Source organism: Kitasatospora sp. GP30, from assembly GCF_029892145.1.
In the GTDB taxonomy this organism is placed as follows: domain Bacteria; phylum Actinomycetota; class Actinomycetes; order Streptomycetales; family Streptomycetaceae; genus Kitasatospora; species Kitasatospora acidiphila.
Genome location: NZ_JARZAH010000008.1, coordinates 115,344 through 168,526 on the forward strand (window position 1 = coordinate 115,344; position 53,183 = coordinate 168,526).

Sequence of the window (53,183 nt, forward strand, 5' to 3'; positions counted from 1 at the left end):
TGGTGTCGGTGTACTCGCCGCGGAACGCCGGCTCGGTGCCGCCACGGCGCAGCACCTGGAACTCCGCCGGGTCGAGCTGCTCGCGCCACTCGGCGTCGGTCTTCTCGATCTCGTAGGTCATCGCCCAAGCTCCTCAAGGATCGCCGGGCCGAGGTTGGTGACGTCCCCGGCTCCCATGGTGAGAACCAGATCGCCCGCCTCGGCCATCCCGGCGAGGCGGGCGGCGGCGGCACCGAACTCGTGCTCGGCGGTCACGTCGGCGCCGGCCCGGCGGGCGGCGTCGATGATCAGCTCGCTGGTGACACCCGGGATCGGGTCCTCCCGGGCCGGGTAGATGTCGAGCACCACCGAGGCGTCGGCCAGCGCCAGCGCCTGGCCCATCTCCTCGGCCAGCTGCTGGGTGCGGCTGAACAGGTGCGGCTGGAAGAGCACCAGCACCCGGCCGGCGGCTGCGCCCCGGATCGCCTCCAGATCGGCGGACATCTCGGTGGGGTGGTGGGCGTAGGAGTCGATCACCTGCACCCCGGCGGCCTCGCCCTTGAGCTGCAGCCGGCGGCGCACGCCGGTGTAGGAGCCGAGCGCCTCGGCCAGCTCCTCGGCCGGCACCCCGAGCGCGATGCCGGCGGCCAGCGCGGCCACCGCGTTGTGCGCGTAGTGCCTGCCGGGGACCGAGACGGTGAAGGTCAGCTCGGCGCCCTCCAGCTCCACGGTGACCTGGCTGGTCATGCCGTGCGGCACGATCGACAGCACCCGCACGGTGGCGTCCTCGGCCGCGCCGACGGTCACCACGCTCAGCCCCTCGCGGCCGACCACGCGGGAGGTCAGCTCCCGGGCGCCCGGGTGGTCGGCGGAGACCACCAGGGTGCCGCCGGGCTGGATCCGGCCGACGAAGGTCTCGAAGGACTCGTAGATCTCGTCCATCGAGGCGTAGTTGGCGTGGTGGTCCAGCTCCACGTTGAGGATGATCGCCACCTCGGGCGCGTACTTGTGGAAGCTGCGGTCGCTCTCGTCCGCCTCGGCCACGAAGATCTCGCCGGTGCCGTGGTGGGCGTTGGAGCCGGGCGCGTCCAGGTCGCCGCCGATCGCGTAGGACGGGTCGAGACCGAGGGTGTCGAGGGCGACGGCGAGCATGCTGGTGGTGGTGGTCTTGCCGTGGGTGCCGGCCACCGCCAGGGCCCGGCGGCCGCCCATCAGGGCGGCCAGCGCGTCGGAGCGGTGCACCACCGGGATGCCGCGCTCGCGGGCGGCGGCCAGCTCCGGGTTGTCCTGGCGGATCGCGCTGGAGACCACGATGCTGCTGGCGCCGTCCGGCACGTTCTCGGCGGCGTGGCCCACGGCCACCGCGGCACCGAGGGCGCGCAGCGCGAGCACCGTCTCGGACTCCTTGGCGTCACTGCCGGAGACCTTGGCCCCGCGAACCGTGAGGATCTTCGCCAGACCGGACATGCCGGCGCCGCCGATGCCGATGAAGTGCGGGGCGTGCAGGTCGTAGGCGGCGTCGTTCAAGGGAGTGCTCCGTACTGAAGTGGCGAATCGTCCTCGTGAGGGGGCCCCGGCCGGAAACCGGGGGCCTGCCCGCAAGGACGATTCTGCACCACCGCGAACGCCGCCCGGCTCCGGTCAGGCCTCGCTGGCGAACAGCTTCAGCACCGGTACGCCGACCTTGTGGCGGGCCTGGGAGGCCCAGTCGCGGTGGAAGAACTCCTCCACGAAGTGCGGCGCGGTGAGCACCAGCACCTCGTCGGCCCCGGTCTGCTCGACCACCGCGCGCAGCACGTCCAGCGGGTGGTCCTCGACCACCTGGCCGACCGCCTCGGCGCCGGCCGCGCGCAGGTGGCGCAGGCTGTGCTCCAGCGACTCGCCCACCACATCGGCAGCGCCGGGCTCGCCGTGCTCGTCGTGCTCGTCGTGCTCGTGCACCGCCCTGTCGAGATGCCCGAGGGCCACGTCGTCCAGGGCGCGCAGCAGCTCGTCGGTCTTGCCTCGGGGCTGCATCAGGACGACGAAGGAGACCCTCTCCTCGCCGTGCAGCGTGGTGACCAGCTCCACGTCGGCGTCGGAGAGCGCCTTTTCGATCATCAGTACGGTCTTGAACACAAGAATCCCTTCCGTGTTGCAGGCCCCGGGGTCCGGTGTCCCCTCCCATACTGCCCGGAGGAAGCTTTCATCACGCGGCACACACTGCACTGGCGCCACGTGGGAGTGATCACAGGGCTCGTCAGCTGACGGCAGTCCGGCAGTAACGAGCAAAGAGGAAACCTTTCTGCTCGATCAGCGACACCAACCGCATCCGCTCTGCCTCCGCCATGGCGGCACCATGCGTGATCCGCGGCGAGTCGCCGGCGGCCAGCAGCGGCGCCAGCGAGAGGCACAGCTCGTCCAGCAGACCGGCCGCCGCCAGCTGCGCCAGCAGCCGCGGGCCGCCCTCGGTCAGCTGCCGGGTCCAGCCGCGCGCGGTCAGCGCGGCGAGCGCGGCTGGCAGGTCCACCTCGCCCCGCCCGGCGGTGACCAGCTCGGCCACCTCGGCGACCGCCGCCCGGGCCGCCCCCGGGGCGTCCTCGGTGGTGATCACCACGGTCGGCACCAGCGGGTCGGTGAACAGCGGGGCCGTCAGATCGAGCCGCAGCGAGCGGCTGACGATCGCGATCGCCGGCGCGGGCCCCTGCCCCGCCGCCGTCCGGGCCGCCTGGAACTCGGCCCGGGCCCGGGCCGGCCGGTAGCCCTCGGCCCGCACCGTCTCGGCGCCGACCACCACGACGTCCGACAGTGCGCGCAGCACTCCGAAGATGCGCTTGTCGGCTTCGCTGGAGAGCCCCTCGGAGAGCCCCGCCAGATTGGCCGCGCCGTCCAGCGAGGAGACCATGTTGGCCCGCAGCCAGGGCGTGCCCCGTTTCACCTGCTCGGGGTACGCGTAAACCTCGGCGAGCGCCGCCAGGGCGCCCTCCTCCAGGGCGGCGGCGAGGGCGGGGGACTGTGACGGAGAGATCAGCTGGCGCATGAAAGCGAGTCTTCCACGGCCAGTACCCTTGGGAACCGTGCCCGCAGCCTCCCACCCAGATGCCATAGCCGCCACCACCACCGCCGCCGGCCCGGCCGCGCTCGCCGAGCGCAGGCCCTCGGTGCCGGCCGAGCGGCTGGTCGCCGAGATGGTCCCGCCGCCGCGGTTCGCGGGCGTGAGCTTCGGCTCCTACCTGCCCGACCCGGCGCAGCCCAGCCAGTTCGAGGCGGTCCGGGTGCTGGAGGGGTTCGCCGCCGGGCTGAACGCCGCCACCGCCCCCAAGCGCGGCTGGTTCCGCAAGGCCGCCGCACCCACCGGTCCGGCCGGGGTCTACCTGGACGGCGGCTACGGCGTCGGCAAGACCCACCTGCTGGCCTCGCTCTGGCACGCCGCACCCGGCCCGAAGGCCTTCGGCACCTTCGTGGAGCTGACCAACCTGGTCGGCGCGCTCGGCTTCCAGCAGGCGGTGCGGACCCTCTCGGACCACAAGCTGCTCTGCATCGACGAGTTCGAGCTCGACGACCCGGGCGACACCGTGCTGGTCTCCACGCTGCTCTCCCGGCTGGTCGAGGCCGGCGTCAAGCTGGCCGCCACCTCCAACACGCTGCCTGAGAAGCTCGGCGAGGGCCGCTTCGCGGCCACCGACTTCCTGCGCGAGATCCAGGGGCTCTCGGCGCACTTCACCACTGTGCGGATCGACGGCCAGGACTACCGCCACCGCGGCCTGCCCGCCGCCCCGGCGCCCTACACCGACGCCGACGTCACCGAGCGGGCCGCCACCGTGCCGGGCGCCTCGCTGGACGACTTCCCGACGCTGCTGGCCCACCTCTCCGCCGTCCACCCCAGCCGCTACGGCGCCCTGCTCGACGACGTGCACGCCGTCTTCCTGCGCGGCGTCTGCCCGGTCGACGACCAGTCCACCGCCCTGCGCCTGGTCGTCCTGGCCGACCGCATGTACGACCGCGAGCTCCCGATCACCGCCTCCGGCATCCCCTTCGACCAGGTCTTCTCCGAGGAGATGCTGAAGGGCGGCTACCGCAAGAAGTACCTCCGCGCCGTCTCCCGCCTCGTCGCCCTGGCCCGCGACTCCGCGAAGTAGTTCCCGCCCTGTCACTGGTGGGTCGTACGGTGGGAACGTGCGACCCATCACGAGCATTGAGCGGACCACGGCGCCCTTCGAGGTCGTCAGCCCCTACCAGCCCAACGGCGACCAGCCGGCGGCCATCGCCGAGTTGGAGCGCCGGATCCGCGCGGGTGAGAAGGACGTCGTCCTGCTCGGCGCGACCGGCACCGGCAAGTCGGCCACCACGGCGTGGATGATCGAGAAGCTCCAGCGGCCCACCCTGGTGATGGCGCCGAACAAGACGCTGGCCGCCCAGCTGGCCAACGAGTTCCGCGAGCTGCTCCCCAACAACGCGGTCGAGTACTTCGTCTCGTACTACGACTACTACCAGCCCGAGGCGTACGTCCCGCAGACCGATACCTACATCGAGAAGGACTCCTCGGTCAACGAGGAGGTCGAGCGGCTGCGGCACTCCGCCACCAACTCGCTGCTCACCCGGCGGGACGTGGTGGTGGTCGCCTCGGTCTCGTGCATCTACGGCCTCGGTACCCCGCAGGAGTACGCGGACCGGATGGTCTCGCTCAAGGTCGGCGACGAGATCGACCGGGACGCGCTGCTGCGCCGCTTCGTCGACATCCAGTACACCCGCAACGACCTGGCCTTCACCCGGGGCACCTTCCGGGTGCGCGGCGACACCATCGAGATCTTCCCGGTCTACGAGGAGCTCGCGGTCCGGATCGAGATGTTCGGCGACGAGATCGAGGCGCTCTACACGCTGCACCCGCTGACCGGCGAGATCATCAGCCAGGACGACTCCGTCTACGTCTTCCCCGCCTCGCACTACGTGGCCGGCCCGGAGCGGATGGAGCGGGCGATCAACGGCATCGAGGCCGAGCTGGTCGAGCGGCTCGCCCTGCTGGAGAAACAGGGCAAGCTGCTGGAGGCCCAGCGGCTGCGGATGCGCACCACGTACGACATCGAGATGCTCCGTCAGATCGGCAGCTGCTCCGGCGTGGAGAACTACTCGATGCACTTCGACGGCCGCGAGCCCGGCTCCCCGCCGAACACCCTGCTCGACTACTTCCCGGAGGACTTCCTCCTGGTGATCGACGAGTCCCATGTGACGGTCCCGCAGATCGGCGCGATGTACGAGGGGGACGCCTCCCGCAAGCGCACCCTGGTGGACCACGGCTTCCGGCTGCCCTCCGCGCTGGACAACCGCCCGCTGAAGTGGGAGGAGTTCCTGGAGCGGATCGGCCAGACCGTCTACCTGTCGGCCACCCCCGGCCCGTACGAGCTGTCCCGGGGCGACGGCCAGGTGGAGCAGATCATCCGCCCGACCGGCCTGATCGACCCCGAGGTGATCGTCAAGCCGACCGAGGGCCAGATCGACGACCTGGTGCACGAGATCCGGGCCCGGGTGGAGAAGGACGAGCGGGTGCTGGTCACCACGCTCACCAAGAAGATGTCCGAGGACCTCACCGACTACCTGCTCGGCCTCGACATCCGGGTGCGCTACCTGCACAGCGACATCGACACGCTGCGCCGGGTGGAGCTGCTGCGCGAGCTGCGGGCCGGCAAGTACGACGTGCTGGTCGGCATCAACCTGCTCCGCGAGGGCCTGGACCTGCCCGAGGTGTCCCTGGTGGCGATCCTGGACGCGGACAAGGAGGGCTTCCTGCGCTCCGGCACCTCGCTGATCCAGACCATCGGCCGCGCCGCCCGCAACGTCTCCGGCCAGGTCCACATGTACGCCGACCGGATCACCCCCTCGATGGAGAAGGCCATCGAGGAGACCAACCGCCGCCGCGAGGTCCAGCAGGCCTACAACCTGAAGCACGGCATCGACCCGCAGCCGCTGCGCAAGAAGATCGGCGACATCCTGGACACGCTGGCCCGGGAGGAGATCGACACCGAGGAGCTGATGGCCACCGGCTACCGGGACGCCGGCAAGGCGAAGAAGGCCCCGGTGCCCGCGCTGGGCGCCGACCGCAAGGAGCCGAGCAGCCTGCCCGCCGCCGAACTGGCCCAGCTGATCCAGGACATGACGGAGCGGATGCACGGCGCCGCCGCCTCGCTGCAGTTCGAGGTCGCCGCCCGGCTGCGCGACGAGGTCAAGGAGCTGAAGAAGGAACTGCGGCAGATGCGGGAGGCGGGCATCGCCTGACGGCCTGGTGGGTGCGCGGCGCCCGGGCTTAGGGTGAAAGGAGCATGAGAAAGAAGAGGGGGGCCGCACTGTGTCGGTGAGTCTGACCAAGGGTCAGCAGGTGAGCTTGCGGAAGTCGAGCGGTGAGACGCTCAGCCTGGTCCGGATGGGCCTGGGCTGGCGGGCGGCGCCCAAGCGGGGGCTGTTCGGCAGCCGCACCAGGCAGATCGACCTGGATGCCTCGGCGCTGCTCTACGCCGAGCACACCCCGAAGGACGTGGTCTTCTTCCAGCAGCTGGTGAGCAAGGACGGCTCGGTCCGGCACACCGGTGACAACCTGGTCGGCGGGGTCGGTTCGGGGGGCGACGACGAGTCGATCGTGGTGGATCTGACCCGGATCCCGGCCCAGATCACCCAGGTGGTGTTCACCGTCAGCTCGTACACCGGGCAGACCTTCGCCGAGGTGCAGAACGCGCACTGCCGGCTGGTCGACGAGGCGAACGGCCAGGAGCTGGCCCGCTACGAGCTGACCGGCGGTGGTGTGCACACCGGCCAGATCATGGCGAAGGTGTTCCGGGAGTCGAACGGCGGCTGGGGCATGCAGGCGATCGGTGCCCCGGCCAAGGCCCGCACGTTCCAGGACCTGCTGCCGGCCATCGAGCCGTTCCTGTGAGCCGGCACAGCCTCTGACCGGCCTTCTTTACCTTGTCTTGGTCTTTTCTGATACTCTCCTTGGCAATCGGAGGGGAGTACTCCCTGCGGTGTTCCCGTCAGCACGGCGGCCGTCGACCGGTCCGCCCGGGTGCACCGGTCCGCGTGGCGCGCGCGGGCGGAAGAGACCTCCGGCAGACTCGTCATTGCCGGAGGAGCAGCTCTCGTGGACGTATCCGTCGCCTTGTGGGCCAGTACCGTGGCCGTCCTGGTGGTTCTGATCGCCGCCGACTTCATCATCAACGCCCGCCGACCGCACGTGGTCTCCATGAAGGAGGCCGGGATCTGGACCGGCGTCTGGATCGCGCTGGCGGGGCTCTTCGGCCTGTTCCTGTGGTGGCACAGCGGGGCCAAGCCGGCCGGGGAGTTCTTCGCCGGCTATCTGACCGAGAAGTCGCTGAGCGTCGACAACCTCTTCGTCTTCCTGCTGATCATGAAGAAGTTCGCGGTGCCGGCCCGGGAGCAGTCCCGGGTGCTGAGCGTCGGCGTGATCATCGCCCTGGTGCTGCGGGCGGTCTTCATCGCCCTCGGCGCCGCCCTGATCGCCGCCTTCTCCTGGGTCTTCTACCTGTTCGGCGCGTTCCTGCTGTGGACCGCCTGGAAGCTGTTCGCCGAGGCGCGGGCCGGCCGCCCGGAGGACGAGGAGTTCCACGAGAACCGGATGCTGGTCGCGATCCGCAAGCGCTTCCCGTCGGTCTCCAAGTCGGCCGTGGTGATGCTCGCGATCGGCACCACCGACCTGCTGTTCGCGCTGGACTCGATCCCGGCGATCTTCGGCCTGACCCAGAGCGCCTACATCGTGCTGACCGCCAACGCCTTCGCGCTGATGGGCCTGCGCCAGCTCTACTTCCTGCTCGGCGGCATGCTGGGCCGGCTGGTCCACCTCGGCTACGGCCTGGCGCTGATCCTCGGCTTCGTCGGCGTCAAGCTGGTGCTGCACGCGCTGCACGAGAGCGGGGTGCACGTTCCGGAGATCGGCATCCCGCTCTCGCTGGGCTTCATCGCCGCGGTGCTGGTGGCCACCACGGCGAGCAGCCTCTGGGTCTCCCGGCGCTCCCGGGCGACCGGCTGAGGCGGATCACCAGCCGCGCTCGCGCCACTCGGCCAGGTGCGGGCGCTCGGCGCCCAGGGTGGTGTCCTTGCCGTGCCCCGGGTACACCCAGGACTCGTCCGGCAGCACGTCGAACAGCTTGGTGGTGACGTCCCGGTAGAGGCTGTCGAAGGCCTCCGGGTCGTTCCAGGTGTTGCCGACCCCGCCCGGGAACAGTGAAGCGTCCTAGGGGGTACTCTGTCAACCATGACGATCCTTCAGCTTCCGGCGACTGAAAGCATGGTGCTGGCCCTCGGATACTCGCGCATCTCCGAAGACCAGCTCGACCAGCGACGCGGCGTCAAACGCCAGCAAGTCGACCTTCGCGCCCACAGCGACGGCGAAGGCTGGCACCTGTACGCCGAGTTCTGCGACAACGACCTGAGCGCCCTAGACGGCGGCGAACGCCCCGACTACGACAAGCTCATGGCCACCGCCATCGAACTCGGCCCCATCGCCAAGGCCGCCGGCAAGCGGGTCGTCATCCTCGCCTACCACTCAAGCCGACTCTGGCGAAACCGTGTCGAACGCGCCCAGGCGATCGAAGACCTCCGCCGAGCCGGCGTGTTCGTCGCGTTCGAATCCGGCGGCTTCTATGACCTCTCCAAGGCCTCCCAGCGTTCGGCTCTCGCCCAGGCCGGCGAGAACGACACCACCGAGTCCGAGGTGAAGTCCGAACGCGTCCAGCGCGCAGCCCTCGAACGCGCCCAGGAGGGCCGCGCGAACGGCGCAGTCGCCTACGGCTGGCGCCGCCAGTACGAGTACGACAAGCGCGGGCGAATCATCGGCTTCCACGACGAAGAAGATCCGGAGCAGGCCGCAGTCGTTCGAGAGATCGTGCGCCGACTCCTTGCCGGCGACTCGCTGATCGGCATCACGGCAAGCCTTAACCAGCGGGGCATCCCGTCACCGGGCGCCGGCCAGAACCGAAAGCACCGCACCCTCGGCCAGGACGAGGAGGGCACGCGTTGGAACAAGACCTCGGTGAAGAAGATCGCATTGAGGCCGTCGAACGCCGCCATCCGGGTGCACAAGGGTGACGAATACAGGGCCGCGTGGCCTGAATTGATCACGGCAGAGCAGCACGCGCAGGTCAAGGCCCTGTTCGCCGACCGAGTCGCGAGCGGCGAGCGTCCTGGCGCCAGACTTCACCTTCTGTCCTGGGGAGAACTCGCTACCTGCGGGGTCTGCAACGGACACCTCAAGGTCGCCACGAGAGGCAATGCCCGACGCGGCGCCAAGCGTCCGACATACGTTTGTGCGTCGAACGGGGGATGCGTCGGCCGCAACATGGACGCGCTCGACAAGTGGGTCGGCGACCTGGCCGTGCAGGTGCTCTCCAAGCCTGACGCCATGGACGTCTTCAAGCGAGACGACACGGCCGCGCTCGCCGCCCTTGAACTAGCTGAGGGGCTGAAGGCTCGGCAAGCTGTAGCCGCGGACGATTACGCAGCCGGCCTCTTGACTCGGGAACAGCTGGTCCGCATCACCCAGTCGTTGGGGACGCAGATCGCCGAAGCGCAGGCGGAGGCCCGCCGGCTTCGGCCAGCGATCGACCTGACCGTGTTCGAAGGCCTGGTCGGCCCCCAGGCGGCCGACCGATGGGAGCCGCTCGAAGTGGGTCGGAAGCGACGCGTCCTCGAAGGGCTCGGCCTCCGCATAAAGGTCTTCCCCGTGCAGCGAAAGGGGCCCGGCTTCGACGCCTCGACAATCAAGTACCGCTGGGGGGCGGCAGGTAACTGACGTGGATACGACTCGGGCCGCCAGGGAATCCCTGGCGGCCCATTTGTGTGATCAGCCCTGGCTCGACTGATGGTCGTCCGGCTCGTAGATGCTGAACGGCTTGGACACATCCCGCCTGGAGCCATCGGGGCGGATGATCTCATGCGAGAACACGCCCGGGTGGTCGCGCTTGAACTCCTCGGTCTGCCACGTCATCAGCTTCGGACCAGGCTCGGCGCCGACTCGACCTTGCACGGCTGGCCCGAGCCACCCCTCTGCGCGGGCGCGCGCAATCCACGTCCGAATGGTGCCTTTGGGTCGACCTAGGCGCTCCACGAGTCGATCGAGCACCGCACGATCCTTGCCTGGGCCGGTCTCCTCCAGGTAGGCCCGCGCAACCTGGCGTAGGAGGTCGTCCGTCACGAGAATGCGCCCGGGTGGCAGCGGCTCCTGAGGCCTGTCGGCCGCGATGATCGACTGCTCGATCTGATAGTTGATGTCCGCACGCGCCGCAGCAAGGACGTCACCGAGGGGGATCCGCTGCAGCAACTTGTGCGTCAGCCCCATCGGCATCGGTGCTAGCACCTCGATGCGAGTAATGACCAAGCCGGCCTCGCCACGCGAGATATCGCCCGTTGCCTCGATTTGGTTGCCCCGCCACTTGAACTCGCGCACGACCCCCGCGGCTTCGGCGCTCCGAGGCGGGCGCTTGAGGTGAACCACCATGGCCCGGGGCAGTTCCTTGCCCGCGTTCGCGGTAGCTGATCGTTCATTGTGACTGCTCACAACCTCAGCCTGTCACAAGTCGGCATGTCGATGTCAGGTGACGACCCGCTTTCGATAGAAGTCAGCATGTGGCTACTGTTGCCAAATTCGTCATGGTGCATCACCATGACTACATGACCGCAACATCAGTAGCGGAGCAGATCCGCGCACGTCTGCGCGTCCGGAATGGCCTGCCCAACCCGGACGAGCGTCGAAGGATCCGGGAAGCCGCAGGGCTCTCCCGCCGGGAACTTGCCGACGCCATCGGCGTCACCCGCCAGGCAGTCGGGCACTGGGAGACCGGTGCTCGCCAGACTCCCCGCGGTCAGCTCCTTGACCGCTATGTCGCCGCCCTCCGGGCGCTCCAGGAGGCGGCGTGATCGTCGATGACGAGGGTTGGATGTCGCTCTCGCCCGGTCAGGACCCTGCGGACTTCATTCGCGAAGTTGCCGCAGCACGGCCCCCGCTCACCGATTCCGAGATCGTGACAATCCGCGCGATCTTCAACGGCACTGAGCCGGCCCGCACGCTGCAGGCCGCCTAGCAACGGAAACGACCCCCGCCTGGACGCCGGTGTTCCCGCACCAACGCACAGACGGAGGCCCCACGCCCACCCGGGCATGACGAAGCCCCGGGCATTCCGCTCGCCAGCAGACCCGGGGCCGTCGATCCAACCCAGTGCAATCCAGGAAGGACGTGATGTGCTCATGGTTGCACATCGCAGCACCGCCGGCATAGCGATCCCGGCGGATCTCCTCCCCACCGTCCTTGCCGACGGCGACGCGGCCACCACCGTTGGGCCCGGCCTTCGCGCCGGCACCACGCTGGCCGACACCGAAACCCTCCACGACGCCGTCCAACTCGCCCAGCAGTTCCGGGCCTTCGGCTTCACCTCCGGCGACTTCGACCAGTTCGTGGACGCGTTCAGCGCCCCCGACCCGGCCACCGTCTTCGCCCACTGGGCCGACCACGAGCACCGGACCGGCATCCGCCGCGCCATCCTCGCCGCCCTCGTCACCGTAGAGGAGGCCCGGTGAACGCCATTAAGCCAAAGGTCGGGTTGCTGCCGGTCCTTCGCGACCCGGACGACCACCCGCTCCGCCTGGTCCAGATCGAACCCGACGTGTGGATGGTCGCGTTCGCGCCCGCCTGGGCCACCGCCGAGCAGGCCGCCCACCTCATGCGGCTCATCCTCGGCAGCGACATCGAGGTCTTGGAGCCCGACGACACCAAGGCCGGTGGCCAGTGACCAACCAGCGCCACCCCGCCGAGTCGCCGCAGCCCCCGCTGCGGCGGCCCGGCCGGGCCCGCACCAACACCGGGACCACCCTCGCCCAACCCGGTGCCCAATCCCTTCGACAAGCGGAGACCACCGTGTCCACCCCCCAAAGCCGCCCGTCGGGCACGGCGGCCACCATCCCGGCCGGGCAATGGCCCATCCCGCGCAGCCGCGCGGCCCGCACTGCCCGGCTCGCCGAAACCCACCCCGGCGCTAACGAGACCCGCGCTCGCTTTCACGTCGTCCTCGGCAGCCTCAAGGCGATGTTGGAGGACGAGCCCTCCGAGCGGGCTGCGCGATCCGCCGGCCGCAGGATCTGCGCCGCGGTCGCCCAGCTCACCGACGAGGTCGCCATCAGCAAGCGGGAGGCGGCATGAACCTCGGTCCCCGCCCGCGCGAGCGCCGCCACCGTGCGATCCACGCCTTCATCGACCGTGGCTGCCCCGTCTCCGCGCTCGCCCCCGGCTCCAAGGCGCCGATGAAGTCGTGCCCCCAGTGCGACATCAAGTCACCCGAGTACGTGCGCCACCTCGGCATCGACGACTGCCCCCACCCGGCCGACCTGTGCCACGGCTTCCACGCCGCCACCCTCGACCACGACAAGGCGCAGTCCTGGATCGACCGGCACCCGAACCTCAACTTCGCCATCTCCACTGGACCGGCGTGCCTGCTCGTCATCGACCTCGACCGCAACAAGAAGAACAAGCCGATCCCCGAGCAGTACCAACTACCCGGCGTGGTCGACGGATTCGACGTATTCGCGCTTGCCCTCGAACGCTACGGCGCCCCCTACCCGGCCGACGCCATGCACGTCGCCACTCCTGGCCGCGGGCTACACCTCTGGTTCTCCCTGCCGCCCGGCCTGGTCGTCAACAAGTCCGAGGGCGACTTCGGATGGCTCATCGACGTCCGCTCCACCGGCTCGTACATCATCGGCCCGACCTCGGTCGTCGACGGCGGCGAATACCGGCGGATCGGTCACTCGGCGCAGCCCATGCCAGCCCCGGCCTGGCTGCTCCACCACCTGGAGGGCACCGGGCACATGCCCAAGCCCCCCGCGCCTCCCCGGCCGGTCCGCCGTCTGGTGCCGCGTCAGGACAACGGGCAGCGCGGCAAGACGCTGCAGCAGCTGGCCGACGAGCTGGCCGGCGCGCCGGAGAGCATCCGGCATGCCGAACTGTGCCGGGTCACCACCGCCGCCGCCCACATGGTCCTCGACGGACGGATCAGCGAGCACGAGATGCGCGACGAGATCCACGCCGCCGGCCGGGCCGCCGCCCGGGACGAGTACGAGATCCACAAGGCCATCGAGACCGCACTGGCCAAAGCCGCCCGAGGAGGTGCCGCATGACCGCCGAGAACAAGCCCGTCCTCCAGGCCCTCTTCGACATCAAGGTCAAGCCGCGCATCCCCGAGCCGCAGCCCGACCCGGAACCCGAGACCCGCAACGCCACCGCCAGGTGGGTCACCACCCGCATCCCGAACCGCAAGGGCGGCTGGAACGCGCTGCTGGTCGTGGACTGCCCGTTCTGCCAGAACCTGCACGTCCACCCGGGCGGCACCACCATGCATCCCCAGCTCGGCACGCGCCAGGCACGCTGCATCGGCACCGCCACCAAGGGCCTGGAGTACCGCATCCGCCTCACCCAGCAGCACGCCGGCGGCGACCAGTGACCCAGACCGAAGACCCGTGGCTGGGCACCGTCCCGCCGATGGCCGATGGCGCCGAACGCGAGAAGCTCGACCGCTCGTGGAAGCCCCAGGACCTCACCGACATCCTCGACGGCACCTACGTGCCGCCGCAGCCCACCGTCGGACAGCGAGCAGACGGCGTCGGCATGTTCTACCCCGGCCGCATCCACTCCACCGTCGGCGAATCCGAAGGCGGCAAGACCTGGTTCGCCCTCCTGGCCTCCGCCATCGAGATCGCCCGCGGAAACAACGTGCTGTTCCTCGACTTCGAGGACGACGCCGGCGGTGTCGTCGGCCGGCTCATGGCCCTCCAGGTCAGCCCGGACCTGATCCGGAAGCACTTCGCCTACATCCGCCCCGAATCGCCGCTCACCGACGGCTGGAACAAGCTCGAACTCACCCAGGCCCTCGGCGACCTTCGGCCGACGTACGTCACCGTGGACGGCATCACTGAGGGCATGGCCCTGCACGGGCTCGAACTCAAAGACAACACCGACGTCGCAAAGTTCGGCCGGAGCATCCTCCGACCGATCGCCGACACCGGCGCCGCCGTCAACACCCTCGACCACGTGGTCAAGGACAAGGAAGGCCGCGGCCGGTACGCCATCGGCGGCGTGCACAAGCTCAACGGGCTCAACGGCGCGATGTACATGCTGGAGAACCGCACGCCCTTCGGTGCTGGGGTGATCGGCAAGTCCACGGTCCGCATCGCCAAGGACCGGCCCGGCCAGCTTCGGCGGCACGCGCTTCCGCACTCCAGCGGCATGCACTGGTTCGCCGACTTCGTCCTGCACTCCCACTTCGAGCAGTACGCCGAGGCGTCCCTTGTCGCCCCGATCGAGCAGACCGGCCCGTTCCGGCCGACCGGGCTGATGAAGAAGGTCTCGGACGCCCTTGTCACTGCACGAGAGCCGCTGAGCGTCCGTGGCGTCCAGGACCGCGTCACTGGCAACAAGGACGCCGTGCGGGCGGCCCTCGCCCGGCTTGTCGATGAGGAGTTCGTTGCCGTCGAGACAGGCCCCAGGAACGCACAGCTTCACCGCCTGGTGAAGCCGTTCTCTGAGGAGAAGTCACAGTGACCGTACCCACCGTCCCCAACCGTCCCCTTACCGTCCCCATGGGCGCGGTCACCGCGACCGTACCCACCGTCCCCAGTCCCCCTATAGGGGGGACGGTGGCAGGAGGGGACAGTGGAGCGGTCGCCCCCGTAGTGACTGCACCCATCGCAGCAATCTGGCGCCCCACTCTCATCGCCTCGGCCGGCGCGGTCCGGCGTCACATGCGGCTGGCGATCCGGTGACCTCGGCGAGACGTTCGACCCCGTCCCTCGCGCGCGCGAGGCCGCGCCACGAGAGCGGCCGTATCCCCAGCCCTGTGGACAAGGCCGTGACCGTTGATCCGCCGGCCGAGGGTCATGACCGTCACCCCGACCCGAAGGAGAACAACCCCGTGATTCACGAACCCAACCCGCTCGCCGAGCGGGCCTGGACCGAGCTCGATGCCGCCGCCCAGCTGACCACCGAACAGCTCGAACGACTCATCGGCCTTGCCGGCCGCAACTACGGCCCCGACTTCCTCTACGAGGCATACGGCGAAGGCAAGGTCGGCAACGACACCGTGCGCGCCCTCGTCGGTGCCGTCTGGACTGGCAGCGAGTACCCGGACCGGCTCCTCGACCACGACACCTGGCGGTGGCTGTTTCAGGTCGCCGGCTTCACCGTGGACGGTCAGCCGGCCGAGCGTCCGACCCGGCCGGTGGAGCTGTGGCGTGGCTCAGTGCCGGAGCGACGCACCGACTGGTCCTGGAGCACCGATCGGGCGGTGGCCGAGAAGTTCGCCGCGGGTACGGGCGGCCGTCCGCCGGGCCGGCCGCCCGACAGCCCATCACCATCCCCGCCAGCTCCAGGAGGAGAACCGCGTGAAGACCAAGCCGATCACCGTGCAGCAGTGGCGCCACTGCCCGGCCTGCCGCAAGACGCGCCCGACGAAGACCCTCGGCCGTGTCGTCGTCCGGGCCGAGCACCTCGACGTCGTCGAGTGCGCCGAGCCGGCCTGCGGGCTGCGCTGGTGCGTGTCCGCCCGCCTGGCCGTCGCCCTGGTGGGTGATGCGGCGTGAGCAGCGAAGAGCCGCGCAAGCACTGGCGGAAGCTGACGCCGGAGCAGGCCGAGATAGCGCAGGCCATCCTGGAGCGCGCCGTCGACCTGTACGAGCAGATCGAGGAGCTTGGCCTGCCGGAGGCGCTGGACATTGCCGCGGGCGAGGTTGGCCGGGGCCGCGTGCGTGCCGCCCAGGAGCGTGCGCGGGAGCTGTCGTGAGCCTTCCGGTCCAGCCGCTTGCCGTAAGCCCGCTGTGCAGTGATGTGCGGCGCGGGACAGCCCGCTCGGGCGCGCTCCGCGCTCCGCTGGTCATGCGGGCGAACGAAGACAGGCCCCGGCTACCCCTTGCTGGGGCGGCCGGGGCTGTCGTGTTTCTGCGGTGGCTACTGCGCAAGCTGCCGTACAAGGGCGTCACACCGCGGGCAGACGGCGGCACGGCCAGGATCGACCGCTGTTGGCGGGTACCACGTCTCGCCGCTCTGCAAGGGACGGCGTCCGAGGACATCCATCCGGCTAGTCGGCAGCTGGCAGAGGGTCAGCTCCTCGTAGGTCTCCGCGTCAGGCGGTTCGGGGCGAGCCGCATGGATGGTCCCGAGCTTGCGGATCACCTGGCCGTGCGCATCCTGCGTCTTCCTGGGGTCGTCGAGCGCGATGATGTGCACGGCTTCAGGGTCGGTCCGATGGTCTGGTTCCGCATCTCGGCGCCTTCAACGTCGTCCGGGTCACAGCCCGATGCCGCGCATCGGGTTGTCCTCCCAGCGGTCGACGGCACGCACGTACTCGTGGACCTGCGGCGACAAGGGCGACCAGCGGCCGTGCGCGGCGATGAACGCCACCGGCACCTTCTTCTTCGCCGCCTCGGTCGGGCCACCAGCGCGCAGCCCGTGCGCGGTGTACAGCTCCGCGCCGTCCAGGCCGGCCGCCTTCGCCAGGGCCTTGACCCGCTCGTTGACGGCCCGGCCGGACATGCTGCCGCCTTGGAGCCGGCCGCCACGGTTGATGTGCCGCAGCAGCGGCCCGTCGGTGACACCGAGTTCGGCGAGGGCGTCCAGCCACGCGCGGACCACACGGACGGGGTCGCTGTCGGGGTGGGAACCACGGGGGATGGTGATCTCCGCGCCGGCCGCGTTCTGGTCGGTCTTCGAGGAGCGGACCAGCACGACCAGGCCGTCCTCGGTGAACGTGACGTCCGGGATCTGCAGCGAGGCGAGCTCGGAGCGGCGAGCCATCATCGCGAAGCCGAGGACGAGCAGCACGCGGTCGCGCAGCCCGGCGAGCGTGGCCGGGTCGGTGGCGTCGATCATCGCGCGCAGCGGGGCGAGGGTGACCGGCGGCGCCTTGCGCTTGCGCTTGCCGGCTTGGGCGCGGTCCTGCCGGTGGGCTTTGAGGACGGACAGCGCGGCGGCGGTGTCGGGCTGTCCGGGGTGCCCGTTGTGCCGGTGGACGGTGCGGATCGCGGCGATGGCCTGCTCGATAGTGGACGGCGCCCGGTCGAGGTCGGCGAGATGGTTCACGTACTCGGCGAGGGTCTCGGCGGTCGCGGGGAGCGGGCCGCGGCCGGCAGCCTGGCACCAGCTGGTGAACGCGGCCCACTGGCGCTCGTAAGCGGCCCGGGTGTTCTCGGGGACGGACCGGGTGATGCGGTCGCGGGTGGCGTCGGAGATGCGGTTGTCGGGTGCGGCGGGTCCGAGAACCGCGTCCAGCTTGGATGCGGTTTCCGGAGCGGCCGGGACGAGGTCGCTCGACATGCTCCCAGTCTACCGCCGATAGCCTCCCATAACTTGGCTTATGGAGGGTCATTCTGATGGCCCGACAGATACCAGCCGGTGTGTGGCTCAGCGGCGAGGATGCGTGCGTGCTCGACGGCCTGGTGCGCCGCGCGGTCTACGACGCCGGCCGCCGCGACGGGCACGTGCCGGCCCGGGTGGTGGAGCTGTCCGAGGTGATCCACCGCGCCGCGATCGAGTTCCGCACAACCGTGCTGGCCAGCGCGGATTCCGGAACTGGCGAGGACAGTTCCGGTTCCGCGATCGCACTATCGCAACCGTCAGACCTTGAACGGCTTACAGCACGTCAAGCCGCTCGACTGGCGGGTGTCAGCGAAGAGTTCATCCGCCGCCTGGCCTGCGAGGGCGTCCTGCAAGGGACGAAGTCAGGCCACCGCGGCGCATGGCTGCTGGATCCGTCCTCGGTAGCGACGTGGATGGCCGGCCGGGGTCGGGCCGCGGCGTAGAGGGCCACCAGGAGCGGTCAAGGCGCCGAGACAGCAACCAGTCACGGCACCAGCAGGAGACCGCAATGCCAGCCCACGACCCGACCGAGACAACCGCCAGACCGCAAGCCGACGTCGAGGTGCCCGACTGGGTCGCCTGCTTCGACCAGCACGGCAGGCCCATCGGGATCTGTGCCACGGCCGCGCTGACCCCGGTAAGCAACCCCGGCCAGGCATTCCTAGAGCCCGCGATCGGCGTCGACGCCTTCCGGGACGCCGCCGCGGCGATCCGCTGCCTTGCCGGTGACGATGGCGAAGGCCTCCACGCCGTACTGGCCGGCACCGACGCGCCCCGACATGTCGCGGGCGCCCTGGCTTCGATCGCCTACCTGATCTGCCGCCGCGGCGGCCTGGACGCCGCCGGCATCGACCAGTTGCTCGGCGAGATCAGCGGTTCGGCTGCCGACGCCATCCTCGACCAGCCACGCCCCCGACCCGGTACGGGGGTGGCCTGATGCCCGAAGGGTTCCGTATCGCCTCGGCGTTCGTCGAGGTCAAACCCGACCTCTCCGGATTCCGCGAGGAGCTGCAGGCGCAGCTCGAAGAGGCGACGGCCGGCGCCGAGGCCCGCGCTCGGGTCACGCTCGACACTAGGGAGCTGGACGCCCGAGCGGACGAGGCCCGTGCCCGTGTCGACGCGCTGAACGAGGCCCACGCCGCGCCCAGCGTCCGCCTGGACAGCGGCGATCTCGATGCCCGAGCCGACGAGGCCCGCGCCCGCCTGGACGAGCTGGACGAGCGCCGCGCCACCGCAGAGGTACGCCTCGACTCGGCGCCGCTGGAGGAGGGCACCGAACGAGCCGAAGAACGCCTCGACGACCTCGGCGAGCGCACCGCCCGCCCCCGAGTCACCCTCGACACTGCCCCGTTTGACGCCCGGGTCGAAGCCGTTCAGGCCCGTCTGGACGCACTCAACGCCCGTACGGCCGAGGGCGGCCTGTCCCGGGATGCGCAGGGCCGTCTGCGTGACAGCCGCGGCCGGTTCGCCAGCGGTGGCGGCGGCGGGGACGAGCTTGTCCCTCGCGCGCCCGGCGGTGGGGGCGGCTGGAGCCGGAACTTCCGTGGCGGGGGCAGCGGGTTCAGCATGCCCGGCGAGGGCCTCATATCTGCGATCATGCCGAGCCCGCTCCATGCGGCCATGGTCACCGGGATCTCGGCGCTGCTGCCGGCCGTCGGCGGGGCCGCAGCTGGCCTCGGGCTTCTCGGCGGTGTCGGGGCGCTCGGTTTGGGCGGAATCGGCAAGGCCATCTCGGACGCCCACCAGGCGAGCCTGAACGTCGGGATCACGCCGCAGCAGCAGGCCGCCACCGCATTCTCCAACCAGGTGGCGCAGCAGCAGGCGCAGGACCAGGTGGGTCAGGCGCGTCGGCAGGCGGCTCAGGACGCGATCACCTCGGCGAACAGCATCTCGCAGGCGCAGATGAACCTGGCCTCAGTGGAGCGCAACTCCGCTGAGCAGCAGGTCCAGGCCCTGCAGTCCGTAAAGCAGGCCGAGCAGGGTGTCGAGGAGGCCAACTACGCGCTGTCCGAGGCGCAATACAACCTGTCGCAGGCGTGGGAGGCCGCCAGGGAGAACCTGCGCCAGTTGGACGACCAGCTCGCGGACAACAAGCTCAACGTCCAGCAAGCCCAGCTGGCGATCCAGCAGGCCGAGTATCAGCAGAGGTTGACCGATCAGAACGCCTACTCCACCGCCCTGGACCGGCAGCAGGCGGCCCTCGCTGTCGCGCAGGCGCAGCAGCGGCTGACGGACGCCCAGGATCAGCTGACGAACAGCACCTACGCCGCCAATTTGGCGCACCAGCAGGGCGTGGCCGGCTCCCAGCAGGTGATTCAAGCCCAGCAGGCCGTCACGACCGCCCAGTACGGGCAGGCGGATGCGCACGCGCAGCTGTCGGACGCCCAGGCGCAGCAGACCTTGGTGCAGCTGAACTCGGCTGACCAGATCAAGCAAGCGCAGATGCAGCTGGCTGCGGCCAGCGAGCAGGCCGCGTATCAGCAGCAGCAGGACGCGCACAACATTGCGGTCGCCGAACGGGACCTGACGAACACGATCCGGGAGCAGCAACTCCAGCTGGCCGCAACCGAGTCCACGGCAAACCAGGCGGCAAATCAGTTCGCGCTGGACATGGCTCGCTTGTCGCCGGCGGCGCAGCAGGTCGTCGAGAAGATCCTCAGCATGCGGGGCGCCTTCAAGGAGCTGGAGACGACCGCGCAGACGGCGATCGCTCCGGGGCTGATGACGCTGCTTGATGGCTTGCAGTCGATGGTGCCCGCGCTCGTGCCGGCCGTCGCCCGGATGGGCGGGTTGCTGTCGGATGCGTTCGGCAGCATCGGCAAGGCCTTGGAGTCGAGCCACGCGCAGGACGTCTTCTCGGGCTTGGTCGACAACGGGGCGAAGATCGCCGGGGTGCTCGGGCCGGCACTCGGAGGGATCGCCGGAGCGCTCGCGAAGATCGGTGCTCAGGCGGGTGCCGCAAACGGCCTCGCGTCGCTGATCAGCGGCTTGGGTTCCGGGCTCACCGGGCTCGTCACGAGCTTGTCGCCCTTCGTCGGGTCACTGAGCGGCCTGCTCGCGCCACTGGGGCAGGCCCTCGCGCCTCTGGGTGGCGAGATCGGCACCCTGGTCGGGCACCTGGCGCAGTCGCTGGCGCCTGTGCTGCAGCAGCTCCTCCCGCCGCTCTCCAAGCTGATCTCTGCGCTGGTGGCGGGCCTGTCGCCCGTCCTGGACGCAATCGGTCCGCTGCTGACGCCGGTCGTGTCGGCGCTGTCCGCGATCTTCTCGGCGATCGATCCTCTGCTGCCGGTGCTCGGTAATCTGATCGGCCAGCTGGCGAAGGCGCTGGCCCCGATCCTGCAGGCCCTGACGCCGATCATTCAGGCGGTCGCGGACATGCTGGCGAAGGAGCTGCAAAAGGGCCTGACCGGCATGCTGCAGGCCTTGCTGCCGCTGTTCCCGCCGCTGGCGCAGCTGATCGTGGCACTGACGCCGATCATCGACGTAATCATCCGGTTGGCCGGGTTCATCATGGACCTGGTCTTCAAGATCGAGGTGCCGCTGACGCAGGCGATCGTGTGGATCATCGCGAAGTTCGCGGAGTTGCTGTCGCACTGGCACGACGCGGTCACCGGCATCGAGTCGGCGGCGAGCTGGCTTTTGAACAACGTCTTCGCACCCCTATGGTCGGGCATCACCAAGGGCGCCGACGATTTCACCAGCTCATTCAGCACGGCCTGGAACAAGCTGATGGACATCTTCAAGAAGCCCGTCAACTTCCTGATCCAGACCGTCTACGACAACGGGATCCAGTCGCTGTGGAACGGCGTGGTCGATGCCATCGGCGACAAGTCGCTGGAACTGCCGGCCATCGCCACGCTCGCAACCGGCGGCGTCCTGCCCGGCTATGCACCCGGGCGGGACACGGTGCCGGCGATGCTGTCCCCGGGTGAGGGCGTGCTGGTGCCGGAGGCTGTGCGAGCCCTCGGCCCGCAGACCGTACTCGCCCTGAACGCGGCCTACGGTGGCGGCCGGATCTCGACGCCCGGTCACTTCAGCGGCGGAGGGCTCTCCGGACTCGTCTCCGCTGTCACCGGAGGCGCCACCGACGCCTGGAACGACTTCACCGGACTGCTCGGCAAGGGATTCGACCTGGCAAAGGTCGTCTCGGCAGTGGCCACCGGTGACACCTCCGGTCTCAACTCCGCATTGACCAAGTTCATCGGCACAAATGGCGCCTCCGGGAACTACGCCAAGCTGATGCTCGGCATCCCGACCACGCTGGTCAAGGACGCCATCGGTGCGATCGGCAACCTGTTCGGCGGCGGGTCGTCCGGAGGCGGGGTCTCGGCTCCGGCAACGCCGGCCGCGGTCGCGCAGTGGTTCGCCACTGCCGCGCAGCTGACTGGGGTGCCGTCCAGTTGGATCCCCGGCTTGGAGACCATCGGGCACTATGAGTCCGGCGACGACCCGAACGCGATCAACAACTGGGACTCCAACGCCCTTGCCGGGACACCGTCCGAAGGCATCATGCAGGTCATCGGCCCCACCTTCGCCGCCTACCACCAGCCAGGCACGGCGATGAACCTGCTGGACCCGGTAGCCAACATCGCGGCGTCGATCAACTACATCAAGGCCCGCTACGGGGACATCAACAATGTCCCTGGGCTGCGTGCGCTCGCCGCTGGGCATTCCTACGTCGGCTACGACTCCGGCGGCTGGCTCATGCCCGGCGACATGCCAGTCAACGGGCTGAGCAAGCCCGAGGCGGTGCTGACGCCCGAACAGTGGGACTCCCTGAGCGTGATCGCCCATCAGGCCATCGCCCAGCGCGGCTTGCCCGGCCGCGAGGTCACCGTTGTGCAGAACTTCAACGGCACTCAGTGGCCCAGCGCCGAACAGAAAGCCGCCATGCATCGCGAGCTGGCGCTCGCACTCGCGTGAGGGGCTGACCATGACGATCACGCCGCCACGCAATGCGACCGGAGTCGAGGTGCCGCCCGAGCTGGCCGCGCTCGTCGGCCAGCTGCTCGGCTACGGCATCGAGGTGTTGGCCGCGAGGAACGGGACACTCCCCAGCGTGCCGGCGCTGGATGGTCTGCGCGCCCAGCTCCAGGTCACTGCCGCGTCCGCGTGCGGACGGCCCAGGCGCATTCTGGCCACACCAGTCACGCCGGTACGGCAGCTGACGGTGGATGAGGCGGCGCGGGTCTCCGGACTCTCGCCGCGCCAGGTCCGCCGGCTCGCCCACGACGGCACACTGATCGCCCGCAAGGCCGGACGGGACTGGCAGATCGACGAGGACAGCGCCAACAGATACGGCAGGAGACGGACATGGCAGCAGCGGGCAGCGTGAGCACCGCGCAGGACACGGCGGAGCAGGCGCGGATCGAGGTGCGGAAGGCCGAGACGAAGCTGGCGGCCGGCGGCAGCGTCGGATTTGAGGCGCTGCACCGGCTGCGCGACCGGTGGCGGCACGCCGATCTCGCCGCCCAGGGCGCGCAGGCCCGCGCTGAATCCGAACGCACACAGGCCCGCCTGGACGGCCTGACGGCTGTCGGCGCGGAGGTCGATAAGGTGGCCGCCTCGACCGCGGCCAACACACTGGCGAAGGCCCTGGAGGGCGTCGCCACGGCGTGCGCCCGGGTGCGGGCCCTGGCCGACGAGCACGACGTCCAGGTGGCCGCCCTGGTCGCTGCCGCCGTCGACCTCCAGGTCGAGGCCAAGGCGCCTGGAGGTCCGCGCGCCACGTCGGGGCATGTGGCGGTCGAGGGCCGTTCGGTGCAGCACAAGGCGATGGTGCTGGTGCCGGTCTTGGACCGGGTCGAGCAGGCGCTGCAGTTCGCCGTTGCCGGGGACGTCCAGCGGGCGGCGCACCTGGTGCGGCCGGTCGTCGAGGCACCGGCGCCGCGTCGCCCCGATCACCTGCTGCGCGGCAACAACGGTGTCCTGCACCCGATCGAGGGCGACCTGAACTCGGGGATGCAGGCACACATTCGCTCGGGCACGCTGGAGCCGCTTTCCGAGGTGGACATCGACCGGTGGATGGCGGGTGAGCTGGCGTGAGCGAGACCACGGCCGAGCTGGCTGTGCACCTGGCCGCCGCCGCGCACCAGGCGGACGCGGCGGCTCTGGTCGACTCGGCGCAGTTCATGGCGCGGGTGGCTGCGCTGGGCCCTGATACGCCCGGGTTCGTGGATCGGGTGTCGGCGGCGGTGCGGCAGGCCGTGGAGAGCGGTCGGCCGGCCGAGCCCGAGCCGACGCCGGAGGCGGTGCCGCTGTCGTACAACGAGCAGCTGATGCGCACCGCGGCTCGGCAGGCTCAGCTGACCGCCGACTACGACGGCTCGATCACTGTGGAGGATGTGCAGCTGGCGTCGCCGCGGGTGGTCGGCGAGTGGGCTGCGGCGGGGAAGCTGGCGCATCTGGGTGTGCCAGCGCAGAGGCGACGCGGTCGACGCTGATCGCACCGCCAGGAAGTGCCCCGGCTGGCCAGTGATCGGGCGGCCGGGGCCTTTCTCGTCATTCCGGGGCCGTCAGCCGCCGAGCTTCTGCTGTGCCTTCGTCAGTGCCTTGCTATGGAGGGCGAAGGCCAGCTGCGAGCTGCCGCTGTCGACCTGCATCTGGTCGAACGTCAGGATCGCCGAGGGCAGCAGGTCGAGCATGATGTAGCCGGTCATCTGCACGCCTTTCACGGAGCCGTCCATGCGGTCCGCGACCGTGTTGGCGCCGCCAGCTTGCATGGGCGTCAGCGTGAAGGTGGTCGTCGTGCCGCCGATTGTCAGCGTGACGGTCTGGCAGCTGCTGAATGCCGCCTTCACCGAGTCGTAGCCCGCCTGGAGTGCCGGCGGGGTTCCGGTGGTGAGTTCGAGGCTGACGAACGGGCCGATGGCGCTGCGCTGGTAGTTGGCGGTCACCTGGTTGGTGCTGGCGGGTGGTTCGTTGAGGAGATCGGCGAGGGGCTTGCAGCCGCTGGCCGAGTGGTTGGGGTCGCCGCTGTCTGGTGCGGTGGTGAAGGTGGGGCCGAGTTCGGCGGCGGTGAGGAGGGCGTCCCGCAGGGTGGCGACGCTGGGCAGTGCCACGCCCGAGTTGGGGCTGGGGCTGGGGCTCGCCGAACTGCTGGCGGTTGTTGCGGTCGGGCTGGCGACGGCGGGGACGGTCGTGGTGATGGCCACGCTCGGCGATGGGGCGGCGGCCGGCTTGCTGGTGCTGCTGCAGCTGGTCGCGGCGGCCAGTCCCGTGATTGCGAGGGTGAGTGCCGCGGTTGTGTGTCTCCGGCTGGTGTGCGTTCTCATTCCGCCCCCTGGCGTTGTGGGCCTGGTGCACGGGCCCGGATGGGCGCCCACCTTGTCGCACTGGCGGATGGTGGGCAACTCTGCAGCCTGGCAGGGGCGTTCTGGAACGCGAAAAGGCCCGGACCGTGATGGTCTGGGCCTTCGTCGTCTGCGCTCAGTGCGTCTTCGCCCAGCAGGACCGGCAGTAGTCCGAGAGCGAGTGTCGGGCGTGGCCGTCCGGCCGCTTGTCGTCGGGGTCGAACAGGGTTCCGCAGCCGTAGCAGCTGGGCCAGTTGGGCGGACGCTGGGTGTCGTCGGTGCTGGTCACGCCCGCTCCTACTTCTTGGGCCGGGGCATCGCCCGGCAGGTCGCGGCGTGGGACTGGGCCCACTGCTTGATGTCTCGGCCCTTGGGGGAGGTCAGGTCGGTGGCCTCCCGGCGGGCCTGCTCGGTGTCGTCGGTGCCGTAGTCGCTGTACGCCTGGGCCGCTGCGCCGCAGCCGGTGCACGCGGCCTGGTGGTTGATGTCGATCCAGTCCAGGCCGCTCTCCTCGGCCACGTAGTCGTGGCTGATCCGGACGGTGATGTCGACGGTGGCGCCGCCGGCGGTCAGGTACTGGGCGGTCATGGCTTCGGTCTGGGTGGTCACTGCTGCTCCTTCGGGGTGGTGGTGTCGGGGCCTTTGCCGAACGCGCGCCAGGACTGGGGGCGCTCGGGGATGTCGGCCGAGTCCCAGCTGCCGGTGTCGGCGAGCTGCTCGGCCAGGTCGCGGGCGGTGATGCCGTACGTGTCGGGAGTCACCGGGTCACCTGCGGGTGGTCACAGACCATGCAGGTCTTGCCCGTGCAGGCGTTCCAGGTGCCGCACTCGCGGCACAACCACGTATTCACTGGCCGGCCTCGGGCCGGGCATCGCCCGGCAGGTTCCGGCGTGGTCCTGGGCCCAGCGCCGCACGTTCGCCACCGCCCATTCCGCGATGCTGGGGCCCGTGGTGCAGAGCGGCTCAACCGTGTCCTGGACGATCTGCTTGTTGCCGCAGCCGGAGCAGACGGCAGTCGCAGAGACCTTGGTGGTGGGCCACTCGGCGCCGTCGTAGATCTCGACGCGGCCGGGTACGGCGGTCACCGTGGCGTCGTACACGTCCACGTGGGCGCCGCCGGCGGTCAGGTAGCGGGCGATCACGTTCTCGGGGTAGGTGGTCACAGTCCCTCTCCCAGTCGGGTGGTCATGGTGGCGTTGAGCAGGGCGTTGTACTCGTCCGCGGTGATGGTGCGGGAGTCGAACCGGCTGATCGCGTCGGCGGCGATGGCGTTTGCGGTCTCGGTGTCGCCGGCCTGCTTGGCCTCGGTGTAACGGCGAACCGACTCGTACTGGGTGCTGCTCACTTCTCCTCCTCGGGGTCCGGCATGGCGCCGTAGAAGCCGCTGCGCGGGTCGGTCAGGTGGCCCTGGTGGATCGTGTAGCCCTCGACGCGGACGGGCGGGTTGTCGGGGCTGGTCGGGTGCCCGCACGCCTGGCAGACGCTCACTGGACACCGTCCCGGACCCAGGCGGCGATCTGCTCGCCGGTCGGCTCCCACCAGTAGGTGATGCCGTGCGGGCAGCGCATCCCGTCGGTGGTGTACGGGCCGGCCACCATCGGCGGGGCGGTCGAGATGTGCACCTCGACACCCTGGGCGTCCCACAGTTCGCGCAGCTTGGTCTCGCACGAGTGCGAAAACGTCGCCGCGGTCACCGGTCGGCTGCCTTGCTGATCTCGGTGGCCCAGACGGTGACTACGCGTCCGTCGTCGTGGATGAGCTTCAGCATCTGCCCGTGCGGGGTGTCCTGCGTGTGGATGACCTCGGCGGTGTCGCCGATCTGGTGGCCGGTGGGCTGCTGCGGGTTGGTGATGACGACTCGGTCGCCTCGGTTGTAGGTCACGTCGGTTCCTTGCCTGGTTCGGTTGGCGGGTGGGTCAGTGGGCGCGCGCGGCGGCGGCCCGGAGCAGCTGGTGCACCTCGGCGGCTCGGCGTCCCTTGGTGTCGTTCCAGGTGTCGATCGGGCCACGTTCCCGCCGGTAGCCGATCTCGTTGCCGATCAGCTCGCGGGCCCGCTCGACCACGGCCGGGCTGGAGTAGCCGGCGGCGAGGATCCGCAGCTGCGCACCGAGGATGCAGACCGCGCCGGACGCATCCCAGAGCGCGCCCTGCAGCCAGCCGTGCTGGTGGATGTACCGGGACAGCAGGTCGAGGTGCTGGGCGGGTGTCACCTGGGCGATGGGGCGCCGGCCTCGGATCCGGCCGAGCAGGGTCGGCTCGGGCAGCTCGATGCCGTGGTGCCAGGAGTGGATGACCTGGCCGTACGGGTTGACGGGCAGCACGGGGGCGAGGACCGGCGCGCGGCTGGCGGGTGCTGGCAGGGACCGCAGGTAGGCCTCGATCTCCGCGACCAGGAGCGGGCCGAGGTCCAGGGAAGAAGCCCAGTCGATGGTCTGCGGTGCGGTGAGCGTGGCGACCACGACGGGCCTCCTTCCTGGTCAGCGTGTGTGCGGGGTCTGGTGTCTGGTCAGGTCGGGATCCGGCGGCAGCCGGCGGCGTGCTGCCTAGCCCAGCGGTCCGCGGCGCCCTCCGGGCCGAGGCCGCCCACCACGTTCGGGTTCACCTGGTGGGCGATGCCGTCGCGGCAGCCGGAGCAGGTCGCCTCGTACGTGGTGATGCGAAGCAGTCCACTGCGCCGCAGGACCTCGACGGCGCCGCCACCGGCGGTCGCGTAGCGGGCGATGACATGGATGGCCATGGGTAACTCCCTTCGGGGCTGTGATTCGGTCAAGCGGCGTTGCGGCTGGCCTGCCACAGGTCGCTGTGCAGGTTGGCCATGGCGGTGAACGGGGCGAGGGCCCGCAGAACCAGGGCCTCCCCGGCGATGCCGCCGCGCTCCCCGCGGGTGTGGGCGCCGTGGTTGCGGGCCAGGTCGGTGGCCTCGGCGGTCAGCCGCAGTTCCTCCCGGCGCTGCTCGGCGAGCGCGGCCGGGTCGGTGTGGCCGACGGCGTCCCGCTGGAACCGGACGATCGCGTCGAGCGCCGCCCGGTCAGCCTGGATCTGCATCAGCCACACGGGGCGGTCAGCGTCGCCAGCCGCCAAGAGCTGCTGGCAGGCGTAGTCGACTCGGTCGCGGCCCTGGCCGATGTGGGTGTCGATGATGTCGTTGGCGCTGGTCACGGTGGCGTTCCTCTCGCTTAGCGGAAGATGATGTCGGCCAGGCGGCGCAGCTTCTCGCTGATGCTGGCCTCCATCTCCATCCGTTCGACATCCCGGATCACCATGGCCCGCACCTCGGCCTCGGTCTTGGGGCCGGCGGCCTGCGCCAGGCGCAGCAGCTGCTCCAGAGCCCGCTTGTACTCATCGCCGTACAGCTGGCGCATCGTCGGGGTGGCGTGGTGGCTGGTCGTGAGCCGGTGGCGGGTCTGCTGGTAGTAGGTGGTCGCGTCGTCGAGGGCGCTCATCTCAGTCCTCCTGGTTGTCGTCGTTGAGGTCGAGCGGGCAGCGACACCAGCTGTGCCGGCAGTCGTCGCCGTCGTGGTCGGCCCGGGGGTGCTGGCAGCCGGGGCAGATCGGGTTGGTCATCAGCGCACCGTCCAGCTGCCGGCGTGGCGGGCGATCTCGACGCCGAGGCCGGTGATCTGGCCGGACGTGGATCCCGGCTGCAGGGCGTCCAGCCGGTTCAGCAGGTCGCGGATCTCCTCGGCGTACTGCACCGCTTGCCGCTCAGCGTCCGCGAGTTCCTCCGGGGTGCGGGTCCACATGGTCAGCTCCACTGCCAGACGGCGCCGGCGCGGTGGGCGGCACGGGCGGCGGCGGCCAGCTCGCGGACCGGCGTGGTCCAGGTCGCGCTGACGATCGGGGCGAGTGCGGTGAGCGCGTCGGCGATTCGGCCGGCCTGCGCGGGCGGCACGGTGAACGCGTCGCCGGAGCCGCGGTCGAAGAGGGGCGCGATCGCGGCCCAGTCGGTGCGGCCGGCGGTGCGGCGCAGCTCGTTGCCGAGTTCCGAGTGTGAGGTGTAGGAGCGTCCGCCCCGGCCGTTGTAGCCGGTGCGGTCGTGGTCCCAGTTCCAGCCCATGGTTCTGTCTCCTGTCTGGTTCGTGATGGTTTGTCAGGCTGTCCAGGCGGGCGGCCCGCTGGGCTGCGACCCCGCCTGTGTCCTGGTTTGTAGAGGTTTGTGACCCCGTCCACCGGGGTGGTCACCCCGTCCGGGAGACGGGGTCCGGCTACGGCCGGACGGGGTGACATACCAGGTCAAAAGGGGCGCAGACGGGGTGTGTGAGCCCCGGATCCGTACTCCGGACGGGTGGGTCAGGCCGCGGCCTGGCGCTCCAGCGCGGCGGCCAGCTGCTCGCGCAGGTAGCCGGAGGCCTTGGCCAGGCCGTCGACCGCGCCGATGCGGGTGGTGGTGCCGGCGTCCGCGTCGCGCAGCAGCGAGCTGAGGCTGGTCTCGGTCAGGTCGTGCCAGCGCTCCGGGGACAGCTCGCGCATCCACTCGGCGAGCACCGACAGCCGGGCCCGGTCGACCCCGTTGGCTTCCATCGCGGCGATCGCGTCGCGGATCACCTGCTGCTTGCGGATGCCCACGCGCTCCTTCTCCCAGCGCTCAGCGGCCTGGCCGGTGAGGGTGCCGGCCTTGATGCGCAGGTCCCGGCCGCGCTCGCAGATCACCCGGAAGTCGTCCAGGTTGATGACGTCGGCCCGCAGGGTGTCGTGGCCTTCTTCGGCGCCCTCGTCGACGACGGCGACGCCCTTGTGCCCGTCCAGGAGGAGGTGCGGGGCTGCGCCGTTGTTGACCGCGTCATCGCCCAGGACCATCTTCGAGCTGTTCTGGCCCTTGACCCGGAAGCAGGCCCGCTTGGAGGCGACTTCGCGCAGTTCGGTCGGCACGCTGTTGGAGTCGGGGCGCTGGGTGATGACGATCTCCATGCCGCCGACGTAGCGGGCCACCCGCATGAACCGGGCGAACAGGCTGACCATCACTTCCTTGCCGTTGCGGCCGGCGGGCTTGCGTCCGCTCTCATCGGCCGCGGCGGCCTCGGCATCGTCGGCGGAGACGAGCTTGAGCGCCGCGGCTGCGTCCAGGATCTCCTGGAGCTCGTCCACCAGGAGGAGCGTCATCTCCAGGCCTTCGGTGCGGGCCAGCTCCGGCGTGATCTTCCCCTCGGGGCAGGCCGCCGGGTTGGCCTCGAACGTCTTCTCCAGCCGGATGCCCCGGTCGGCCATGTCCTCGATCGTCTCCTCCATGACTCGGTGCATTTCCCGGATGACGGAGGCGGTGTTCCCCGAGATGTACCGGTGGGCGACGAGCTTGAGCGCGGCCCAGTCCGCCCCGGACTTCCCAGACAGCAGCACGATCTTCAGGTACGGGTCGAGGACGGCGGCGGCGGCGATCAGCCGGGCAAGGTACGACTTGCCGAAGCCCATGAGCCCGCCGATCAGCAGCGAGCTCCAGAGCATGTTCAGCACCTTGCGTACACCCCGGGCGTTGGTGCCCAGCGGGATGCCCTGGCTCCAGAAATCCCAGCTGTCGGCCTTGATCAGCTCGCTCGGCACCGGCGCGCCCGCGTAGGGGTTCGCCTGGTTCGCCACCCAGATGACGAACCGGCCTTCGTGGCCGTCCTCGGAGACGTCCTTGTGCATCTGCAGCTGGGCGGACTTCACCCGCAGTGCCGACGCCAACTCGGAGTCCTTGCCGATCGCGTACTCGGCGGTCTTGCCGGCGGGCAGTTCGATCGTCGCCGTCCAGCCGGGCCCGTCGGGGCGAATCACGCCGACGATCCGCGTCTCATCGGCCTCCGACCGGTCGATGATCCTGGCCTTGACCAGGCGGTCGATCAGGTCGGAGGCGCCGACCACCTGGGCGGCCTGCTCTGCGGCCTTCGCGACCTCCCGCGCGGCGGCCGCGCCCGGGGTGGCTGCCTCCTCGGCGGCCAGGTACGCGGCGGTCACCGCGGCGGCGAACCCCGGGCCCTCCACCGGCTGCTCGGCCAGCGCCGTCACCACCTGCGGTGCTGGCGCTCCGACACCGAGAGGGCCGCTGAACGCCTGCTGCTCCTGGTCCTGCTTCTCCTCGACCACCAGGCCAGCCCGCCACAGCGCCACCGCGGCGGCCGGCAGTGCCGCGAGCAGCCACAGCGGGGACGACTCCACCGGCAGGACGATCCCGCCGCCGATCACCGAGCCGACCAGCGCCGCACCCCGGGTCAGCTGCCGTCCCCACCGGGCCCGGGACAGCTGGCCCTCGGTCGGGGCCAGACCGAGCGTCTCGGCCTGGTGCTGCAGCTCGGACAGCTGCGCCTCGATCAGCTCACGGCGGCCCTTGAGGGCCGCGACCTGGTCGCCGTCGCGGTGGTAGTCGTTGTGCTCGACGTCGGCGGTCTCACTGCGCTTCGCCGCGATGATCCGGCTGGAGATGCTCGCCAGCTCGCGCTTCAGGTGGGTCTCGCGCTGCCTGTGCTGGCGCTGCCGCTCGGCGATGACCTGCAGACTCAGCTGCCCGTCCGTCAGATCCTCGGTCCGAAGCCACCGCCAGGTGTTGGCGCGGGCGCGCTGCAGGTGCTCGCGGACTGCGCCGTCGGCGGCCAGCCGCTCGCGGATCCGAGCCGTCAGGGCGGCCACCCAACCCGGGGTGGCGTCGGGCTCGGCCTGGCCGTCGTCGCCGGCCTGCACCTCGATGGTGGGCCAGGAGTCGGCGGGGACCGGCTTGGTGAGGTCTACCGGCCGGGTGGTCGGCACCTGCTCCGTGTCGTCGAGCCAGTCCAGGTCGTCCAGCCAGTCTGGCTCGTCCGCGCCGGCGCCGGGCTGGTGGGTCGTGATGCTCACGGGTTCTCTCCTTCGGTATCACGCATGCGAGTAGTGCGAGGGATGCGATGAGTGCGAGACGACGGCGGGGCGGTCACTTGTAGGTGATGGTCCACTTGCGGGGGTCGTCCTCCAGGTTCCCGCTGACGTAGAAGTCGACGGGCTTGTCAGGAAGGGGCGGCGCGGTGGTGGTCAGGCCCCGGAAGCCTGCGGTCATGAAGGCCCGGTAGGAGTAGCGGCCGTCGTCGGTGTACAGGCCGCACTTGGTTCGGCGGGTGAACACCCACGTGGGGAGGCATTCCAGCTCCCAGGGGCCCTGGCAGACCGACACCCACTCGTACTTGCTGTCGTGGCTGTAGTAGCGGACTCCGAGCTGAGCGGTCTTCAGCCACTCGTCGTGCCGGCGCAGCAGCTCGCGGGAGGCGGCGTCCTTCGGGATGCCCATCGCGGCGTCCATAAGGTGGTCGGCCAGGCCGTTGACGGCCTTGCGGGCGAGGGATTCGAGCAGGGACATTGGGGTCTCTCCTGTTTCTACCTGCGTGGATTCGGGACGAAAGCCCGGGGCGGCCGGTCGCTTGGCCGTGGACGGCCGCCCCAGGGCTGAGCTACAGGGTGCTCAGGGCGGCGAGAATGTCGTCGCTGGTGGCGCCCAGGGCGAGCGCCTCGTATCGGCTGTTCTCCATGTCCCGGGCTGCGGCGAGGATCGCTTCGTCCTTGGTCATCTCGTACTCCGTGGCGTCGGGCCAGACGGGCTGTCCGGCTCACCGCCCTCCCCGCCCCGCGTCAGGCGGTCGGGGAGGCCCGGTCAGCCGACAGGCCGTCACCGGCTGTACGAGGACTGCTGCGAGATGGTGTTGCCGACGCTGTTCCCGACCGAGTTGCCAGTGCTCTTGACCGTGTTGGTGAGCGTCCCGAAGAGGCCCCAGGAGCCGATCAGCACGGCCGCCGCGGCGCCCATCACGAACGCGGTCTTGTGGTCCTTGCCCCAGCTGTGCCGCCATTTGGCGATCGCCCAGACGAGCAGGATCACGCCGAGCAGGGTGGCGCCGCCGAGGCCGCCGATCACGCCGCCGCTCACGCCGGATTCGGTGGTGGTGTAGGCCGGCGCGACAGCCGGGCCCGGGTCGGCGAGCGTGGCGACGGTGTCGGCGTGGACGTCGGACGCGTAGGCCGCGTGCAGGTGGGTCGGCATGTGGGCGGTGGCGGTGGTGCCGGCCGGGCTGGTCCAGGTGACCGGAACGGTGGTGCGGGCGGCGGCGGTGATGGCGTACGTCATGGCGAATCTCCTGATCAGGTCGGGGTGGCAGGGTGCGGGCGGCGCGCGGTTTTCAGCAGCGGCGGATCTTCTTCGACGCCGCGCAGTTCTCGGGGCAGCGCTTCTCCTGACCGGTGTGGCGGTCGAGGATGGTTCCCCAGTCGCCGCAGATGGGGCACTTGGGTGTCGGGCGGGGCTCTCGGTGGGCGGGCATGGGGGCCTCCGATCGGCCGGTGGTGCAGGGTGTGGGATCCGGGGCCGGTGCCCTTCCCTGGCGGGTGAGCCCGCCGGCCCCCGGGGCGACCGCCGGAGCGGCCGTCGTGTCCGTCAGCGGGTGACGGCCGGTTCGCCGCCGTCGTCGTCCCGGCCGGATCGCTCGGCCTGGACCTGGTTCCGCAGCCGCATCGCGTAGTCGCTGCGACAGTGGATCAGCTCGCGGATCTTCTTCACCGACAGGGCCTGATCGGTGCTCGCGAGAAGATCGGCAAGCGCCCGAACCTGGGCCAGATCCTCGGGCGCCAGGGGCCTCCCGTCGGCCGCCTGAGGGTTGTTCCCGGACGCGTCCCGCAGTTGCTCCGCAGCAGCCTTCTTCGGGGCGCTGGTAACCCCCTGGAGCCCTTTACCGTCAAGGGATTCCGGGCTGTCCGAAGATCGACGGGATGCCGCCTCCAGCGCCTCCGGGAACAGGGGCTCGTACACCGAGTCCGGGTCGTCCAGGAACGGGTCCGGCGGCATGTCCGGACCCCAGTCCGGGGCGGCCGGGCGCGGCTCTGACACTTCCGTGACGCGGGCCTTCGCCGCGAGCTGACCGGCGATCAGGTCGGCCGTCACGCCGGTCACCCCAACGCCCTCGACGTAGCTCCAGGCGACCCGCCAGGCATCGTCCGGGTGCAGCGCACCGTGCGGGGTAGCGGACAGAAGCCGCTGCGCGACCTTCAACACCTCCGGGTGGTCTGCTGCCCGGCGGCTGGCGTGCGCCTTCCGGTCCTTGGCCATCTGCTTCTCGACCTTGGTCGGCCCCTTCCCGCCGTGCGTCTGCAGGTCGGTGAGCCAGACGGCGACCAGGCTGGACAGGGCCAGGACGATTGCGACCCACGAGTGGGCGGCGTACTGCTGGGCACCGTGCGAGTAGTTGATCCACGCGGCGACTGCGCCGGCCGCCCAGGCGCCGATCCGGTAGGTGCGGGTCGAGCGCTCGCCCTCGGCTCGGGATCCCATGGCGACTAGCGCCCAGGCTGCACCTTCGAGCATCGCGGCGAGCAGGCCGGCCAGGAGCGGCTCGACTCCGGCGCCGGTTAGCGCGCCGATCTGGGAAACGACGGCCGGGACGATCGAGCAGGCCTGCACCAACCTGACGAACGCGCGGGCCGGATCGGCGGTCACCCAGCCGGTGATCTTGCCGACCTTCGCAGCGCGGGCGGCGCGGGCCTTGGCCTGGCGCTCCTCGCGCTCGCGCCGGTCGGCGGCCTTCCGGCGCCGCTCGGCCTCGGCGTCCTTGCGAGCCTCGGCCCGCTCGGTCGTCCGGTCCTCCCGATCGGCCTGGCGCTCGGCGGCACGATCCGCGCGGCGCTCGTCGTACCAGCTGGTGCTCGTCATTTCGTCCACTTCCCTTCGTCGTTTCGGGGCCGGTCGGTCGGCTTGCTGGGTTTGGCGGGTGCGGGTTTCGGGTGGCTGCCGGGGGCGCCGCGGCTGAGGCAGTAGAGGCCGGCGCCGAGGATGACCAGCTGGGTGATCCCGGCGACCGGCCCGTAGAGGGCCAGGAGGACCAGGACGAGCGGCCAGCCGTGCGAGAGGCGAAGCTTGGCGTTGGCGAGGGCGGCGGCAGTGTTCACTCGGCACCGCCGACCTGGCCGGACGGACGGACGTAGGCAGCGAGCAGCTGTCGCTCCGCCCGGTGGGCCTGCTGGTACAGCTCGTCCCCGAGGCCCGTGGTGCGGGCGATGAGCCTGGCTGCGGCGTACCGGGTGGTCTGGCAGGCGCGGTGGTAGAGCATCTCGGAGGTGCGCGGCGACAGGCGGGCAACTGCGGCGGTGACCAGCTGGTCGCTGGCGCGGCGGCCGGCGGCCTGGCTGATGGACTCCAGCTGGTTGATCAGCGCGTCCTGGATCTCGGCCGTGCGGTAGGTGATGTCGGCGGCCAGGTAGCGGGCGGCCTGGTCCTGGGCGGTGGCGATCATCTGCTCGAAGGTGTTCATCACGCGACCTCGGCCTTGCTGGCGGCCTTTCGGGACCGGATGATCGAGCGGCGCTGGCTGGCGGTGGTGCACCCGACGACGCCGTACTGCCTGTAGGCCGGGAGCCGCAGCTCCCGCTCCAGGCACTCGCGGCGGTCAGCGATCGGGCAGGTGGCGCAGACCCGCAGGGCGGCGCGCTCCCCGGCGGTGGGCTGGCCGCTGCGGGCCTCAATCGGGAAGAAGAAGTTCAGCGGGTGCTGGGCGCAGGGGGTCAGGGCCGCGCTCGACGTGTTTTCGGGCATGGCGGACATGCTGAATTCCCTTCAGTGGGTGGGTGTTTGGGGTGGCCCTGGGTGTTTCGCCGGGGCTGTTGTGCGTGCGAGCGCAGCAAACGAAGGCCGTTTAGGTGCTAGCACCTAACGCTTAATCAGATACTGACGGGCCGACACTGCACTCGTCAAGAGTTAGGTGCTAGCACCTAAGCTGGGAGCACTCAGAACTACACGGAAGGAGGCAACATGGCCCACAGCGCTGAACAGATCGCCTCGGAACTGCGGCAACGCATCGACAGCGGCGAACTCCAGCCCGGCGACCGGCTTCCCACCATGGACGCCATCACCGAGCAGTACAGCGTCAGCAGGCAGACCGCCCGCAACGCCCTCAACATCCTCAAGAACGAAGGGCTGGTCATCTACCGAGGCGGCGCGTCCGGCACCACCGTCCGCCGGCGCCCCACCGAACGGATGATCCGAAGCCGCGGCATGGAACGCGACAACCTCGGCTACTACTCCGGCGCGAACGTCCAGCACTGGCGACTCGTCGAAGGCACCCGCACCGAGGTTGTCCAGGAGCCGGTGCCGGCCGACATCGCCCGATACCTCGGCATCGAGCCCGGAACCTTCGTCACAGCGCGCAAGCGACTCAACGGCGACCCCGAGGTGCCCGAGCACCGCCAGCTGACCGACAGCTACCTGCACCCCGCGGCGGTCGAAGCCGTCCCCGTCATCGCCGGGAACTCCGGCCTTGGCGGGATCTACGACCGCATCGAGGAGTGGGCTGAGCAGCCGATCGCCTGGGAGGAGGAGGTCACCGCGGCGATCCCCAGCCCGGACGAAGCGACGGCCCTGCTCCTGCCGCCCGGTGTCCCGCTGCTGCGGATCATCCGCACGTCCACTGTGAAGGTCGACGGCCGGCCCCTGGTGGTCGAGGTCAACGACATCCGGATGAGCGCCGAGCTGTTCTCGGTGCGCTACCCGATGACCAGGAAGGGAGCGGCCCGCTGGCCGGTGCAGCCGGCCTCGGCCGACTTCTACACCAGCTGAGCGGCACGTCGGTTCTGTGGGGCCCTGGCCGGGGCAAACGGCCAGGGCCCCTCTGCGCGCCCGCTCAGTCTCTCTCGGGCCCGCAGGCACCGTCCCCCGTCTCAGCACAGACCGGGCACCGATGGAAGGCGTCCTCGCTCTCGTGGCACCGGTCCACGCAGGCCCGGCACCAGTCGGTGTTGTCGTGACGGTTGTGGCCGTCCCACCGAGTGTCGCCCGCATCGAAGGGCTTATGGCAGGCCAGACACTGGCCGTGCGAGGTCTTGATGATGCCGACCTTGTCCGCCCACTCCTCGGCGTCGCCGGTGTCCACCAGCTCGTCCTCGTCGTTCTGGAAGTGGCCGCCCATGTGGTCCAGGCCGCTGGCCGCAGTCGCCAGCACCGAGCGAAGGTGCTGGGCGCGGCCCCGGGCGTCCTGCAGCGCCACCAGCACGCGGCCCGCCTCAACGACCGGATCGGCGCCGTTGTCCATGCGGATCGCCCCGGCCTGGTCGAGCCGGTCCAGCTCGGCGTAGACCTGCTGCAAGGCCTGCGGCAGCCGCTCGGCGAGCCGGAGCAGGGCGCCGGCGACCGCAGAGACGTCGCCCGGGTGATCGGCCCAGCCGGTGCTGAGCGTCACGTGGTTAAGCGTGCGGATCGCCTCGGCCGCCTCGGCGGCGGCGGCGCTGGGATCGGGCTTGTCATCCGTGCGGCTGTAGGGGTCGCACTGGTCGCACATGTGATCTCCAGTCGGGTTCGGGTGGCCCCGGACGGGCCACGGTCTTGCGGGTGGGGTCGGGTAGGGCACCCGCCCCGCGGGGACTACCTACTCGGCGGCCATGTGGAACAGCACCCCGAAGGCCCGGTTCAGCGACCGCTCCAGGTCGTCCGCCGCGTGCAGCGCGTCCTCGAAGGCCGCCGACACCTGCTCGACCGCATCCGCCGGCCGCTCCCCGGTGTCCATCCGGATCCGCCCCTCGGCCTGACGGGCCTTCAACTGTGCGCCGAGCTGCTCCAGGGCCTGCGGCAGCCGGTTCGCCACCGTGTAGAGCTCGTGCGTGATCGTGCTGATCTGCGGCGCGGGCACCGGATCCCGGCGGCTGCTCGTCGCGTGGTTGAGTCGGCGGATCGCCTCGGCGGCGTCACGGGCGGCCTTCACGGGGTCGGGCTTGGACATGGCAGTACTCCTTGCTGATCAAAGGGACGGGTTAGCGACTGCAGCCTTGATCTCGGCGGCCAGGGCAACCGCCTCCGGCGACGGCATCACGCCGCATTGACCACAGCGGCCGTCGAAAGCCAGGTGCCAGGCGCTCTTCTCGACCGGGCTGATCTCGGACCGCCGCCACGCGGCCTTGAGCTCGGGATAGGTCATGGCGGCGAGTTCCTGGGCGGTGCGCATCGTGAGCTCCTCGATGGTGACGCCGGGCCTGTCCCGGCTCCCCACGCCACCCGGCACCAAGGCCAGGCAGCGCGGGCAACCGGTCAGGCCGAGTACGCCCACCAGCGCCACTCCCGGGCGTCATCCAGCACCGCCCAGTCGGCCAGGCAGTCCGGGCACGCCATCTCGCCGTTGTGATCCGGGGCCAGGTCGTCCTCGTCGACCTCGTGGCCGCAGCCGACGGAGGCGGTCATCCGCCGGCCTCCGCCCGCAGCTGCTTGCAGTCCTCGCAGGTGACGGCGGCGAGGTGCTTCGCGAACCGGGTCTCGGCCCAAGTCCGGTCCATGCCGGCCGGAGCGCCGCACAGCGTCTGCGAGCCGTTCTCGCTCGCGCCGTACTGCACCCGGTAGAAGCCGTTGCCGCGTTTCCGGGCGATGCGCTTGCGAATGTGCACCGGGCCCAACATGGCGGCCTCCAGCCGCTCCTGCGCCTGCCGCTCCTGCTCGGCGAGGTGCTGCCGGACCAACTCATGAGCTTCGGCTTCGGTCATCGGCCAGCCTCCGCCCGCAGCCGCTCAAGCACGGTCGCCAGGTCCCGCAGCCGTCCGGCGTGCACCACCAGGCCGGCCGCTAGGTCGCGCAGCCCGGCCGGGTCGAACGACCCGAAGCCGCTGCCCAGATCCACCGTCACGTGCGGCACCCGGGCCGCCGGCGTCGACGCGAACGGATAGGCCGTCACCGACGCACCCAGCAGCTCGAACCGGCCGTTCGGCGCGTCGACCGTGAACGCCGTCTCCGGGCCCTCGTGGAAGATGTCCTCGGCGTGCAGCCCGTCATGGTGCTGGAACACGCACCAGTTCGGCTCGGGCAGCGAGACCAGCTCGCCGTTGTTCAGGCGTACGTTGGCAAGCCGGCTCACGACGTCGCCCCCACCGGGCCGGTCGCCATCGCCCGCACCAGCAAGTTGCGGATCAGCTGGGCGCCGTGCCGGTCGTGGTTGCGCACCGCCGCGGCGAGCATCCGCCACAGCCGGTCCAGCGGCGCCGACGGCTTCGGGCTGGTGGTGGCGCCGACCGCCCTGTTCTCGGTCGGGCGGTGCACCTTCGACTTCTTCGCCATCACTGCACCCCCGCCGAGTCGCGCTCCACCCGCAGCGCCGCCACCCGGGCCGCCGCCGCCTTGAACTCCTCCAGCACCGGGCCGACCGCCGCCGCCAGTTCAGCCACGCGCGCCTTCGACCGCTCCACCGCCTCCGGCGAGACGCTGCGGGCCAGGGCGCCCCGGGCGACCGCCGCGCGGCTCACCGCCGCCCGGTACCGGGCCGCCACCTCCACCAGCGCGGCCTCGGCCTCCTGCAGCTCCGACAGGACCACCGCCACGTGCGGCATGTCCGCGTCGGCCGCCCGGACCGGCCGGGTCGCCGGGTCCGTGAAGTCGATGGGCCGTTCGGTGTTGCGCATCGCCCGCAGGTGGTGGCTGGTCATCTGCCGGGCGATCAGCTTCAGCAGGCCCCACAGCCGGTCGTCGAGCTGGACGCCCCGGGAGACGTGGTAGCGCCACAGGTGGGCGAAGGTGTCCTGCGTGAGGTCTTCGGCGAGCTGCCAGTCGCCGCGGGCCAGGTGCTCGGCGATGTAGACCGTGGTCCGCATCTGGTAGGCGTGGACGATGTCGGTGATGATCTGCTCGGGAGTGCCGGTGAAGACGGCCGGCCGCTCGGCGACGGTGGTCACAGCGCCACCCCCGCGAGGACCTTGAACTCGGCCGGGGTCTCGACGTCGGCGAGCTGGGTGACCTTGAGGGACGGGGCGGACTGCTTCATCGGCACCGGGCCCAGGCCGAGCCGCTTGTACGTCGCCCGGATCGTGTCCAGGTCGGCGACCTGACGGTTGTTGCTGACCCGCTCGACCAGCCAGCGGCCGTAGCTGCCGGCCGGGAGCCGGTCCAGGATCTTGCGGGCGGCGCGCTTGCCGCGGTCCGCGCGGCGGGCCTGCTCGGCGGCCCGCTGGTACTCGGCGGCAGCGGCCTCGATGTCCTCGACCGCCGGCATGTCCGCCGGGGTGAAGAAGTCGGCGGTGGCCTCCGGCTGCTGCTCAACCCGCTGGGCGGGGAGCTGGACCGGGGCGGGGGCCTGGGCGATCCGCACGGCGGTGCGGGCCAGGAAGTTCGAGATGGTGCTGCGCAGGCCCACACGGGGCGCGCCGGACATGAGAAGGTACATGGAGCTGACTCCCTGTTGACGCAGGTGGTCGGTCAGGCTCCGCTTGGTGCTCGCTACACCAGGCGGGGCCGCCTTGTTTTAGGCGGCCCCATCGCGACTTACCAGCCGCGGGCCCACCACTCTGGGAGCTGAGGGCGCTCCCTGCCGAGGGTGGTGTCGTTCCCGTGACCCGGATAGATCCAAGACTCATCCGGCAAGGTGAAGACCTTGGCCTCCAGCCCTTCCATCAGCGACTTAAACTCATCCGGCTGTGTTGTCCGTCCGGGACCGCCTGGGAAGAGGCAGTCGCCGGTGAAGACGTGCGGGTGCCCCTCCGGGTCGTCGTAGATCAGCACGATCGCGCCGGGAGTGTGGCCGACCAGGTGGCGCACGGTCAGCCGGCACCGGCCGACCTCGAGGGTGTCGCCGTCCGCCAGCAGCAGGTCGGTGTGGACCGGGATGCCCTCGGCGTCGAACCGGCCGGCCGCGGTCCGGGCCCGGGTGGCGGCGACCACCTCGGCCAGCGCGTTCCAGTGGTCCTGGTGGCGGTGCGTGGTGACGACCGTGGCCAGTCGGTCGCCGACCGTCTCCAGCAGGGTCGGCGCATCGGCCGCCGCGTCGATCAGCAGCTGCTCGTCGGTGGCCCGGCAGCGCAGCAGATAGGCGTTGTTGTCGTACGGGCCGACCGCGACCTTGGTGATCATCAGGTGGGCGAGTTCCCGGACATCCGGCCGACCGCCGACCGTGACGGCTCCGTGGTAGCTCAAGGGTTGCTCCTCACTGTGAAGGGACAGGCACCATGATGGTGCGTCAGCCCATCGGCGGGAGTGCGGGCAGCGCCGTGTGGTCGACCAGCGGGCCGTCGTTCTCGCGGACCTGCAGCCCGTCGCCGTCGGAGCGGCCGGAGAGCCAGGCGGCGAGGGCGCGGACCGGGCCCTCGGCCGTCAGCGTGGCCGGCCCGTCGCCGATCACCGCGCGGTGCTCGATGTCGTCGCAGATCAGCACGACGCCGGGCAGCCCGGGGACGGAGAACTTCTCGGCCAGCCGGTCGAACTGGTCGACGGCGAACTCGGCCGGCCAGTGCGCCGGGGTGTAGCCGGCCAGCAGGTCGACGTGGTGGTACTCCAGCTCGCCGAGCCGCTTGGCGGGCACCTGGTAGGCCGGGAAGACGTAGCCGAGCCGGTGCTTCAGCTGGACCGCCCAGTGCTCTGGGGAGAGCGCGGCGGCGGCCCGGGCCAGCCGCTCGGCGCCGGCCTCCAGGTCGGCCAGCTGCTCGGCCGGCGGCCGCGGCGCGCCCTGCTGGATGGCCTCCTCGCGGGCGCTCTCGCTGGCGTACTGCGGGATCTCCACGCCGGTGCGGGCGGTCTCCAGCAGGTTGACCAGGGAGTCGGCGTTGCGGGCGATGTGGGCCAGCACATGGCCGCGGGTCCAGCCGGGCAGCCCGGACGGCTCGGCGACCGCCTCCGGGGTCAGCTCGGCGACGGTGCGCAGCAGCCGTTCGGTGCTCTCGGCGACGTCGCGCAGGGTGGCGGCGGCGAGATCGGCCGGGGCGAGTTGCTGGGTCATGGGGTGGAAGCCTCCGCGTTGCCTTGACAGGGGTCCGGTCGTTGTCCTGCACGGCGAGGCTATCGCCGTCCGGGGCGGTGAGCAGCGGCTTTCTTGAGCGGGACTCGATTGTCAGTGCGATCCGCTTCACTCATTCGGGTGGGCCCGGCTGGACAACGCCGGTATTCGAACGCCTGAGCTATATGCTGGTCGGCGACACTGAATAAGACCGATGTTCTGCCCGACCCGGAGAAAGGCGCCAGAACCAGTGGCCGACCGCCTCATCGTCCGCGGTGCTCGCGAGCACAACCTGAAGAACGTCTCGCTCGACCTGCCCCGGGACTCGCTGATCGTTTTCACCGGCCTCTCCGGTTCGGGCAAGTCCTCGCTGGCGTTCGACACGATCTTCGCCGAGGGCCAGCGCCGCTACGTCGAGTCGCTGTCCTCCTACGCCCGGCAGTTCCTGGGCCAGATGGACAAGCCCGACGTCGACTTCATCGAGGGCCTCTCCCCGGCCGTCTCGATCGATCAGAAGTCCACCAACCGCAACCCGCGCTCCACCGTCGGCACCATCACCGAGGTGTACGACTACCTGCGCCTGCTCTTCGCCCGGGTCGGCAAGCCGCACTGCCCGCACTGCGGCCGCCCGATCGCCAAGCAGTCCCCGCAGGCGATCGTGGACCAGGTGCTGAAGCTCGCCGAGGGCACCCGGTTCCAGGTGCTCAGCCCGGTGGTCCGGGAGCGCAAGGGCGAGTTCGTCGACCTCTTCGCCGACCTGCAGTCCAAGGGCTACGCCCGGGCCCGGGTGGACGGCGAGACCGTCCAGCTCGTCGAGCCGCCCAAGCTCAAGAAGCAGGAGAAGCACACCATCGAGGTGGTGATCGACCGCCTCACCGTCAAGGACAGCGCCAAGCGCCGGCTGACCGACTCGGTGGAGACGGCGCTCAAGCTCTCGGGCGGCATGGTGGTGCTCGACTTCGTGGACCTCGACGCCGAGGACCCGGAGCGCGAGAAGATGTACTCCGAGCACCTCTACTGCCCGTACGACGACGTCTCCTTCGAGGAGTTGGAGCCGCGCTCGTTCTCCTTCAACTCGCCGTTCGGCGCCTGCCCGGAGTGCACGGGCCTGGGCAGCCGGATGGAGGTGGACCCGGAGCTGGTGGTGCCGGACGAGGAGAAGTCGCTGGACGAGGGTGCCATCCACCCCTGGTCCGGCGGCCACATGCGGGAGTACTTCGGCCGCCTGATCGGCGCGCTGGCCACCGAGTTGGGCTTCCGCACCGACATCCCCTGGGCCGGGCTGCCGGCCCGCGCCAAGAAGGCGCTGCTCTACGGGCACAAGGCCAAGGTCGAGGTCCGCTACAACAACCGCTACGGGCGCGAGCGTTCCTACGTCACCGGCTTCGAGGGCGTGATCCCGTTCGTCCAGCGCCGGCACAGCGAGGCCGAGACCGACAGCAGCCGGGAGCGCTTCGAGGGCTACATGCGCGAGGTGCCCTGCCCCACCTGCGAGGGCACCCGGCTCAAGCCGGTGGTGCTCGCGGTCACCGTGCAGGGCAAGTCGATCGCCGAGGTCTCGGCGATGTCGATCAGCGACTGCGCCGAGTTCCTCGGCGCGATGAAGCTGACGGCCCGTGACAAGAAGATCGCCGAGCGGGTGCTGAAGGAGGTCAACGAGCGGCTGCGGTTCCTGGTCGACGTCGGCCTGGACTACCTCTCGCTCAACCGCGCGGCCGGCACCCTCTCCGGGGGCGAGGCGCAGCGGATCCGGCTGGCCACCCAGATCGGCTCCGGCCTGGTCGGCGTGCTCTACGTGCTGGACGAGCCGTCGATCGGCCTGCACCAGCGGGACAACCACCGGCTGATCGAGACCCTGGTGCGGCTGCGTGACATCGGCAACACCCTGATCGTGGTCGAGCACGACGAGGACACCATCAAGACCGCCGACTGGGTGGTCGACATCGGCCCGGGCGCCGGCGAGCACGGTGGCAAGGTGGTGCACTCCGGGGCGCTCAAGGAGCTGCTGGACAACCAGGAGTCGCTGACCGGTCAGTACCTCTCCGGCAAGCGCTCGATCCCGCTGCCGCCGGCCCGCCGCCCGCGGGACAAGAAGCGCCAGATCACGGTGCACGGCGCCCGCGAGAACAACCTGAAGGACATCTCGGTCGGCTTCCCGCTCGGCACCTTCACCGCGATCACCGGGGTGTCCGGATCGGGCAAGTCCACCCTGGTCAACGACATCCTCTACACCCACCTGGCCCGCGAGCTCAACGGCGCCCGCACGGTGCCGGGCCGGCACACCCGGGTCACCGGTACCGACCTGGTGGACAAGGTGGTGCACGTCGACCAGTCGCCGATCGGCCGCACCCCGCGGTCCAACCCGGCCACCTACACCGGTGTCTTCGACCACGTCCGCAAGCTCTTCGCGGAGACCACCGAGGCCAAGGTGCGCGGCTACCTGCAGGGCCGCTTCTCGTTCAACGTCAAGGGCGGCCGCTGCGAGAACTGCTCCGGCGACGGCACCATCAAGATCGAGATGAACTTCCTGCCGGACGTCTACGTGCCGTGCGAGGTCTGCCACGGCGCCCGGTACAACCGGGAGACCCTGGAGGTGCACTACAAGGGCAAGTCCATCGCCGAGGTGCTGGACATGCCGATCGAGGAGGCGCTGCACTTCTTCGAGGCGGTCCCGGCGATCGCCCGCCACCTCAGGACGCTGACCGACGTCGGCCTGGGCTACGTCCGGCTCGGCCAGAGCGCGCCGACCCTCTCCGGCGGTGAGGCGCAGCGCGTCAAGCTCGCCTCCGAGCTGCAGAAGCGCTCCACCGGCCGCACCGTCTACGTGCTGGACGAGCCGACCACCGGCCTGCACTTCGAGGACATCAGCAAGCTGATCAAGGTGCTCACCGGTCTGGTCGAGAAGGGCAACACGGTGATCGTCATCGAGCACAACCTCGATGTGATCAAGACCGCCGACTGGATCGTGGACATGGGCCCCGAGGGCGGCAGCGGCGGCGGCACCGTGGTCGCCGAGGGCACTCCGGAGGAGGTCGCCCAGGTGACGGACAGCCACACCGGCAAGTTCCTCCGCGACATCCTGGGCGACCGGGTCACCGACGAGGCGCCGGTCCCGGCACCGCGCTCGGCCCGCAAGCGTGCCGCGGTCAAGAAGTAGCAAGCAGCCCGGGAGGGCTGGGGGAGCGGAGCTAGACTGCGGCCGTTCCCCCTGCCCTCACCTCCAGGAGCACCACGTGTCCGACATGCCCGATTCGCCCGTCACCTCCCGCCGCACCCTGCTCTGCTGCGGGGCCGCGGTCCTGGCCGGGGGCTCCGCGCTCGCGGTGGCCGGCTGCTCCAGCTCGGCGAGCTCGGCCGACAACTCGGCCTCCTCCGGCCAGAAGTCCGCCGCCCCGGTCCAGCTGGGCCCGGCCTCGGCGGTGCCGGTCGGCGGCGGCAAGGTGTTCCGGGAGCAGCGGATCGTGGTGACCCAGCCGACCGCCGGCCAGTACAAGGCGTTCAGCGCCCGCTGCACCCACGCCGGCTGCATCGTCGACCAGGTGGCGAGCGGCACCATCCAGTGCCCGTGCCACGGCAGCCGCTTCGCCATCGCGGACGGCTCGGTGACCGACGGCCCGGCGCCCAAGCCGCTGCCCGGCTACCCGGTAACCGTGGACAACGGGCAGCTCACGGTCACTCCCAGCTAGAGCTAGGGTTTCGACTGTAAGAACGTATGAGGGGGACCGAACCGCATGGCTGACCCGTCCACCTACCGCCCGGCACCCGGCGCGATTCCGACCTCCCCAGGGGTCTACCGGTTCCGGGACGAGCACGGCCGGGTGATCTACGTCGGCAAGGCCAAGAGCCTGCGCCCGCGGCTCTCCTCCTACTTCCAGGACTTGGCCAACCTGCACCCGCGCACCGCCACCATGGTCACCACCGCCGCCTCGGTGGAGTGGACCGTGGTCGGCACCGAGGTCGAGGCGCTGCAGCTGGAGTACTCCTGGATCAAGGAGTTCGACCCCCGGTTCAACGTCAAGTACCGCGATGACAAGAGCTACCCCGAGCTCGCGGTCACCCTCAACGAGGAGTTCCCCCGGGTCCAGGTGATGCGCGGGGCGCACAAGAAGGGCGTGCGCTACTTCGGCCCGTACGGGCACGCCTGGGCGATCCGGGAGACGGTCGACCTGCTGCTGCGGGTCTTCCCGGTCCGCACCTGCTCCAACGGCGTCTTCAAGCGCGCCCAGCAGGTCGGCCGCCCCTGCCTGCTCGGCTACATCGGCAAGTGCGCCGCGCCCTGCGTCGGCAAGGTCTCGGCGGCCGAGCACCGGGAGCTGGCCGAGGAGTTCTGCGACTTCATGGCCGGGCGCACCGGCAACTACCTGCGCCGGCTGGAAGAGCAGATGGGCGAGGCCGCCGCCGAGTTGGAGTACGAGAAGGCGGCCCGGCTGCGCGACGACATCGAGGCGCTCAAGCGCGCGATGGAGAAGAACGCGGTGGTGCTGGCCGACGGCACCGACGCCGACCTGCTCGCCCTCGCCGAGGACGAGTTGGAGGCGGCCGTGCAGATCTTCCACGTCCGCGGCGGCCGGGTGCGCGGCCAGCGCGGCTGGGTCACCGACAAGGTCGAGGACGTGGACACCGCCGCGCTGGTGGAGCACGCGCTCCAGCAGCTCTACGGCAGCGGCAGCGAGTCGGTGCCTCGCGAGGTGCTGGTGCCCGCGCTGCCCGACCCGGTCGGGCCGGCGCAGGAGTGGCTGAGCGGCCTGCGGGGGGCCCAAGTCGACCTCCGGGTGCCGCAACGCGGCGACAAGAAGGACCTGATGGCCACCGTGGAGCGCAATGCCCAGCAGGCGCTGGCACTTCACAAGACCAAGCGGGCCTCCGACCTGACCACCCGCAGCCGGGCCCTGCAGGAGATCGCCGACGCGCTGGAGCTGGACAGCGTCCCGCTGCGGATCGAGTGCTTCGACATCTCCCACCTGCAGGGGGAGGACGTGGTCGCCTCCATGGTGGTCTTCGAGGACGGCCTGGCCCGCAAGGGCGAGTACCGCCGCTTCCAGATCAAGGGCTTCGAGGGCCAGGACGACGTCCGCTCGATGCACGAGGTGATCAGCCGCCGGTTCCGCCGCTACCTCCAGGAGCGCGAGCAGACCGGCGAATGGGCCGTTCCGGAGACCGAGGCCGACGAAGACACGGCCGGCCCCCGCACCGACGACGGCCGCCCCAAGCGCTTCGCCTACCCGCCGCAGCTGCTGGTGGTCGACGGCGGTCAGCCCCAGGTGGCAGCCGCCCGGCGCGCGCTTGACGAACTGGGTATCGACGACGTCGCGTTGTGCGGCCTGGCCAAGCGCCTGGAGGAGGTCTGGCTGCCCGGGGAGGACGACCCGGTGGTGCTGCCGCGCAGCAGCGAGGGCCTCTACCTGCTGCAGCGGGTCCGCGACGAGGCGCACCGGTTCGCCATCTCCTACCAGCGCTCCAAGCGCACCAAGCGGCTGACCGCCGGCGGCCTGGACGCGGTGCCCGGCCTCGGCCAGACCCGCCGTACCGCGCTGCTCAAGCACTTCGGCTCGCTGAAGAAGCTGCGCGCCGCCACGGTCGAGGAGATCTGCGAGGTCCCGGGGATCGGGCGCCGGACCGCCGAAACTGTTGTCACGGCGTTGTCCTCCCGGACACCCGCGGCATTCGCCGTGAACACCGCCACGGGCGAGATCATGGAGGACGCCGTGCCCGGGGGCACGACCGACGAGAGCCTGGCGAGTACCGAGAGCGGGGAACCGAAGTGACAGTGTCCGATGACGGGGGTACCACCCGGCCGCAGGGGGCCGCGGATGAGACCGCACCGGAACTGGTGATCATCTCCGGCATGTCCGGAGCAGGCCGCAGCACCGCGGCCAAGTGCCTGGAGGACCTCGGCTGGTTCGTGGTCGACAACCTGCCGCCGGCGCTCATTCCCACCATGGTCGACCTCGGCGCCCGCTCGCAGGGCGCGGTGGCCCGGATCGGCGTGGTGATCGACGTCCGCGGCCGGCAGTTCTTCGACGATCTGCGGGCCTCCCTGGAGGACTTGGAGAAGCGCGGCATCCGGCTGCGGGTGGTCTTCCTGGAGTCGAGCGACGAGGCGCTGGTGCGCCGCTTCGAGAGCGTGCGCCGGCCGCACCCGCTGCAGGGCGACGGCCGGATCGTCGACGGCATCGCCCAGGAGCGCGAACTGCTGCGCGAACTGCGCGGCGAGGCCGACCTGGTGATCGACACCACCGACCTCAACGTGCACCAGCTGCGGGCCAAGCTGGACGCCCAGTTCGCCGACCACGACGAGCCCGAGCTGCGCTGCACCGTGATGAGCTTCGGCTTCAAGTACGGCCTGCCGGTCGACGCCGACCTGGTGGTCGACTGCCGCTTCCTGCCGAACCCGCACTGGGTGCCCGAGCTGCGGCCCCGCACCGGCACCGACGCCGAGGTGGCCGAGTACGTGTTCCATCAGCCCGGCGCCAAGGAGTTCCTCGACGGCTACACCGAGCTCCTGCGGATTGTCACCGAGGGTTACCGTCGCGAGGGTAAGCGGTACATGACGCTTGCCGTAGGCTGCACCGGTGGCAAGCATCGCAGCGTCGCGATGTCGGAGCGATTGACGAAGCGTCTGATCGCGGACGGCGTGGAGACGGTACTGGTGCACCGCGACATGGGACGGGAGTAGCGGCGGGCCGAGAGCCCGCCGAAGGACAGGATCGTGGGGTAGGTGTGACGGGATACTCGCCAGGGCGGCAGCAGCACCAGCACAAGGCCGCCGAGCGGGGCTCCCCGTCACGAGGCTCCCGAGCTGGCACCGCGCCGCGGATCACGGCCCTCGGCGGCGGACAGGGCCTGTCCGCGTCGCTCTCCGCGCTGCGCCGCCTCACCTCCGACCTGACCGCCGTGGTCACCGTCGCCGACGACGGCGGCTCCAGCGGCCGGCTCCGCACCGAGCTGGGCGTGCTGCCGCCCGGCGACCTGCGCAAGGCGCTGGCCGCGCTCTGCGGCGATGACGACTGGGGCCGCACCTGGTCCGAGGTGATCCAGCAGCGCTTCACCGGCACCGGCGAGCTGGGCGGCCACGCGGTGGGCAACCTGCTGATCGTGGCCCTCTGGGAGAAGCTCGGCGACCCGGTGGCGGCGCTGGAGTGGGTCGGCCGGCTGCTCAACGTGCAGGGCCGGGTGCTGCCGATGTCGGCGGTCCCGCTGGACATCGAGGCCCAGGTGCGCGGCCACGACCCGGCGCACCCGGCCGTGGTCTCCGCCGTGCGCGGCCAGGCCGATGTGGCGATCACCCCGGGCACCGTGCAGTCGGTGCGGCTGCTGCCCGAGGAGCCGCCGGCGGTGCCGGAGGCGGTGGCCGCGGTGCTGGAGGCGGACTGGGTGGTGCTCGGGCCCGGCTCCTGGTTCACCAGCGTGCTGCCGCACCTGCTGGTGCCCGAGCTGGCCAAGGCCCTGGTGGAGACCAAGGCCCGGCGGCTGCTCTGCCTCAACCTGGCCCCGCAGCCCGGCGAGACCGAGGGCTTCACCCCGCAGCGCCACCTGGACGTGATCGCCGACCACGCCCCGGACCTCGACGTGGATGCGATCCTGGTGGACGAGCGCGCGGTCACCGGTGGCGCCTTCGGCGTGGCCGACCTGACCGGCCTGCACCGGGCGGCCGAGCGGATGGGCGCGGCCCTGGTGCTGGACACGGTGGCAGCCAAGGACGGCAGCCCGCGACACGACCCGGAGCTTCTGGCTGCCGCGTACGACCGGATTTTCCGGACACATGGAAGGATCGGCCCATGGCGATGACGGCAGCGGTGAAGGACGAAATCAGCCGGCTCCCCGTCACCCGGGCCTGCTGTCGCAAGGCTGAGGTGTCGGCGATCCTGCGATTCGCGGGCGGACTGCACATTGTGAGCGGTCGGATCGTGATCGAGGCGGAGCTGGACACCGGCATTGCGGCGCGACGGCTGCGCAAGGACCTGCTGGAGATCTTCGGTCACGCCTCCGAACTGGTGGTGATGGCTCCCAGCGGTCTGCGGCGCGGCAGCCGGTACGTGGTCCGGGTGATCAAGGACGGCGAGTTGCTGGCCCGGCAGACCGGGCTGGTGGACGGGCGCGGCCGCCCGATCCGGGGCCTGCCCCCGGCGGTGGTCTCCGGTGCCACCTGCGACGCCGAGGCGGCCTGGCGCGGCGCCTTCCTGGCCCACGGCTCGCTCACCGAGCCGGGCCGGTCCTCCTCGCTGGAGATCACCTGCCCCGGTTCCGAGGCCGCGCTCGCCCTGGTCGGCGCGGCCCGCCGGTTGGGCATTCCGGCCAAAGCCCGCGAGGTGCGCGGCGCCGACCGGGTGGTGATCCGGGACGGCGACGCGATCGGCGCGCTGCTCACCCGGCTCGGCGCCCACGAGTCGGTGCTGGCCTGGGAGGAGCGCCGGCTGCGCCGCGAGGTGCGGGCCACCGCCAACCGGCTGGCCAACTTCGACGACGCCAACCTGCGCCGCTCGGCCCGCGCCGCGGTGGCGGCCGGCGCCCGGGTGTCCAGGGCCCTGGAGATCCTCGGCGAGGAGGTGCCCGAGCACCTGGCCGCGGCCGGCCAGCTGCGGATGCAGCACAAGCAGGCCTCGCTGGAGGAGCTGGGCGCGCTCGCCGACCCGCCGCTGACCAAGGACGCGGTGGCCGGTCGGATCCGCCGACTGCTGGCGATGGCCGACAAGCGGGCGATGGAGCTCGGCCTGCCCGGCACGGAGGCGAGCCTCACCGAGGAGATGGCGCTCAACTGAGCCCGCCCGACCGCGCGGCCACGGGCCCGGCGCGACGCACCGCAAACCCCGGTGCGTCACGCCGGGCCCTTTACGTCACATCGAAGATTGGCCGCAAGTACGCCACGACATGGCGTAGGCCACAGGGGATGTGCCTGTGCGGCGTCAGGGGGGGTAGGGTCATGGGTGGTCGGGGACAACCCATTTCAAACCCCCCGTCGGGTCAATCCGGCGTACCTAAAGGAGATCGGTAAGTGACGATCCGGGTAGGCATCAACGGTTTCGGCCGCATCGGTCGCAACTTCTTCCGCGCGGTCAAGGCTCAGGGCGCGGACATCGAGATCATCGGTGTCAACGATCTGACCGACACCAAGACCCTGGCTCACCTGCTCAAGTACGACTCCATCCTGGGTACCCTCAATGGGGAGGTCACCCACACCGCCGACTCCATCACCGTCGACGGCCACACCTTCAAGGTGCTGGCCGAGCGCGACCCCGCGAACCTCCCCTGGGGCGAGCTGGGCGTGGACATCGTGATCGAGTCGACCGGTATCTTCACCAAGGCCGAGGCGGCGAAGAAGCACCTCGCTGCCGGCGCCAAGAAGGTCATCATCTCTGCCCCGGCGACCGACGAAGACGTCACCATCGTCATGGGTGTCAACGACGACAAGTACGACCCTGCCAAGCACGACGTCATCTCCAACGCCTCCTGCACCACCAACTGCGTGGCGCCGCTGGCCAAGGTGCTGAACGAGAGCTTCGGCATCGTCAAGGGTCTGATGACCACGGTGCACGCCTACACCAACGACCAGGTCACGCTGGACTTCCCGCACAAGGACCTGCGCCGCGCCCGGGCCGCCGCCCTCAACATCATTCCGACCTCCACCGGTGCCGCCAAGGCCACCGCGCTGGTGCTGCCGGAGCTGAAGGGCAAGCTGGACGGCACCTCGCTGCGCGTTCCGGTGCCGACCGGTTCGATCACCGACCTGGTGGTCACCCTGGAGCGGGACGTGACCGTCGAGGAGGTCAACGCGGCCTTCCAGAAGGCCTCCGAGGGCAGCCTCAAGGGCATCCTGCAGTACACCGAGGACCCGATCGTCTCCTCCGACATCGTGAACTCGCCGTTCTCCACCATCTTCGACTCCCTGCTGACCATGGTTCAGGGCAACCAGGTCAAGGTGTTCGGCTGGTACGACAACGAGTGGGGCTACTCGAACCGCCTGGTCAACCTGACCACCCTGGTGGGTGAGCAGCTCTGACCCTGCGGGAGCATGTGATGTGAACGGACCGGGCCCGGACGGCGGCACCTGCCGCCTCCGGGCCCGGTTCCTGCCCACCCTCACCGCTGTTCCGCCCGCTCCGGCGGTGCGGCTCGGTGCTGCGCCGCCTGTGCAGCGCCACCCCTTCCCCAGGAGATCGAAGACCGTGAAGACCATCGACGACCTCGACGTGTCCGGCAAGCGGGTGTTCGTCCGCGCCGACCTCAATGTGCCGCTGAACGGCACCACGATCACCGACGACGGCCGGATCCGCGCCGTCGCGCCGACCATCACCGCGCTGCTGGAGCGCGGTGCCCGGGTGGTCGTCGCCTCCCACCTCGGCCGCCCCAAGGGCGCGCCGGACCCGCAGTTCTCGCTGGCGCCGGTGGCCGTGCGCCTGGGCGAGCTCCTCGGCAAGCCGGTCGCCTTCGCGGCCGACACCGTGGGTGACAGCGCGAAGGCCACCGTCGCCGCCCTCGGCGACGGCGAGGTCACGCTGCTGGAGAACCTGCGCTTCAATGCGGGGGAGACCAGCAAGGACGACGCCGAGCGCGGCGCCTTCGCCGACCAGCTGGCCGAGCTGGCCGAGCTCTACGTGGGCGACGGCTTCGGCGCGGTGCACCGCAAGCACGCCTCGGTCTACGACCTGCCGGCCCGGCTGCCGCACGCGGCCGGCCTGCTGATCGAGAAGGAGCTGGGCGTCCTCAAGCGGCTGACCGAGGACGTGCGGCGTCCGTACGCCGTGGTGCTCGGCGGTTCCAAGGTCTCCGACAAGGTCGGCGTGATCGACAACCTGCTGGGCAAGGCCGACCGGATCCTGATCGGCGGCGGCATGATGTTCACCTTCCTCAAGGCCCTGGGCCACGAGGTGGGTGCCTCGCTGCTGCAGGAGGACCAGATCCCGGTCGCGCTGGAGTACCTGGAGCGGGCGAAGGCCAGCGGGGTGGAGTTCATCATTCCGGTGGACACCGCGGTCGCCGGCGGCTTCCCCGACCTCAAGACCGGCGCCCCGGTCGAGGACTTCGAGGTCGTCGACGTCGACGCGATCCCGGCCGGCAAGCTCGGCCTGGACATCGGCCCGAAGACCGCCGCGCTCTTCGCCGAGAAGCTGGCCGACGCCAAGACGGTCTTCTGGAACGGCCCGATGGGCGTCTTCGAGCACCCGCAGTTCGCCGACGGCACCCGCGCGGTGGCCCAGGCGCTGCTGACCGCGTCGACTCCGCCGGGCGACGCCTTCACCGTGGTCGGCGGTGGCGACTCGGCGGCGGCCGTGCGCACCCTCGGCTTCGACGAGAACAAGTTCGGACACATTTCGACCGGCGGCGGCGCGAGCCTCGAGTACCTGGAGGGCAAGACCCTCCCCGGTATCGCCGCCCTGGAGGCCTGAGAGCACATGACTGAGCGTCTCCCGCTGATGGCGGGCAACTGGAAGATGAACCTCAACCACCTCGAGGCCATCCAGCACACCCAGAAGCTGGCCTTCGCGCTGGCCGACAAGGACTACGCCGCCGTCGAGGTCGCGGTGCTGACCCCGTTCACCGATCTGCGCTCGGTGCAGACCCTGGTGGACGGCGACAAGCTGAAGATCAAGTACGGCTCGCAGGACATCTCGGCGCACGACGGCGGGGCCTACACCGGCGAGGTCTCCGGCCCGATGCTGGCCAAGCTGAAGTGCAGCTACGCGGTGATCGGCCACTCGGAGCGCCGGGAGTACCACGGCGAGACCGACGAGCTGGTCAACGCCAAGGTCAAGGCCGCCTACCGCAACGGGATCACCCCGATCCTCTGCATCGGCGAGCCGCTGGAGATCCGCAAGGCCGGCACCCACGTCGAGCACACCCTGGCGCAGCTGGACGGCGCCCTGGCGGAGGTGCCGGCCGCGCAGGCCGAGA

At 70.6% G+C, this 53,183-nt stretch carries 72 protein-coding genes and 1 pseudogene (2 of these 73 cut by a window edge); 31 read left to right on the plus strand and 42 right to left on the minus strand.

Translation table 11 applies throughout. The annotated features are described in order from the left end of the window. The 4 genes from msrB to P3T35_RS15015 form a co-directional block, all read right to left on the minus strand. Nucleotides 1-121, minus strand: the 5' portion of a protein-coding gene (msrB, locus tag P3T35_RS15000; RefSeq protein WP_101382566.1) for a peptide-methionine (R)-S-oxide reductase MsrB. It extends 284 nt beyond the left edge of the window; 121 of the gene's 405 nt are visible here — the first part of the coding sequence; it begins with the start codon at nt 119-121; its stop codon lies beyond the left edge, outside the window. After that, a complete protein-coding gene (gene murC, locus P3T35_RS15005) occupies nt 118-1,506 on the minus strand; it encodes a UDP-N-acetylmuramate--L-alanine ligase (protein ID WP_280706258.1) in 1,389 nt (462 codons plus the stop codon). Before murC ends, msrB begins: the two co-directional genes overlap by 4 nt. Nucleotides 1,507-1,620: 114 nt before the next feature. After that, nucleotides 1,621-2,097 (minus strand): indole-3-glycerol phosphate synthase, encoded by a 477-nt coding sequence (locus tag P3T35_RS15010; protein ID WP_101382567.1) that lies wholly within the window; start codon nt 2,095-2,097, stop codon nt 1,621-1,623. Nucleotides 2,098-2,218: 121 nt separating this feature from the next. Continuing rightward, nucleotides 2,219-2,998: a pyrimidine reductase family protein gene (locus tag P3T35_RS15015; RefSeq protein WP_101382568.1), complete on the minus strand. Its 780-nt coding sequence runs from the start codon at nt 2,996-2,998 to the stop codon at nt 2,219-2,221. Here P3T35_RS15015 and zapE point away from each other — a divergent pair. The 4 genes from zapE to P3T35_RS15035 all read left to right on the plus strand — a co-directional run bounded on the left by zapE (nt 2,997) and on the right by P3T35_RS15035 (nt 7,990). Next, on the plus strand, nt 2,997-4,097 hold the full coding sequence (gene zapE, locus P3T35_RS15020) for a cell division protein ZapE (protein WP_101382569.1): 1,101 nt from the start codon (nt 2,997-2,999) through the stop codon (nt 4,095-4,097). The two genes, P3T35_RS15015 and zapE, sit on opposite strands and share 2 nt — an antisense overlap. Before the next feature lie 37 nt (nt 4,098-4,134). Continuing rightward, nucleotides 4,135-6,228 (plus strand): excinuclease ABC subunit UvrB, encoded by a 2,094-nt coding sequence (gene uvrB, locus P3T35_RS15025; protein ID WP_101382570.1) that lies wholly within the window; start codon nt 4,135-4,137, stop codon nt 6,226-6,228. 70 nt (nt 6,229-6,298) lie between these two features. After that, nucleotides 6,299-6,880: a TerD family protein gene (locus P3T35_RS15030; protein ID WP_101382571.1), complete on the plus strand. Its 582-nt coding sequence runs from the start codon at nt 6,299-6,301 to the stop codon at nt 6,878-6,880. A gap of 204 nt (nt 6,881-7,084) precedes the next feature. Next, complete coding sequence (locus tag P3T35_RS15035) at nt 7,085-7,990, plus strand: tellurium resistance protein TerC (protein ID WP_101382572.1); 906 nt, start codon at nt 7,085-7,087, stop codon at nt 7,988-7,990. A gap of 6 nt (nt 7,991-7,996) precedes the next feature. Here the strand turns inward: P3T35_RS15035 and P3T35_RS15040 are convergent. Next, nucleotides 7,997-8,185: pseudogene (locus P3T35_RS15040) on the minus strand (MBL fold metallo-hydrolase); the annotation flags it as partial. A gap of 30 nt (nt 8,186-8,215) precedes the next feature. Between P3T35_RS15040 and P3T35_RS15045 the strand changes: the two are divergent. After that, entirely contained in the window at nt 8,216-9,751 is a 1,536-nt protein-coding gene (locus P3T35_RS15045; RefSeq protein WP_101382573.1) for a recombinase family protein, read from the plus strand. A 51-nt stretch (nt 9,752-9,802) separates the two neighbouring features. Here the strand turns inward: P3T35_RS15045 and P3T35_RS15050 are convergent, their stop codons facing one another. Then, the gene (locus P3T35_RS15050; protein ID WP_143676911.1) at nt 9,803-10,516 is read right to left on the minus strand and encodes a hypothetical protein; all 714 of its coding nucleotides are present in this window, start codon (nt 10,514-10,516) and stop codon (nt 9,803-9,805) included. Nucleotides 10,517-10,629: 113 nt separating this feature from the next. Here P3T35_RS15050 and P3T35_RS15055 point away from each other — a divergent pair, with 113 nt between their 5' ends. From P3T35_RS15055 to P3T35_RS15100, 10 genes are all read left to right on the plus strand, one after another. Beyond that, entirely contained in the window at nt 10,630-10,875 is a 246-nt protein-coding gene (locus P3T35_RS15055) for a helix-turn-helix transcriptional regulator (RefSeq protein ID WP_101385325.1), read from the plus strand. Further along, the gene (locus P3T35_RS15060; protein WP_180356609.1) at nt 10,872-11,039 is read left to right on the plus strand and encodes a hypothetical protein; all 168 of its coding nucleotides are present in this window, start codon (nt 10,872-10,874) and stop codon (nt 11,037-11,039) included. Before P3T35_RS15055 ends, P3T35_RS15060 begins: the two co-directional genes overlap by 4 nt. A 163-nt stretch (nt 11,040-11,202) precedes the next feature. Then, on the plus strand, nt 11,203-11,532 hold the full coding sequence (locus tag P3T35_RS15065; RefSeq protein WP_143676912.1) for a hypothetical protein: 330 nt from the start codon (nt 11,203-11,205) through the stop codon (nt 11,530-11,532). Beyond that, nucleotides 11,529-11,744: a hypothetical protein gene (locus P3T35_RS15070; protein WP_143676913.1), complete on the plus strand. Its 216-nt coding sequence runs from the start codon at nt 11,529-11,531 to the stop codon at nt 11,742-11,744. Before P3T35_RS15065 ends, P3T35_RS15070 begins: the two co-directional genes overlap by 4 nt. Further along, entirely contained in the window at nt 11,741-12,151 is a 411-nt protein-coding gene (locus tag P3T35_RS15075) for a hypothetical protein (protein WP_101382577.1), read from the plus strand. The genes P3T35_RS15070 and P3T35_RS15075 overlap by 4 nt, the downstream gene beginning before the upstream one ends. After that, the gene (locus P3T35_RS15080) at nt 12,148-13,125 is read left to right on the plus strand and encodes a bifunctional DNA primase/polymerase (protein ID WP_101382578.1); all 978 of its coding nucleotides are present in this window, start codon (nt 12,148-12,150) and stop codon (nt 13,123-13,125) included. Before P3T35_RS15075 ends, P3T35_RS15080 begins: the two co-directional genes overlap by 4 nt. Continuing rightward, on the plus strand, nt 13,122-13,448 hold the full coding sequence (locus P3T35_RS15085) for a hypothetical protein (protein ID WP_101382579.1): 327 nt from the start codon (nt 13,122-13,124) through the stop codon (nt 13,446-13,448). Before P3T35_RS15080 ends, P3T35_RS15085 begins: the two co-directional genes overlap by 4 nt. Then, entirely contained in the window at nt 13,445-14,545 is a 1,101-nt protein-coding gene (locus tag P3T35_RS15090) for an AAA family ATPase (RefSeq protein ID WP_180356610.1), read from the plus strand. The genes P3T35_RS15085 and P3T35_RS15090 overlap by 4 nt, the downstream gene beginning before the upstream one ends. A gap of 295 nt (nt 14,546-14,840) precedes the next feature. Further along, on the plus strand, nt 14,841-15,572 hold the full coding sequence (locus tag P3T35_RS15095; protein WP_143676914.1) for a hypothetical protein: 732 nt from the start codon (nt 14,841-14,843) through the stop codon (nt 15,570-15,572). Nucleotides 15,573-15,578: 6 nt separating this feature from the next. After that, the gene (locus tag P3T35_RS15100; RefSeq protein WP_101382582.1) at nt 15,579-15,782 is read left to right on the plus strand and encodes a hypothetical protein; all 204 of its coding nucleotides are present in this window, start codon (nt 15,579-15,581) and stop codon (nt 15,780-15,782) included. A gap of 164 nt (nt 15,783-15,946) precedes the next feature. Here P3T35_RS15100 and P3T35_RS15105 read toward each other — a convergent pair whose 3' ends face one another. Together P3T35_RS15105 and P3T35_RS15110 are read right to left on the minus strand one after the other, a co-directional pair. Continuing rightward, on the minus strand, nt 15,947-16,225 hold the full coding sequence (locus P3T35_RS15105; protein ID WP_101382583.1) for a hypothetical protein: 279 nt from the start codon (nt 16,223-16,225) through the stop codon (nt 15,947-15,949). Between the two features lie 60 nt (nt 16,226-16,285). Further along, a complete protein-coding gene (locus P3T35_RS15110) occupies nt 16,286-17,311 on the minus strand; it encodes a site-specific integrase (RefSeq protein ID WP_101382584.1) in 1,026 nt (341 codons plus the stop codon). Between the two features lie 56 nt (nt 17,312-17,367). Here P3T35_RS15110 and P3T35_RS15115 point away from each other — a divergent pair, with 56 nt between their 5' ends. From P3T35_RS15115 to P3T35_RS15140, 6 genes are all read left to right on the plus strand, one after another. Beyond that, on the plus strand, nt 17,368-17,796 hold the full coding sequence (locus tag P3T35_RS15115) for a helix-turn-helix domain-containing protein (protein WP_143676915.1): 429 nt from the start codon (nt 17,368-17,370) through the stop codon (nt 17,794-17,796). A 65-nt stretch (nt 17,797-17,861) separates the two neighbouring features. Continuing rightward, nucleotides 17,862-18,290, plus strand: coding sequence for a hypothetical protein (locus P3T35_RS15120; RefSeq protein ID WP_101382586.1), 429 nt, complete (start codon nt 17,862-17,864; stop codon nt 18,288-18,290). Next, nucleotides 18,290-22,276, plus strand: coding sequence for a hypothetical protein (locus P3T35_RS15125; protein WP_101382587.1), 3,987 nt, complete (start codon nt 18,290-18,292; stop codon nt 22,274-22,276). Before P3T35_RS15120 ends, P3T35_RS15125 begins: the two co-directional genes overlap by 1 nt. Before the next feature lie 10 nt (nt 22,277-22,286). Next, nucleotides 22,287-22,688 (plus strand): helix-turn-helix domain-containing protein, encoded by a 402-nt coding sequence (locus tag P3T35_RS15130; RefSeq protein ID WP_101382588.1) that lies wholly within the window; start codon nt 22,287-22,289, stop codon nt 22,686-22,688. Next, complete coding sequence (locus P3T35_RS15135; RefSeq protein WP_101382589.1) at nt 22,667-23,398, plus strand: hypothetical protein; 732 nt, start codon at nt 22,667-22,669, stop codon at nt 23,396-23,398. Before P3T35_RS15130 ends, P3T35_RS15135 begins: the two co-directional genes overlap by 22 nt. Next, nucleotides 23,395-23,796 (plus strand): hypothetical protein, encoded by a 402-nt coding sequence (locus P3T35_RS15140; RefSeq protein ID WP_101382590.1) that lies wholly within the window; start codon nt 23,395-23,397, stop codon nt 23,794-23,796. Before P3T35_RS15135 ends, P3T35_RS15140 begins: the two co-directional genes overlap by 4 nt. 72 nt (nt 23,797-23,868) lie before the next feature. Here P3T35_RS15140 and P3T35_RS15145 read toward each other — a convergent pair whose 3' ends face one another. The 23 genes from P3T35_RS15145 to P3T35_RS15255 all read right to left on the minus strand — a co-directional run bounded on the left by P3T35_RS15145 (nt 23,869) and on the right by P3T35_RS15255 (nt 35,158). Then, the gene (locus P3T35_RS15145; RefSeq protein ID WP_101382591.1) at nt 23,869-24,507 is read right to left on the minus strand and encodes a hypothetical protein; all 639 of its coding nucleotides are present in this window, start codon (nt 24,505-24,507) and stop codon (nt 23,869-23,871) included. A gap of 274 nt (nt 24,508-24,781) precedes the next feature. Continuing rightward, the gene (locus tag P3T35_RS15150; RefSeq protein WP_180356611.1) at nt 24,782-24,934 is read right to left on the minus strand and encodes a hypothetical protein; all 153 of its coding nucleotides are present in this window, start codon (nt 24,932-24,934) and stop codon (nt 24,782-24,784) included. Between the two features lie 8 nt (nt 24,935-24,942). After that, a complete protein-coding gene (locus P3T35_RS15155; RefSeq protein WP_280706271.1) occupies nt 24,943-25,254 on the minus strand; it encodes a hypothetical protein in 312 nt (103 codons plus the stop codon). Beyond that, nucleotides 25,251-25,406 carry a hypothetical protein gene (locus P3T35_RS15160; protein ID WP_180356612.1) on the minus strand — a complete coding sequence of 52 codons (156 nt, stop codon included), beginning with the start codon at nt 25,404-25,406 and terminating at the stop codon, nt 25,251-25,253. The genes P3T35_RS15155 and P3T35_RS15160 overlap by 4 nt, the downstream gene beginning before the upstream one ends. An 18-nt stretch (nt 25,407-25,424) precedes the next feature. Further along, nucleotides 25,425-25,808, minus strand: coding sequence for a hypothetical protein (locus P3T35_RS15165; RefSeq protein WP_101382592.1), 384 nt, complete (start codon nt 25,806-25,808; stop codon nt 25,425-25,427). Further along, the gene (locus P3T35_RS15170; protein WP_101382593.1) at nt 25,805-25,990 is read right to left on the minus strand and encodes a hypothetical protein; all 186 of its coding nucleotides are present in this window, start codon (nt 25,988-25,990) and stop codon (nt 25,805-25,807) included. Before P3T35_RS15170 ends, P3T35_RS15165 begins: the two co-directional genes overlap by 4 nt. After that, nucleotides 25,987-26,133 carry a hypothetical protein gene (locus P3T35_RS15175; RefSeq protein WP_180356613.1) on the minus strand — a complete coding sequence of 49 codons (147 nt, stop codon included), beginning with the start codon at nt 26,131-26,133 and terminating at the stop codon, nt 25,987-25,989. Before P3T35_RS15175 ends, P3T35_RS15170 begins: the two co-directional genes overlap by 4 nt. Beyond that, the gene (locus P3T35_RS15180) at nt 26,130-26,339 is read right to left on the minus strand and encodes a hypothetical protein (protein WP_101382594.1); all 210 of its coding nucleotides are present in this window, start codon (nt 26,337-26,339) and stop codon (nt 26,130-26,132) included. The genes P3T35_RS15175 and P3T35_RS15180 overlap by 4 nt, the downstream gene beginning before the upstream one ends. Continuing rightward, entirely contained in the window at nt 26,336-26,527 is a 192-nt protein-coding gene (locus tag P3T35_RS15185) for a hypothetical protein (RefSeq protein ID WP_101382595.1), read from the minus strand. Before P3T35_RS15185 ends, P3T35_RS15180 begins: the two co-directional genes overlap by 4 nt. 34 nt (nt 26,528-26,561) lie before the next feature. Further along, complete coding sequence (locus P3T35_RS15190; RefSeq protein WP_101382596.1) at nt 26,562-27,104, minus strand: hypothetical protein; 543 nt, start codon at nt 27,102-27,104, stop codon at nt 26,562-26,564. A gap of 47 nt (nt 27,105-27,151) precedes the next feature. Continuing rightward, nucleotides 27,152-27,382, minus strand: coding sequence for a hypothetical protein (locus tag P3T35_RS15195; RefSeq protein WP_101382597.1), 231 nt, complete (start codon nt 27,380-27,382; stop codon nt 27,152-27,154). A gap of 29 nt (nt 27,383-27,411) precedes the next feature. Continuing rightward, nucleotides 27,412-27,804, minus strand: coding sequence for a hypothetical protein (locus P3T35_RS15200; RefSeq protein ID WP_101382598.1), 393 nt, complete (start codon nt 27,802-27,804; stop codon nt 27,412-27,414). 17 nt (nt 27,805-27,821) lie between these two features. Next, nucleotides 27,822-28,088 carry a hypothetical protein gene (locus P3T35_RS15205; protein WP_101382599.1) on the minus strand — a complete coding sequence of 89 codons (267 nt, stop codon included), beginning with the start codon at nt 28,086-28,088 and terminating at the stop codon, nt 27,822-27,824. A gap of 120 nt (nt 28,089-28,208) precedes the next feature. Continuing rightward, nucleotides 28,209-28,388 (minus strand): hypothetical protein, encoded by a 180-nt coding sequence (locus P3T35_RS15210; RefSeq protein ID WP_101382600.1) that lies wholly within the window; start codon nt 28,386-28,388, stop codon nt 28,209-28,211. 2 nt (nt 28,389-28,390) lie between these two features. Then, entirely contained in the window at nt 28,391-28,702 is a 312-nt protein-coding gene (locus P3T35_RS15215) for a hypothetical protein (RefSeq protein WP_101382601.1), read from the minus strand. Between the two features lie 233 nt (nt 28,703-28,935). After that, nucleotides 28,936-31,449 (minus strand): hypothetical protein, encoded by a 2,514-nt coding sequence (locus P3T35_RS15220; protein WP_101382602.1) that lies wholly within the window; start codon nt 31,447-31,449, stop codon nt 28,936-28,938. Between the two features lie 73 nt (nt 31,450-31,522). Further along, the gene (locus tag P3T35_RS15225; RefSeq protein WP_101382603.1) at nt 31,523-31,942 is read right to left on the minus strand and encodes a hypothetical protein; all 420 of its coding nucleotides are present in this window, start codon (nt 31,940-31,942) and stop codon (nt 31,523-31,525) included. A gap of 306 nt (nt 31,943-32,248) precedes the next feature. Continuing rightward, on the minus strand, nt 32,249-32,704 hold the full coding sequence (locus P3T35_RS15230) for a hypothetical protein (RefSeq protein ID WP_101382604.1): 456 nt from the start codon (nt 32,702-32,704) through the stop codon (nt 32,249-32,251). Nucleotides 32,705-32,756: 52 nt separating this feature from the next. Next, entirely contained in the window at nt 32,757-32,897 is a 141-nt protein-coding gene (locus P3T35_RS15235; protein ID WP_180356614.1) for a hypothetical protein, read from the minus strand. A 113-nt stretch (nt 32,898-33,010) separates the two neighbouring features. Then, nucleotides 33,011-34,279 carry a DUF2637 domain-containing protein gene (locus P3T35_RS15240; protein ID WP_101382605.1) on the minus strand — a complete coding sequence of 423 codons (1,269 nt, stop codon included), beginning with the start codon at nt 34,277-34,279 and terminating at the stop codon, nt 33,011-33,013. Further along, nucleotides 34,276-34,515 (minus strand): hypothetical protein, encoded by a 240-nt coding sequence (locus P3T35_RS15245; protein ID WP_101382606.1) that lies wholly within the window; start codon nt 34,513-34,515, stop codon nt 34,276-34,278. Before P3T35_RS15245 ends, P3T35_RS15240 begins: the two co-directional genes overlap by 4 nt. After that, entirely contained in the window at nt 34,512-34,877 is a 366-nt protein-coding gene (locus tag P3T35_RS15250; RefSeq protein ID WP_101382607.1) for a hypothetical protein, read from the minus strand. Before P3T35_RS15250 ends, P3T35_RS15245 begins: the two co-directional genes overlap by 4 nt. Next, the gene (locus P3T35_RS15255; RefSeq protein ID WP_180356615.1) at nt 34,877-35,158 is read right to left on the minus strand and encodes a WhiB family transcriptional regulator; all 282 of its coding nucleotides are present in this window, start codon (nt 35,156-35,158) and stop codon (nt 34,877-34,879) included. Before P3T35_RS15255 ends, P3T35_RS15250 begins: the two co-directional genes overlap by 1 nt. 216 nt (nt 35,159-35,374) lie before the next feature. Between P3T35_RS15255 and P3T35_RS15260 the strand changes: the two genes are divergently transcribed. Continuing rightward, complete coding sequence (locus P3T35_RS15260; RefSeq protein ID WP_101382609.1) at nt 35,375-36,178, plus strand: GntR family transcriptional regulator; 804 nt, start codon at nt 35,375-35,377, stop codon at nt 36,176-36,178. Between the two features lie 64 nt (nt 36,179-36,242). Here the strand turns inward: P3T35_RS15260 and P3T35_RS15265 are convergent, their stop codons facing one another. From P3T35_RS15265 to P3T35_RS15315, 11 genes are all read right to left on the minus strand, one after another. Then, nucleotides 36,243-36,896 (minus strand): hypothetical protein, encoded by a 654-nt coding sequence (locus P3T35_RS15265; protein ID WP_101382610.1) that lies wholly within the window; start codon nt 36,894-36,896, stop codon nt 36,243-36,245. An 87-nt stretch (nt 36,897-36,983) separates the two neighbouring features. Beyond that, on the minus strand, nt 36,984-37,334 hold the full coding sequence (locus tag P3T35_RS15270; RefSeq protein ID WP_101382611.1) for a hypothetical protein: 351 nt from the start codon (nt 37,332-37,334) through the stop codon (nt 36,984-36,986). 18 nt (nt 37,335-37,352) lie between these two features. Further along, a complete protein-coding gene (locus P3T35_RS15275; protein WP_143676916.1) occupies nt 37,353-37,556 on the minus strand; it encodes a hypothetical protein in 204 nt (67 codons plus the stop codon). Nucleotides 37,557-37,639: 83 nt separating this feature from the next. Next, nucleotides 37,640-37,789, minus strand: coding sequence for a hypothetical protein (locus tag P3T35_RS15280; RefSeq protein ID WP_180356616.1), 150 nt, complete (start codon nt 37,787-37,789; stop codon nt 37,640-37,642). Further along, nucleotides 37,786-38,085, minus strand: a complete 300-nt coding sequence (locus P3T35_RS15285) for a hypothetical protein (RefSeq protein WP_101382613.1) — start codon at nt 38,083-38,085, stop codon at nt 37,786-37,788. Before P3T35_RS15285 ends, P3T35_RS15280 begins: the two co-directional genes overlap by 4 nt. Next, nucleotides 38,082-38,453 (minus strand): hypothetical protein, encoded by a 372-nt coding sequence (locus tag P3T35_RS15290; RefSeq protein ID WP_101382614.1) that lies wholly within the window; start codon nt 38,451-38,453, stop codon nt 38,082-38,084. The genes P3T35_RS15285 and P3T35_RS15290 overlap by 4 nt, the downstream gene beginning before the upstream one ends. Further along, nucleotides 38,450-38,653 (minus strand): hypothetical protein, encoded by a 204-nt coding sequence (locus P3T35_RS15295; RefSeq protein ID WP_101382615.1) that lies wholly within the window; start codon nt 38,651-38,653, stop codon nt 38,450-38,452. Before P3T35_RS15295 ends, P3T35_RS15290 begins: the two co-directional genes overlap by 4 nt. Next, nucleotides 38,653-39,264 carry a hypothetical protein gene (locus P3T35_RS15300; protein WP_101382616.1) on the minus strand — a complete coding sequence of 204 codons (612 nt, stop codon included), beginning with the start codon at nt 39,262-39,264 and terminating at the stop codon, nt 38,653-38,655. The genes P3T35_RS15295 and P3T35_RS15300 overlap by 1 nt, the downstream gene beginning before the upstream one ends. Continuing rightward, the gene (locus P3T35_RS15305) at nt 39,261-39,752 is read right to left on the minus strand and encodes a hypothetical protein (protein ID WP_101382617.1); all 492 of its coding nucleotides are present in this window, start codon (nt 39,750-39,752) and stop codon (nt 39,261-39,263) included. Before P3T35_RS15305 ends, P3T35_RS15300 begins: the two co-directional genes overlap by 4 nt. Nucleotides 39,753-39,850: 98 nt before the next feature. Further along, a complete protein-coding gene (locus P3T35_RS15310) occupies nt 39,851-40,498 on the minus strand; it encodes an MBL fold metallo-hydrolase (RefSeq protein ID WP_101382618.1) in 648 nt (215 codons plus the stop codon). Nucleotides 40,499-40,541: 43 nt separating this feature from the next. Next, on the minus strand, nt 40,542-41,297 hold the full coding sequence (locus P3T35_RS15315) for a maleylpyruvate isomerase family mycothiol-dependent enzyme (protein ID WP_101382619.1): 756 nt from the start codon (nt 41,295-41,297) through the stop codon (nt 40,542-40,544). Between the two features lie 247 nt (nt 41,298-41,544). Between P3T35_RS15315 and uvrA the strand changes: the two genes are divergently transcribed. From uvrA to tpiA, 9 genes are all read left to right on the plus strand, one after another. Further along, nucleotides 41,545-44,451 carry an excinuclease ABC subunit UvrA gene (uvrA, locus tag P3T35_RS15320; RefSeq protein ID WP_101382620.1) on the plus strand — a complete coding sequence of 969 codons (2,907 nt, stop codon included), beginning with the start codon at nt 41,545-41,547 and terminating at the stop codon, nt 44,449-44,451. 85 nt (nt 44,452-44,536) lie between these two features. Continuing rightward, nucleotides 44,537-44,980: a Rieske (2Fe-2S) protein gene (locus tag P3T35_RS15325; RefSeq protein ID WP_101385327.1), complete on the plus strand. Its 444-nt coding sequence runs from the start codon at nt 44,537-44,539 to the stop codon at nt 44,978-44,980. Between the two features lie 45 nt (nt 44,981-45,025). Further along, complete coding sequence (uvrC, locus tag P3T35_RS15330; protein ID WP_101382621.1) at nt 45,026-47,059, plus strand: excinuclease ABC subunit UvrC; 2,034 nt, start codon at nt 45,026-45,028, stop codon at nt 47,057-47,059. After that, a complete protein-coding gene (rapZ, locus tag P3T35_RS15335; RefSeq protein WP_280706291.1) occupies nt 47,056-47,970 on the plus strand; it encodes an RNase adapter RapZ in 915 nt (304 codons plus the stop codon). The genes uvrC and rapZ overlap by 4 nt, the downstream gene beginning before the upstream one ends. Nucleotides 47,971-48,110: 140 nt before the next feature. After that, nucleotides 48,111-49,082 carry a uridine diphosphate-N-acetylglucosamine-binding protein YvcK gene (gene yvcK, locus P3T35_RS15340; protein WP_280706369.1) on the plus strand — a complete coding sequence of 324 codons (972 nt, stop codon included), beginning with the start codon at nt 48,111-48,113 and terminating at the stop codon, nt 49,080-49,082. Next, nucleotides 49,073-50,053, plus strand: a complete 981-nt coding sequence (whiA, locus tag P3T35_RS15345) for a DNA-binding protein WhiA (RefSeq protein ID WP_101382624.1) — start codon at nt 49,073-49,075, stop codon at nt 50,051-50,053. The genes yvcK and whiA overlap by 10 nt, the downstream gene beginning before the upstream one ends. A gap of 233 nt (nt 50,054-50,286) precedes the next feature. After that, the gene (gene gap / locus P3T35_RS15350) at nt 50,287-51,291 is read left to right on the plus strand and encodes a type I glyceraldehyde-3-phosphate dehydrogenase (protein ID WP_101382625.1); all 1,005 of its coding nucleotides are present in this window, start codon (nt 50,287-50,289) and stop codon (nt 51,289-51,291) included. Nucleotides 51,292-51,457: 166 nt separating this feature from the next. Beyond that, nucleotides 51,458-52,678, plus strand: a complete 1,221-nt coding sequence (locus tag P3T35_RS15355) for a phosphoglycerate kinase (protein WP_101382626.1) — start codon at nt 51,458-51,460, stop codon at nt 52,676-52,678. Nucleotides 52,679-52,684: 6 nt separating this feature from the next. Continuing rightward, on the plus strand, nt 52,685-53,183 hold the 5' portion of the coding sequence (gene tpiA, locus P3T35_RS15360) for a triose-phosphate isomerase (RefSeq protein ID WP_101382627.1). 287 nt of this gene lie beyond the right edge of the window; the window shows 499 of its 786 coding nt (coding positions 1-499); it begins with the start codon at nt 52,685-52,687; its stop codon lies beyond the right edge, outside the window.

Coding starts and splice junctions, on each gene's coding strand:
- P3T35_RS15130 (WP_101382588.1), top strand. CDS start 22,287: ATGACGATCACGCCGCCACGCAATGCGACCGGAGTCGAGGTGCCGCCC.
- P3T35_RS15260 (WP_101382609.1), top strand. CDS start 35,375: ATGGCCCACAGCGCTGAACAGATCGCCTCGGAACTGCGGCAACGCATC.
- P3T35_RS15285 (WP_101382613.1), bottom strand. CDS start 38,085: ATGACCGAAGCCGAAGCTCATGAGTTGGTCCGGCAGCACCTCGCCGAG.
- P3T35_RS15110 (WP_101382584.1), bottom strand. CDS start 17,311: ATGTCGAGCGACCTCGTCCCGGCCGCTCCGGAAACCGCATCCAAGCTG.
- P3T35_RS15015 (WP_101382568.1), bottom strand. CDS start 2,998: ATGCGCCAGCTGATCTCTCCGTCACAGTCCCCCGCCCTCGCCGCCGCC.
- P3T35_RS15210 (WP_101382600.1), bottom strand. CDS start 28,388: ATGTGGACCCGCACCCCGGAGGAACTCGCGGACGCTGAGCGGCAAGCG.
- P3T35_RS15240 (WP_101382605.1), bottom strand. CDS start 34,279: ATGACGAGCACCAGCTGGTACGACGAGCGCCGCGCGGATCGTGCCGCC.
- P3T35_RS15270 (WP_101382611.1), bottom strand. CDS start 37,334: ATGTCCAAGCCCGACCCCGTGAAGGCCGCCCGTGACGCCGCCGAGGCG.
- uvrC (WP_101382621.1), top strand. CDS start 45,026: ATGGCTGACCCGTCCACCTACCGCCCGGCACCCGGCGCGATTCCGACC.
- P3T35_RS15230 (WP_101382604.1), bottom strand. CDS start 32,704: ATGACGTACGCCATCACCGCCGCCGCCCGCACCACCGTTCCGGTCACC.
- P3T35_RS15045 (WP_101382573.1), top strand. CDS start 8,216: ATGACGATCCTTCAGCTTCCGGCGACTGAAAGCATGGTGCTGGCCCTC.
- P3T35_RS15085 (WP_101382579.1), top strand. CDS start 13,122: ATGACCGCCGAGAACAAGCCCGTCCTCCAGGCCCTCTTCGACATCAAG.
- P3T35_RS15125 (WP_101382587.1), top strand. CDS start 18,290: ATGCCCGAAGGGTTCCGTATCGCCTCGGCGTTCGTCGAGGTCAAACCC.
- P3T35_RS15235 (WP_180356614.1), bottom strand. CDS start 32,897: ATGCCCGCCCACCGAGAGCCCCGCCCGACACCCAAGTGCCCCATCTGC.
- P3T35_RS15225 (WP_101382603.1), bottom strand. CDS start 31,942: ATGTCCCTGCTCGAATCCCTCGCCCGCAAGGCCGTCAACGGCCTGGCC.
- P3T35_RS15325 (WP_101385327.1), top strand. CDS start 44,537: ATGCCCGATTCGCCCGTCACCTCCCGCCGCACCCTGCTCTGCTGCGGG.
- P3T35_RS15120 (WP_101382586.1), top strand. CDS start 17,862: ATGCCAGCCCACGACCCGACCGAGACAACCGCCAGACCGCAAGCCGAC.
- P3T35_RS15115 (WP_143676915.1), top strand. CDS start 17,368: ATGGCCCGACAGATACCAGCCGGTGTGTGGCTCAGCGGCGAGGATGCG.
- P3T35_RS15195 (WP_101382597.1), bottom strand. CDS start 27,382: ATGGCCATCCATGTCATCGCCCGCTACGCGACCGCCGGTGGCGGCGCC.
- P3T35_RS15080 (WP_101382578.1), top strand. CDS start 12,148: ATGAACCTCGGTCCCCGCCCGCGCGAGCGCCGCCACCGTGCGATCCAC.
- P3T35_RS15205 (WP_101382599.1), bottom strand. CDS start 28,088: ATGAGCGCCCTCGACGACGCGACCACCTACTACCAGCAGACCCGCCAC.
- P3T35_RS15065 (WP_143676912.1), top strand. CDS start 11,203: ATGGTTGCACATCGCAGCACCGCCGGCATAGCGATCCCGGCGGATCTC.
- P3T35_RS15135 (WP_101382589.1), top strand. CDS start 22,667: ATGGCAGCAGCGGGCAGCGTGAGCACCGCGCAGGACACGGCGGAGCAG.
- P3T35_RS15215 (WP_101382601.1), bottom strand. CDS start 28,702: ATGGGCTGGAACTGGGACCACGACCGCACCGGCTACAACGGCCGGGGC.
- whiA (WP_101382624.1), top strand. CDS start 49,073: ATGGCGATGACGGCAGCGGTGAAGGACGAAATCAGCCGGCTCCCCGTC.
- P3T35_RS15295 (WP_101382615.1), bottom strand. CDS start 38,653: ATGGCGAAGAAGTCGAAGGTGCACCGCCCGACCGAGAACAGGGCGGTC.
- zapE (WP_101382569.1), top strand. CDS start 2,997: ATGAAAGCGAGTCTTCCACGGCCAGTACCCTTGGGAACCGTGCCCGCA.
- P3T35_RS15280 (WP_180356616.1), bottom strand. CDS start 37,789: ATGACCGCCTCCGTCGGCTGCGGCCACGAGGTCGACGAGGACGACCTG.
- P3T35_RS15315 (WP_101382619.1), bottom strand. CDS start 41,297: ATGACCCAGCAACTCGCCCCGGCCGATCTCGCCGCCGCCACCCTGCGC.
- P3T35_RS15250 (WP_101382607.1), bottom strand. CDS start 34,877: ATGAACACCTTCGAGCAGATGATCGCCACCGCCCAGGACCAGGCCGCC.
- P3T35_RS15305 (WP_101382617.1), bottom strand. CDS start 39,752: ATGTACCTTCTCATGTCCGGCGCGCCCCGTGTGGGCCTGCGCAGCACC.
- P3T35_RS15255 (WP_180356615.1), bottom strand. CDS start 35,158: ATGCCCGAAAACACGTCGAGCGCGGCCCTGACCCCCTGCGCCCAGCAC.
- P3T35_RS15055 (WP_101385325.1), top strand. CDS start 10,630: ATGACCGCAACATCAGTAGCGGAGCAGATCCGCGCACGTCTGCGCGTC.
- P3T35_RS15265 (WP_101382610.1), bottom strand. CDS start 36,896: ATGTGCGACCAGTGCGACCCCTACAGCCGCACGGATGACAAGCCCGAT.
- P3T35_RS15275 (WP_143676916.1), bottom strand. CDS start 37,556: ATGCGCACCGCCCAGGAACTCGCCGCCATGACCTATCCCGAGCTCAAG.